A 55489-nucleotide genomic window follows, 5' to 3' on the forward strand; every position below is an offset into this window, starting at 1 on the left:
TGCAAGTAATCAAGCAGGGTTGTTCCGGTCAAATCAGGCTTGGCTTCTAGCAAAGGGAGCAGCTCTGTATCCCACACCGCTTCCAGCGGATCCTCCCGGGTGCGCCACTGCCGCTCGGTGTTAATGCGGGGCTTTTGTGTTGAGGTCTCGATACGTCGTCCGGATCGAACGGAAATACCCGCCTTGGCGGCAGCCACTTCCTGGCTTGCGCCATTTTGTCGGTGCTGCATGAACAGCTCCTCTTGTCGGTTGGTTATGTGTTGGCCTGGCACCCTTTGCTCCACCATGGAAAACAAGGGGCCAATTGTTACACCCAACCGGCCAAGATAGTTGTCGTTAACCGGTCATCCTAATTGTCGCCGAACAGTCAGACATGCGGAATGGTCACGCAAAACTTCCAAAACTTTGCATTCGACAACGCTGTCGCCCTGACAATCGGCGACCATGCGTTTCAGTTCTTTCTTGAGCGCTTGCAGACGCTTGATGCGCTGTTCGACCTGACGAAGTTGCCGCCGTGCGATAGAATCTGCTTCCGCACAGGATTGAGACGGGTTGTCCGATAGGTCCAAAAGCTCCCGGATCGAGTCGAGCGAGAAGCCGAGCTGGCGCGAGTGACGGATGAAGGCGAGACGGTGAAGATCCTTCTCGACGTATCGGCGCTGGCCGCCCGCCGTCCGTCTGGCCTCGTTCATCAATCCGATTTCTTCGTAATAGCGGATCGTCTGAACCTTGGTTCCGGTTCTCCGCGAGAGTGTTCCAATTGAGAGCATGTGCGCACCTTATACCTACAGTGACTATAGCTTACAGGGTAGCTAGCTCCCTTAAAAAGTTAAAGGTTTCATATTGGCGTGACATCTAATCACTCTGAAAAGTAATTTTATGCTTGAACCTCCATCTGCTGTAGCTTGTATCCTGCACATAGATGAACTGTATTAAGTGGGCGGTGCAAGCAATGAAGAAAGTCCGGATAACTCTTCGCTCGGCGGTGGTTGTCACTTCTGTGGTCTCAGCCACGCTCTGGGTGACTGAACGCAATCAGGAACCAATCGCCACCCTTCTTGCACCGGAGGCCGAGCGTTTTACCGTAGATTTCGACACTCAAGGTGCCGCCGTCCAGCCGTTTTTTATCAAGGTCGGCCTCGAACGGGATACGCCGGCCGTTCTGGCCGATTACGTTCCGCAATTTGGTTCTGGAATCCTTCGGCTGAGCGGCTCGCCGAAACAGATTGAGCGCACTGCCAAGACCTTCAGGATCTACTACCAGAAAATCGAACAAGTCATGGCACCTGAGAGTTACTCCGTCGGCCACACGTCGTCTTTCCTCCTGTTCAATCCGCAGCGCGACTTTGTCCAGATCTGCGAATACGCTCAGGATCCCGCACTGCTTGTAGCTGATCTTCACGAGAGGATCGGCGCATGACTGCAAGCCTTCGTGCAGTCATTTCCGGTATGGTCTCAATTCACGAGACCAAGAAAAATCCGGCTGACGACACGCCCGCCTTCGAACCCGGCGGCTATCTTGCGATGCTGATGCAGTTGCAATCACCGCTCGTCGAGGGGGCGGAATCTTGAGATTGAGACATGTTATTTTAGGAACGACGGTGGCTGCGGCGGCAATAGGCATGATAGCGAGCAAAGCCTTGGTCGCAACTACCCCGCCCGAGAACATCGTTTCCCAGACTCCAATGGCTCCCGCCAGTCCACCCGACCCTCATGGTGGACCCAGCGTCATCGTCACGTCCGGCGATACAATGTCAAACACGGTTCAGTTGGCATTTCAGCCACCGCTGCTTCCCGCAATCGCACGTGCCAAACCGGATGATTTGACGACGCTGGTTCGGGCGCTTGCCATGCCACCCTGGGAAGCGACGGTCGAGACCGGTGACACGCTGGACGTACTTCTCTCCCGTGCTGGAATGGATGCACCGATACGGACCTCAGTCGCGCTCGCGTTTGCGGTCGAATACGACCTGCGCCGCCTTCGGCCGGGCCACCGGCTCAGCGTCGGGTATCACACGGACGGCACGCCAGCCATCGTAACATTGGCCGTTGATAACGGCGTCCGGATCGAAGTCTCTCTGGACAGCCCGATCGTCAGTCGGACGGTAACGCCGACCGCTTCCACGGTCGAGCGTGCCGCCCAGTTGCAGGTGAACGGGTCGATCTATGCTTCGCTCGACCGGGCAGGCATCCCGACCCGTTTCGCCGTCGATCTCGCACAAACCCTGGGGGACACGGTCGATTTTCGCCGGGATCTCCAGGGTGGCGAAAGCCTGAACATCCTCTGGGGCCAGATGGTCCTTCCGGAAGGTTCAGAGGTCGGCCAGCCGCTGATGTCCTATGCGGCGCTCGATCTGGGAGACGATCAATTCGAGATCGTGTGGTCGGACGAAGATAGCGGGCGTATGACGGTCTATCTGAACGGAGAAATCCTGCGGACAGTCGCGCCGCCGGTGGAAGGCGCGCGACTATCGTCTGTCTTCGGTCCGCGCAAGCATCCGATCTACGGCAATATTCGAATGCACACGGGGATCGACTACGCCGCTGCTAAGGGGGCACCGATTGCAGCGACCGCGCCGGGACGGATTTCCTTCATCGGATGGCGAAGCGGCTATGGGCGGGTAGTCGAGATTACGCACGGTTCCGACACCATGACCCGGTATGCCCACCTAAGTGGCGTACCAGAGGAGCTGGCCATCGGGAACCGCGTTCTCGCGGGCGAGGTGATCGGCCAGGTCGGTGAGACGGGCACGGCAACTGCCCCCAACCTTCACTACGAAGTGCGCATGGACGGCCGGCCTATCGACCCGCTTGGAGAGGAGTTGCTAGTCTCGGCAGACAGTCTCGATACCGGCGACACCACAGCAATCCTCGAAGCGACACGAACGCGCTTTGCAATAGCACTCACCGAAGGCACATGAACAATATAAAAGAAAGACCGATGACCTACAGTCTCCAGATCCTTGCCGCTGCGACATTCATATCTGCTGCCGACGCCTCTGATGTCCTGCTGGCATTATCCGATGGATCTACCGAAATCTTCTCGTCCTATACGGCGAGTTGAAGTGAATCAGGTCGCAATACTTTCACCTGTCGCACAGGGATTCCTGATAAGCCTCGTCGCCAGGGCAACGTCTGTGCTTTTCGGTCGGGCCCCCTCACGCAAGTGGCGCGACATCTCCGTTGGCTTTGCTGCCGGGGTCATACTGTTCCTCGATGTCTGATTAGGTAAATCCATGAAAAGTTATACTTTGGGATTTTGTGCATCCATCGCTGCGCTCGCCGCCGACCAGGCATCGAAAGTGTACGTGCTCGCCAACGCGGACACGCTTGCCGCAGGCATCCCTGTCTTTCCAGGCTTCAATCTGATCTTTCACCGCAACTACGGCGTGACCTTCGGGTTCTTTCAGAACGTACCTTGGTGGGGGCTGACATTGGTCGCTGCCGTCGTCGTACTGTTTCTGGCCGTCTCGTTAATCCGCGCGACGCGAATATCCGAGACGGTTGCCTACGGCATGGTGATCGGTGGCGCTCTGGGGAATATCGTTGATCGTATTCGCTTCGGCGGCGTCACCGATTTTCTGGACTTTTACCTCGGCTCGGCGCACTGGCCAGCGTTCAATCTTGCGGATGTTGTAGTGGTTTGCGGCGTCGGAGTTTTGCTGATCGTCGCAGGACGTGAGAAGACCGTTTCATCTGAAATCTCAAAATAAACTGTAACTTTATCATCGACCGGCATCACCGCTCCTGCGTTTGAAAAATCTCAGGAATTGCCCGCGCTTTGTGTGCATTTTTTGGAGCTCTGCCAGCTCTATCGCTGCCAGGGGTTTTGCCGATCGCGTTTGGCGGGCTGTACTTCCTATATACCTTGGCTCAATCAAAAAGCTCATGGAGCCAGGATTTTCTGCGGTCAGTGTGCCCACGATCATCATCAGCACGGAAGTCCTGATTTTGCGGAATTGACGATTTAGTGGCGGTGCGCTTAATGATCTTGTCCAGTTCGCCTCGGTCCAACCAAACGCCTCTGCATTGCGGGCAGAAGTCGATTTCGATTCCTTGACGATCCGACATGCCGAGTGGCACCTGGCAATGCGGGCATAACATAGCTTTGTTACCTGTTTGCAATTTCTTCTTCGGTTCGTGATTTGACTCTTTAAGTTCAATGCCCACCTGCCAAAGCCCCCTAAGCCGCCTTTTCCTTCGCTTTCCTTCCTTCCGACGGGTCGAGCCAATCCTTTTTGGGACGGAGCAGTCTCAGCGCGTTGGCGACCACCAGCAATGACACGCCGACATCCGCAGCGATGGCACCCCACATCGTGGCCATGCCGAAGGCCGTCAGCCCAACGAACAGCGCCTTGGTTGCCAGTGCAATACCGATATTCTGATGGATGATGCTCATAGTCCGACGTGAATGACCGATCAGCCACGGCACCTTGCCAATATCGTCCGCCATCAGCGCGATGTCGGCGGTTTCAATGGCGGCATCCGATCCGACCGCGCCCATGGCGATGGCGAAATGCGCCCGTGCCATGGCCGGAGCGTCGTTCACGCCGTCGCCGATCATTGCCACGACATTGTAACTGGCAATCAGCTCCTCGATCGCCGTCACCTTGTCCTCAGGTAGCAAATCCGCACGAACCTCGTCGATACCGACCTCTGCCGCCACGGCACGCGCTGTGCGCTCGTTGTCGCCGGTCAGCATGATAATCTTTTTCACGCCCTGGGCATGTAGGCGTGCCACGACCGCCTTGGCATCCGGGCGGATGCGGTCACGCAGTTCGATCAAGCCCAGCAAACGATCCCCGGAGCCAACGGCCACAAGCGTACTGCCAGCCCCCTCGATCCGCTCCAGAAATTCGCGGGGGATGGCATCGCCGAGCCCTTTTTCGGTGGCAAAACGATCCGAACCAAGCCACACAGACTGGCCATCCCAAGATCCTTCGACGCCCCGGCCTGGCACCGTCTTGGTGTCCGTCGCTGCCGATTGTTTTAACCCGTCGCGTTCACCGCGCGCAAGAATGGCGCGCGCCAGAGGATGCGAAGAGCGCGCTTCCAACGCGACAGCAGCGCTCAGAAGGTCGCGCTCGGCCGTGCCGCCCAAGGGATGCAGACCCGCGACCTCCGGCTCGCCCATCGTGATCGTTCCGGTCTTGTCCATTGCCAGTGCCGTCAGTCGCGACGGAGCTTCGACATAGGCACCGCCCTTGATCAGCACTCCGTTGCGTGCCGAAGCCGCGAGGGAGGCGACGATGGAAACAGGCGTAGAGATGACCAATGCGCAAGGGCAAGCGATCACCAGAAGCACCAGAGCGTTGTAGAGCCAGTAATTCCACGCGCCCGCGAACAGCAGCGGCGGAACGACGGCGATTAGAACCGCCAGTATCATGACGATCGGCGTGTAGATACGGGCGAATTTCGTGACCCACTGTTCAACCTCGGCGCGCCGCGAATGCGCATCGCCAACCATGCGGATGATCTTCGACAAAACGGTGTCGCCAGCGGCCTTGGTGGCTCTTACCGTCAACGTTCCATCGCCGTTAATTGTGCCAGCATAGATCTCGTCCCCGGTTTCCTTGGCGACCAGCGCGCTTTCTCCGGTGATCGGAGCTTGGTCCACATCGCCGCGACCTTCGGTCACTTCGCCATCAAGTGGGATCCGATCCCCGCCCCGCACCACGAAACGATCTCCAACCGCAACCTCGGCCGCAGGGATATCAACTTCTGATCCGTCCTCACGAATGACGCGCGCCGTAGGTGGGGCTAGGTCGAGCAATGCCGAGACCGCATTGCGGGCGCGTCCGACGCTCCAAGATTCCAAAGTCAAAGACAGCGCGAAGAAGAAGGCAACTGTTGCCGCTTCGAAAAACTCACCCAGTCCGATTGCCCCAGCCACGGCAACGATCATCAGCAGGTTCATGTCCGGCGACAACCTACGCGCGGCCGACCAAGCCTTGGGCGCGACCAACCAAGCTCCGAACACGACCGCCAGCATGAACAGCCCCATTTCGACCAGGGACATCGACGTCTCGCCATGACCAGAGAACAGCCGCAGCGCGCCTCCCGCTCCGGTCTCGACGATATGGTAGAGGAATCCCGCAGCCCAGAAACCGCCGCTTACTCCGGTGAAGAGACGTTGTCGTGCGAAATGGGCCGCTTGGTCTTCTTCAGCGCTCTCAGCATCCCACGCCTTCGCGCTCATACCCGTCGACCCGACGACTTTGATGATTTTGTCGTCGCTGGGCTGTGTAGCACTTTCGAGGATGGTCATTCGACCGTTCAACACGTCAAAAGCCAGATGTTCGCTACCCCCAACTTCCGGCCCGACGACCTTGTTCAGAATCGCAACCTCTTCGGCACAGTCCAGTCCATTAACGCGGAAGCTTCGTCCGGCGGGCGAAGAAGGCGCTGCCACTCGCGAGTCGGTATCTGCCCGCTGGCCGCAGCAGGATTTGGAATCGACATCATGGGTTGCATTATGTGACATAGCGAACTCCGTTCATTGGATCAATTTCCATTCTATAAGCTTCAGCAACTAGAGGTTCAAGAACTTTTTTGCCACAACTCAGCAACCATGAGAGAAGAAAACAGCTTGAATCAAAAAATTAGTCTTGCTGACGCCTTCTTTAATCATGCAAAAAAGCTCTCACGACAAAGTGCGCATCCAGTCGCCCAGATATTGAGCAACACAACTTTGTCACGAAAAACTGCCAGCGTTAAAGATTTACATTTTTCGTGTCGATATCATTCAGATTCAGGTTAGCAGGAGCCAAGCAAACACCTTCGTCACTGCAGGCCTGCACTCGCAACGTAATGTCGAGCTTGCCTGCTTCTTTCAACATGGCTCTATGCTCTTTGCCAGGAAGAAACCGGATACGACCGGACAAGATAGTTGACGCCAAACAATCTGGAGTTTATCCAAAAGAGGGTCGTACGATGGATGACTGTTGTAACAACAAGGGCAACGAACTCGCTCTATTGCGCGAACGGCAGGGCCGCGTGCTCTATATCGTTCTTGCAATCAATACTGCGATGTTCATCGTCGAATTTACGGCTGGCTGGGTCGTTAACTCAACCGCGCTTCTTGGTGACTCGCTGGACATGTTTGGCGACTCCCTTGTGTATGCCATCTCAATTTTTGTGTTGCACCGGGGTGTTCCTGCCCGAACAGGGGCTGCCCTTTTCAAGAGCGGATTCCTGCTGCTATTCAGTCTGCTGATCATCGCCGAGGCAGTATGCAAAAGCATCATCGGCGTGGTGCCCGACACTGGATGGATGGGCTTGATTGGCGGTATTGCGCTAATCGCTAACCTTAGCTGCCTGGTGCCGCTATACAGTCACCGTAGCGACGACATCAACATGAGTTCCACCTGGCTATGTTCGCGCAATGATGTCATTGCCAACCTCAGTGTGCTCGCCGCCGCAGGATTGGTAATGCTCACTGAATCGCTATGGCCGGATTTGGTCGTCGGTGTGAGTCTGGCGTTTTTGTACCTGCACTCCTCGGTAAAGGTTGCGAAAGATACCTGACCTCAGTGGCGCGGTCACAATGCGCCGTCAGGCGCCGATTGCAGAATCAAGACCACGCCGGATACCACGGGCACCCGGAACAACGGTGGCTGCAAGAGGGTTGAACCCCAAGCTAAGAATGGCTAGCAGTCTTTCGGACTAACAGACAAGACAGACATACACTACGAGGATAACTTATGGGACATCATCATGATCACCCCCACATGGATCCAGACTCTGGCGACCGCCGTGTCACTATTGCCATTTGGGCCAATGGGCTATTGACTGTCGCACAGATCGTCGGAGGTATTTTATCAGGAAGCCTCGCGCTGATCGCGGATGCGCTGCATAGTTTTTCTGACATGGCTCCGCTTATTATTGCCTTTGCTGCCCGCAAGATTGCAAGGCGACCAGCAGATGAGCACATGACGTTTGGCTATGGCCGTATCGAGATTGTGGCGGCACTTATCAACTACACCACGCTCATTCTTGTCGGCTTCTATCTGATTTATGAAGGCGCCATGCGCATGATCGAACCGCCGGAGGTTCAGGGTTGGATGGTCGTGATCATTGGCGCCGCCGCCCTTGCTATCGATGCACTAACTGCATTGCTCACCTGGTCGATGCAAAAGAACAGCGTCAATATCCGCGCTCTCTTTCTACACAACCTGTCTGATGCGCTTGCGTCCTTCGCGGTGATCGTTGGCGGTTCACTGATCCTGATGTACGACCTACGCTGGGTAGACCCCGCAATTACAATAGGCATTGCACTGTATATTCTTTACTTAGCCTTCACGGAGATCGGTGGCCCGATCCGAACGCTGATGCTCGGCTTTCCCCCTGATATCGATGGTCATTCAGTTATTGAGACGATATGTGGCATCGAAGAAGTCCAGGACGTTCATCATATTCACGTATGGCAAATGCAAGAACACGCTATCGCGCTTGACTGCCATGTGGTTATAACGGAAAAAGGCTGGCAGCAACTTGAGACTAACAAGGCACATATAAAAGAGCAGCTAAAAGCACGCTTTAATATCGCCCACTCCAGCTTGGAGTTTGAGCATGTTGATTACGTGCATAAGGATGCCAATCGTTATGGGCATGAGTAACGAGCCTAGTTCGTAACCAACCGCAAGGAGATCTGATGTGGCTGATGACTCGCATCACGTGAAAGTTTTGTGTTTAATGGCCAAAGTCACCATGCCACAAGACCTGCAGGGAAGAGATACTCTTGCGAGACACGATTGAACGCTACCAGGTCTGGGCCTACCTCTCGGCTGTGGCCCTCGGTCTGTTCATTGGCTGGTCAGCCTTGGCACACGGTATTCTTTCTTGGTTCTGCCACTGGCACGGTCGCTGCCCGAAGTCTGAAACGCGGCTGTCATTGTCATTGTGGTGCAGTCACTGATAGAGCTGTTTGAAATGATGTTCTACCTCAAACAGGTGCCCAGTAAATTATTGCCAATTCGTTCAACCATTTAATGCTCAAAACACAGATACACATAAAACCTTTGGAGATCTCACATGCAAAACCGCACGCTCGCTCTGGGCCTCATTGCTTTAAGCCTGATTCCATTAAGCGCGGCCTTTATGTTCTATGAGCGCCCCCAGGATGCGAGGGATACCACCACTCAGAACGCCAAGACCGATAAGACTCCTCTGGTGAGAGACTATTCGCCGGTTATTGGCCCGGAAAACGCCCCGGTCACGATCGTTGAATTCTTTGATCCCTCCTGCGAGGGCTGTAGGGCCATGCACCCCTATGTGAAGGAGATTCTCGCCGAATACCCTGATAATGTGCGCCTAGTATTGCGCTACGTGCTGTTTCATGGCGGTTCGGAAGAAGCCGTGAGAATACTTGAGGCTGCACGTATACAGAATGTTTACGAACCCGTACTTGATGCCGTCATGGAATCACAACCCCAATGGCATGATGACCCGGAAGTAAAAGCAGCCTGGACAGCAGCGGAATCCGCTGGGCTGGACCTGGAAGCCGCTCGCAACCAGCTCAACTCTCCAGACATTGATGAGACCATCAAGCAGGATATGAACGATGTTCAGAGCATCAAAATAAAGGGGACACCAACGTTCTATGTGAATGGCCAGGAACTGAGCAAGCTGGGACCACAGGAACTGTACGACCTGGTGAAATCAGAAGTTGAAGCGCTAAACTAAACAACACCACTTATCCTGTAATGCCATGTCACTGCTAGATTACCTTTTACCCTACGATTTCTCGCCACTGACCGTGCTGAGCTATATGCTCGTGCTCGGATTCTACGGCGTCGGTCTTCTGCGAATGCCCGATGAAGATCGCCCCGGTGGCCTCAGAATTTTCGCCTTCGTTCTAGGCGTGATGATCTGTTATGGCGTCATGCAAACCCGCTTCGACTACTACGCTCAGTACATGTTCTTCGTCCATCGCGGCCAGCACCTGATTCTTCATCATATCGGCCCGATCCTGATCGCCCTTTCGAACCCCTTGCCGATCATGCGGTTTTGGTACGCCAAAATGAGCCCCGGCCTGAAGAACGCTCTCAGGCCAGTGGGATGGATGTATCAAGTGCTTCAATACCCCTTGATCGCTCTGATCCTGTTTGTGGGCCTAATCTATTTCTGGCTCTGGCCGTCGATCCATTTCGACGCCATGCTCAGCCGGGACCTGTACTGGATCATGAACTGGAGCATGCTGCTGGATGGCCTGCTCTTCTGGTGGCTGGTTTTTGATCCCCGCCCACCCGCGATCACCTCATCACTGGGTTATGGCAGGCGCATGCTGGTTCTGGCTGCGGCAGGCGTACTCCAGATGTTTCTGGGCGCATGGATCGTGTTTTCCAGAGACATGGTCTACGACGTTTATGAAGTCTGTGGCCGCGCCTGGCCCATTGACCCTGACGTCGACCAGCTACTAGGCGGCATGCTGACCTACATACCGCCGGCCATGATGAGCGTCCTCGGCATTCTGCTTATCCTCCGGCGCGCCATGCACCAGGACGGGAAATACCCTAAACCTTCCAGACAATCCAAGGAAACCACCCAATGAGTTTTGGTTTTAGCAAAAAACAGGCCTCCAGGCCTTTGGCAATTTTCACGATCATGCTGGCTGCGTTTCTGGCTGGTTGCTCTGACAACCAGATTAGCTACAACGGCAAAGATCTCAGCGGCCTGATGCCAGAGCTTGAATTCAACCTGATCAACAGCGACGGTGACCAGGTAACGGCAGAGGATTACAGCGGCAAAGTGAGAATGATGTTTTTTGGCTTTACCTCTTGCCCGGACATTTGCCCGACCGCTATGCAGACATTGAGCCGGGCAAAAAGTGGCCTGCCACCTGAACTTCAGGACGACGTGTTGATGTTATTTGTGAGCGTTGACCCTGAACGGGATACGCCTGAGCGTCTGGATAAATACGTCAGTTTTTTCGGTGAGAATATTGTCGGCCTGACAGGAACGGAACCACAGCTTCGCGAGCTGGCCAAACGCTACCGGACGACTTTTGGTTATGGCGAACCGAACGAAAAGGGCAACTACGACGTTTCCCACAGCAGCGCGGTTTATATATTTGACCGTCAGGGACAGGCCCGGCTGCTGATCAGACCAGACCAGGGGGCAGAGAAGATTAGCCAGGATCTCATCGCTCTCGCTCAGGGGAACTCCTGAAATCATTCTGGAGATTCGGCGTACCAATTTGTTTAGCTACTGTCAGGTTGAAGCCAAGAGCCGTGAAGGCGGAGATAACGTTTTTGAAGTGCTGGGCACACAAATGTTTAATAGCACTAAGCATAAGAAACAGACCCTCCGATTTGCGAGAAAACCGTTGGTTACCGATTGCCGGTCCTCCCAGAGGAATTAAACTACTGGATCAAGCTATCAAATAACTGAGGATAAGTTCACGTTGATGGGGCAGAGTGCCCCATCATCTATCGAATCCGTACACTGCACATTCCGACAAGTCACGGGCAGAGAACTCTTACTGACAGTGCAACAGAGGTAAGGAAGTTTGCACTAAAGCCTAAAAAGTGTTGCTTTTACTATACGAGTGAGCAGAACGATCTTTAATCGAAATGCGTTGCATCATACTTGTTGCCCACTTCACGTCTGAGATCGTTGGTACTAATGACTCGCTCACTCACGCGGCAATGATTTTCGTATAATTCAGCGTCATATAATCCAGTCTTAACCGGAGCAAAGGCGCAAAAGGGCCGGATGAGTGGCTGCCACCCGCTGGCCAATGCGGTTATGTGGCGAGATTCGTCCGGATTATAAAGCTCTACGGCCTGAAGCCAGCACTGAATGAGTCGTCTTGGTATAGGTCTTTTCTGGCAGATTGTCGCCAAAAGCGGGTAAGCCGAGGATAAAGTTTCTCCAGTTGCTATTGGCAGCTATGAATGCAGCCACTGTCCACCAAGGCTTTTCAAAGAGTACGATGAGTTAAGACAGCTCAAATAATGGACCGGAGCGGCAATGAATCCATCGATTAAAATCACCAATAGCCACGGCAAGGCTGGCCTACAGTGGCTTGTTGATCAGGCCGAGCGTTGGCACCTTTCTGATGATGAACTGGCAAGTCTTCTCGGAGTGACGGAGACGGCACTGAAGAATTGGCTAGCAGCAGTTCGAAGCACCGGTGACCAAAGTCCGGAGTTTCCTGAGTCGGTGATCGAGCGGATGGGCCTGCTTTTGGGGCTGCACAAAGCTCTGGTCTGTCTGACGCCAGCTGGCCACCAAGATTTGGCTGATGAATGGTTCAAGAAGCCTATACACTTGTGGGGGCTCAACGGAAATTCGATTCGCTCGCATATCCTGGATGAGCCAAGCGCTGAGAAACTGACTGAACTGGTGAGCCAGATTCGATCCGGGGCAGCGTGAATCAAAGCCAGCCTTGTCATTTGGGATATATGGAGCGTATCGCTATGAACAAAAAATGCCCAACCGAGACAGAGTTGCTAGACGGCTAGATGCCCATACGGCTCATGCGGATGAGGTAGCTCAACCCCTGCCGCAGGAGTTAACACCTCTGGAGCGTCTTAAAGGCTCTGTGAAACGCTATGATCGACCAACTGATCCGGTTTGGGATGAATTCTTTGATTCTGAGGAAGGCGTTAGTGAGGACTTTATGGAAGATCGTGACCAGCCCCTTAAAGATCAGGAATAGTGCGAGACTGCTCTCAACTGAAATCTCCATGCTCAATTTTACTAAGCGCCGAGCATATCCGGCGACAGCCTTCTTGCGTGCCTAATAGGTCGCAAGGGCGTTCATCATCGAGAGCTGAAACCCTGCCTTGAAGCCACTCCAATGCTTGCTCCCGCGACTCCCAAACCCGGACCGCCTGAGCGATGACATCGAGAGCGTACCGGGTGATGGCATGCTCAGTGCCAATCATTGGTGCCTGCTCCCATCCCTGAAATGCTTCGGACGCCGGAGTATTCGGGGCACACTGAGCTATTAACTCGTCCAGGTTATAGCGTTTTCTCACTGTCATGGGTTTACCGTCGATATCCTTTACGTCCCCGAATAATCACCACATCGAACAGCATTGGCGTTTCCAACGGGCGGGCGTGAAAGGTTGCGAACATAGTTACTTGAGATGGGCGGGATTGTCCAGTTGTGTGACATGCGACGAAGCCAGGCCTCTCCCTGGCAGTCACACCACTATGCAGGTGTCGCGCTCGCCTGGCATACTGGTCTAGATGCTCCTGAGCAGGTTAAGTTTTTTGCCCAAAACATACTGAGTAAAGGGTCACACCACCTGACCCTCGAATAAAGACAGAATCTCGTTCCAATAATGATTGCTGATTGTGAGGGTCGTCGATTCACTAGGTGGGGCGATACCTTTGTCAGCACCCCATGTGCCGCCGATATCGAGTTTAATGTCACTCTCCGAAGTATCGGTGTTATGGGGGAGGGCAGTCCGTCCGTTGAGGCCATCGAAGTTGTGTTTTAGAGGTTTTGGTGAGAATGAAACCACTGTTTGTTCCGGAAGGTCTTCACCAATTCTGTGGGCGAATTCAGTAAGATTCTGTTCTGCAAGGACGTAAAGCCAGCCACCGATGTGAGACGGTTCTCCGGCTTGGAGCCGAAGGATTCTTCCGAGAACCTGCCTAAAATGAAGTTCTGTCCGGATTCTGCTGAGGTGGCAGCATACTTGCAGTCTCGGGATGTCTGTTCCTTCAGTAATCATCCCCACTGAAATGATCCAGCGATCCCCGGATGCCCTGAAATTGTCTATTGTTTGGTGTGCGTTTGGTGCTCGGCAACTTACAACGACAGACCGTTCACCCAGGCCGGCGAGTCTGGACGCAATATGCTCGGCATGTGCGACTGTCGCTGCGACAACTAAACCACCCGCATTGGGGGTGTGCTGTCGAATCTCTGATAGTTTTTTTGATGCTTCCGAAAGCGTATGGTCGATTACCTCATCTCGGAAAAGAAACTCAGGATAAGAAATGTGACCATGCTTAATGCTATCGCGGATACTGGAGTAGGTTTGAACGCCGTGCTCCGACGAACTTAAGTGAATCTCGCGGTTATCGGTAAGCACAATTCTAGGTTCCCGGCATACCCCATCTGAGACCGCCCGACGTAAACCGTATTCATAATCACAATGCAACTCGCCATCAGGTTGGGTATATCGTGCCAGAGCGATAGGAGTGTCGTCTGTCCTCCACGGCGTTCCAGTTAATGCAATAGTGTAGGATGCTCTCCCCTGAATTCTATCTAAAATGGTTCTCCCCCAGCTGTTGCCAACGAGGAAATCATCCGAGCCAGCTCCGGAACAATGATGAATTTCGTCCAATACTACGAGTACGCGATGGTCGCGCAATACCTGCCAAAGCTCCTTGGGTAGCGTGCTCATTGACTGATAGGTATACGATCCACCAGCCGCACCAATTCGTCCGCTAAAGCTTCTTTCGAGAATCTGGCTAAAAGTGGTGGCGACGCTTTGCGCTACCGCTCGTGAGGGTGAAAAACAAACAACAAAATCGATCTTTTTTCGGTCAAAGAGAGCCTTGGCGACAGATGCAACCATGACGGTTTTGCCTGCCGCTGGCGTTGCGTGACATAGAAAGTGAGATTGATTTTCGAATAATGACAAGGCCTGAGTGATGCACTCGCTCTGCCAAACGCGCAGCTGCATCATGAGGGGGTACCAATTTTGGAGATCACGGTCTCGACTGCGCGCAGTTGGCCAAGGAGTTTCGTACTTCTCTCTCTAGAGTCTAGGTATTGCTCCTTCACGGCACTGCGAAGCGTTGGGTACTTGTTATATAGCCGCTGGTATTCTTCCGCCTCCCCAATGCTGGCCACAAGCTCTACCTTCCTTTGATAGAGTTCCTCTTGCAGAGCTCGCTGGGTATCGATATCCATTGTCGGCTCAACATTAGGGCCACTGTTTTCAAAGGGCGAGGGCTTAGCTTCGGGTGTGACAACTGAGCGCTCAGGGCAGAAGATGAATTGACATCCACGGCCGCGGGATCCGCCGTGTCGTTCAACCAGTCCCGCTGACTCAAGTCGCAATAGCTCTTTATAGATGTATTTTCGGAGCTGATTGCGTTCTGGTCGCTGCCCCTCAGGAACTCGAGGGATGTAGAGATCCCGGATGTCTGTAGTAGAGAAAGGTGTATCTGACTGCTCCTGTAACAGCTCGATCAGTGTCTTATCAACTTTCAGTGATTGCGACTTGTCCATCCGAAGGCCCAGTTGGTCTTTAGGTCGATTTGGTCGACTCCAAAAAATGGGTAGTATATGCCGTGGCCTCATATGCCTCAAGAAACCATAGTCTTGCCTTTTGTGAGGGCAAGAAATGGGTTCACCGGTTTGCGAAGCGTTTGGTCGAAATTTGCGAGCGATCCGAAAGTCAAAAGGGTTCTCGCAGGAGCGCTTGGCGTACGATGCGGGAATAGACAGAAGTTATGTCGGCAAGATTGAGAGAGGGGCGGTCAACATTACGCTCGAAAAAATTTACGTGTTCGCTGAGCTACTTGAATGCTCGCCTAAAGATCTGATTCCAGACGTTAATCAGCTTTAGACGCTGTTCTTTAGTATGGTGATTCAGGTGCCTGAGTGTTGAGTTGGTTGCGTTTATGCCGAAGAAGGGCTGGCGCGATCTGCTCCAAGTCATTGAGTTGCTCCCAGCCCAGTAATGTAGGTTGTTTTTGTCCTTTTTCCTTTAGTTGGTTCGCCGTCCGTTTGCCATCTTCAGCTTGGTCCAGCTCGTAGCGTTTCACGAACACTATTCGTATGGCTGTTTAAGTGATGCGCTAGTCCGGCTGCCCAAGCATAAGGCCACTTTGTCCTGCGAGTTGTTGCCTTCGAGCTCGAAGTTGACTTATAGGGTGTGATTTCTGGAGGGCGTGAAAAAAGTTAAGTTTTGAGCCTAAATTCGATCCAGAATTGTTGAAACATAACAATGTCGGTCGATTTTACGTGATTTTCAGTGCGGTGGGAATGTTTGCTAGGTCTAGAGCGGTTGCTACCAATCGGTTCGCCAGTCTATCTATAAAACGTAACTAAAAACTAATGGGGTAGATAGTCTCACTGGGCCATAAAGACATTACCCTCTTTAAAACGAGATGTGATCGGGTTTCGGAGGCGGATCTAGCTATTGCCTCGTCGAACGTTGTAATTGGGTTTGTAAGGTATCTAAACCCGGAAGCTATAGCAATTTCAGGAAAACAGTCGATATCGGTATGACGGTATCTGCGAACCCTATAAAGGGTGATTTTTAACCCGATAATAGGCTAGAATAGCGGCCCAATTTTTAAGGGATCCCGGGGGCTGAGTTTCAAGGCTTTCCGGGCCAGCCAAGCACACAGGGGCAGCACGCCGATGTTTAATCGTGATATGAAAATCGCCGGTTTTGACGACGAACTCTGGAACGCCATGCAGGCGGAAAGCAAGCGTCAGGAGGCTCATATTGAGCTGATTGCATCTGAGAACTATACCAGCCTCGGGTTATGGAAGCTCAGGGCACGGATCTAACCAACAAATACGCTGAAGGCTATCCCGGCAAGCGTTACTACGGTGGTTGCGAGTTTGTGGATGTCGCCGAGCAATTGGCTATCGATCGTGCCAAAGAGCTGTTCGGTGCTGCCTATGCCAACGTGCAGCCGCACTCTGGCTCCCAGGCTAACGCGGCCGTGTTCATGGCATTGGTTAAGCCGGGTGATACGGTTCTGGGCATGAGCCTGGCCCACGGTGGTCACTTAACCCACGGCGCGAGCGTAAGCTTTTCCGGGAAAATGTATAACGCGGTGCAGTACGGTATTAACACCGACACCGGCCTGATTGATTACGACGAGTTGGAAGCCCTGGCGGTTGAGCACAAGCCGAAGATGATCATTGCCGGTTTCTCTGCTTATTCACAGGAGCTGGACTTTGCCCGCTTCCGCGCCATTGCAGACAAGGTGGGTGCCTACCTTTTTGTAGACATGGCCCACGTGGCCGGCTTGGTTGCTGCGGGCGTGTACCCCGACCCGATGCCCCATGCCCACGTGGTAACCACCACCACGCATAAGACATTGCGCGGCCCCCGTGGCGGCCTGATTCTGGCTTGCGACGATGAAGCACTGCACAAGAAGTTGAACTCTGCGGTATTCCCAGGCAGCCAGGGCGGCCCATTGATGCACGTGATTGCCGCTAAGGCGATCTGCTTCAAAGAGGCCATGAGTGATGAGTTTAAAACCTACCAGAAGCAGGTGGTTAAGAACGCGTCGGCCATGGCTGATGTGTTTGTCACTCGCGGCTACGATGTAATATCCGGCGGCACAAAAAACCACTTGTTCCTGGTTAGCCTGATTAAACAGGACATCACCGGTAAAGATGCCGATGCGGCTCTGGGCCGTGCGCACATTACCGTGAACAAGAACGCCGTGCCTAACGATCCGCGCTCGCCGTTTGTAACCTCTGGCCTGCGTCTTGGCACGCCTGCTGTTACCACCCGCGGTTTTGGCGAGGTTGAATGCCGTGAACTGGCAGGATGGATTTGCGACATTCTTGATAACCTAAACGACGAAGCCGTTAATGGTCGTGTTCGCGGGCAGGTTGAAGCCTTGTGTGCACGTTTCCCTGTATACAGCTAAGCGTCCTCTTCGGAGTTCCTGATTATGCATTGCCCTTTCTGTGGTGAAGCGGATACCAAAGTTATTGACTCGCGTCTTGTGACCGAGGGCGATCAGGTGCGTCGCCGCAGAGAGTGCCTTTCATGCCGTGAGCGCTTTACCACCTTTGAGTCCGCCGAGTTGGTGATGCCTCGAGTGGTGAAACAGGACGGTGTTCGGCAGCCTTTTGACGAAGAAAAGCTGCGATCGGGGATTATGAAGGCGCTGGAAAAGCGCCCGGTGAGCATTGAGGAAATCGATGCCGCGCTAAATCGTATCCGATATCGCCTGCGGGCAACCGGTGAACGTGAGGTTAAATCCATGCAGCTGGGCGAAGAGGTGATGACCGAGCTTCGTCAGCTGGATAAGGTTGCCTACGTTCGGTTTGCCTCCGTTTATCGCAGCTTTCAGGACATCAACGAATTCAAGGAAGAAATCGAGCGGCTCTCGGCAACGAATGGAGACGTGGCAGCTGATGTAGCGAAGGCACTGGCGGACAATCACTCTCCCAAAGGAAGAAAATGACCGAATTCCGGGAGCGTTCAATGATGGCCCGAGCCGTGCAGCTGGCATGGCGAGGCCGCTACTCCACTCATCCGAATCCCCGGGTTGGTTGTGTGATCGCCCGTGGTGACACAATTCTGGGCGAAGGTTGGCATGAGCGGGCTGGAGAAGGTCATGCGGAAACCCATGCGCTTAGCCAGGCTGGTCCGGCTGCTCGAGGTGCTACCGCGTATGTCACGCTCGAGCCGTGCAGCCACTTTGGTCGCACGCCGCCGTGTGCCCGGGCTTTGATTGATGCGGGTGTATCGAGAGTTTTTGCCGCCACTCAAGATCCGAATCCGTCGGTCTCCGGAAGGGGGCTGGATATGCTTCGTGAAGCCGGCATAAGGGTTAATGTAGGGCTGCTTGCAGATGAAGCGGCACGCCTGAACCCCGGGTTTATGAAACGCATGAATACCGGCCGCCCTTGGGTTAGGCTCAAAATGGCCTCCAGCTTGGATGGTCGCACCGCGATGGCCTCCGGTGAAAGTCAGTGGATTACCGGAGATGAGGCGCGCAGAGATGTTCAGCGGCTCAGAGCCGTAAGTGATGCCATTCTTACCGGCGTGGGAACCGTGCTTGCAGACGATCCCTCATTAACTGTTCGTCGTGAAGAGCTTGGTGATATCGGCGATGCCACCGAACCTTCCCGGCAGCCGTTGCGTGTAATTGCTGATAGGGACGCCAGAACACCTCCCTCTGCAACCATTCTGCGTGGTGGCAAGGTGCAAGTGTTCTGTGCTTCGTCCACGCTTGCGACCGCGCCTGCACAGGATCTTGCCGCTCTGGGCATCCGCCTGAAAGGCGTGGCGTGGAAAGATAACGGTATTGATGTGGCTGAGCTTTTGGATTCGCTTGGCGAGCTGGGTATTAATGAGTTGCTGGTTGAAGCCGGGCCAACCCTGGCAGGAACCTTTATCAGCGAACAGCTAGTAGACGAGCTCTGGCTGTACCAGGCCCCGGTTTTCCTGGGCAGTACTGGCCGACCAACAGCGCACCTTCCGCTGGAGACCATGGCCGATAAAATCGAATGGACCGTACAAGACCGGCGACAGGTAGGAGAAGACCAGCGTCTGATCCTGGTTCGCCGCTAAAGCGTTTAAATTCACAATGCGCTCCATAGCTTCTTCTGATAAGTGGCAATGAGTGCATTGAAAGGGTGCAAAACAGTATGGCACTGAACAGTGTTGAAGAAATCATTGAGGACATCCGCCAGGGCAAGATGGTTATCCTGATGGATGATGAAGATCGGGAGAACGAAGGCGACCTGGTGATGGCTGCCGAGCACTGCTCTGCAGAAGACATCAACTTTATGGCGCGCTTTGGTCGCGGCCTTATCTGCATGCCCATGACCCGTGATCGTTGCTCACAGCTAGGGTTGCCGTTGATGGTTCAACAGAACGCCTCGGGCTTTGGCACCAAGTTTACGCTGTCCATCGAGGCGGCTACGGGCGTGACCACTGGCATTTCAGCGGCGGATCGTGCCCGCACCGTGCAAGCAGCGGTGGCCCGTAACGCCAAGGCATCAGATTTGGTTCAGCCTGGGCATATCTTCCCTTTGATGTCTGATCCGGGCGGTGTGCTTAGCCGCGCAGGCCACACAGAAGCGTCGTGTGATCTTGCGTCACTGGCGGGCTGCGAGCCTGCTGGCGTTATCTGTGAAGTGATGAACGATGATGGCTCCATGGCGCGGCGGGAAGATCTTGAGCGTTTTGCTGAAGAGCACAACCTTAAAATAGGCACCATTGCTGACCTGATTCACTATCGCACTACACATGAGCGCACCGTTGAGTGTGTTGAAGAGAATCAGCTAGATACCGAATACGGCGTGTTCAAGTTACGCACCTACAGGGACATAATTCAGGGTTCTACGCACCTGGCCATGGTGTTTGGTGAGATTGCGGTGGATGAGCCGGTGCACGTTCGCGTTCACATTACCGATACACTTAGGGACCTGCTTGGAGCGCGCCGCAAGGACTCCCGCAGCTGGCCATTGCACCACGCGCTTGAAAAAGTTGCCGCGGAAGGCAGTGGTGTCGTGGTTTTGTTGAACAGCGCGGAGGACAGCTACGACCTGGAAGATCGTATTCAAGAATTTTTCGATCAGGGCCAAGGGCCAGCTGGAAAGGGCAGCTCCGGTGTTTATTTTACCGTGGGCACCGGTTCCCAGATTCTGCGGGATCTAGGCGTAAGTAAGATGCGACTGCTTAGCCCGCCCGTAAAATACTCGGCCATCTCTGGATTTGATCTGGAAGTGGTTGAGTACATTCCCTACACCCCAGAATGATAAACCTGGCTATAGCACTGCGGCTGTAGCCTGTGAAGGAGCCACCGATGGCGGATATCAAAGTAATTGAAGGTGATTTCACCAAGTGCACCGGGCGCTACGCGCTGGTGGTTGGTCGTTTTAACGGTTTTGTTGTAGAAAGTTTGGTAGACGGTGCCATCGATACCCTGCGTCGTCATGGTATTGCCGACAGCGACATCACAATTGTTCGCGTGCCTGGCGCCTATGAAATGCCTCTGGCAGTAAAGCGTGTGGCAGAAACTGGTGACTACAGCGCCATTATCGCTCTGGGCGCTGTTATTCGTGGCGGCACGCCACATTTTGAGTATGTGGCGGGTGAAGCCTCCAGCGGCATTGGCGCTGTAAGCCTGGAGACAGACGTGCCGGTGACCTTTGGTGTATTGACTGTAGACTCTATCGAACAGGCCATTGAGCGCTCGGGCACCAAGGCCGGTAACAAAGGCGCCGAGGCGGCTATCACAGCGCTGGAAATGGTTAGCCTGTTCAACAAGCTGGGTGAGTAATGAGCGACACTGAAGATACGACATCCCGTCCGGCGCCGTCAGGCCAGCCAAAAGCTGGCGATCGCCGCCGTGCCCGGGTTCTGGCAATGCAGGGGCTTTACCAGCGCCACTTTACCAAGAGCCCGATTTCGGATATTGAAGCCGAGTTCATGGTCGATAACGACATGGCGAAGGTAGATACCCTGTACTTCCGTGACGTTCTGCGCGGTGTCCACCGCGAGCAGGCAGAGCTGGATAAGCTGATAGAGCCATATCTCGACCGCCCGCTGCATGAGGTAGACCCCGTGGAGTTGGCCATTGTTCGCGTTGGGGCTTATGAGCTGCGCCACCGAGTGGATGTGCCCTATAAAGTCGTCATCAATGAGGGCATCGAGCTGGCTAAGCGATTTGGCGGCACAGAAGGGCACAAGTTTGTGAACAGTGTGCTGGACAAGTTGGGCCGCCGTTTGCGCCTTGCAGAGACGCGTTCGCGCTGATCGATGGGTGAATTTGAGCTGATCCGGCAGTACTTCATGCCGCTAGCACGCCTGCACGGCTCCCATTCTGTGGTGGTGGGGCCGGGCGACGACTGTGCAGTCCAAAGAGTGCCTTCCGGTTCTGATCTGGTTTTTTCCATAGATACCTTGGTTGAAGGGGTGCACTTTCCCTTCAACTACCGTCCCGACTATCTTGCCTGGAGAGCGCTCGCGGTCGCAGCCAGCGACCTTGCAGCCATGGGCGCTGCTCCCTCCTGTTTTACCCTTGCGCTGACAATACCCGAGGCTAATGAGTCCTGGTTGCGTGACTTTGCTTTTGGGCTGGGTAAGGCTGCCAAATCGTTCGGGCTAACGCTTGCCGGCGGTGATACAACTTGTGGCCCCCTTACACTGAGCGTGCAGGTGCACGGTTTTGTAGAGCAGGGCAGTGCCATCTTTCGTTCCGGAGCCAGGCCTGGCGACCTGATTGTGGTATCCGGCCCTTTAGGGGACGCTGGCGCTGCTTTGGGCTACCTGGAGGCGCAGAATCCTACGCGAGATGAGCAGTCTGTGCTGGAGAGTTATCATCACCCCCAGCCAAGACTAGAGTTGGGCTTGGCTTTGAGGCATCTCGCGACGGCTGCCATTGATGTGTCCGACGGTTTGTTGGCGGATCTCAGTCATATTCTCGAAGCTTCCAATGTGGGCGCAAGTATTGAGCGTTCCCGCGTGCCCCTATCGTCGGCGCTCACTCGTTTGAAGGGTAGCGACGCCATAGATTATGCCCTACATTCTGGCGATGATTACGAACTGTGTGCGACCATTGCCGAAGCAAACTGGGCAAAAGCGCCACAGTCGCTGAAGCAGCAACTCACCGTTATCGGTGTGGTTGAGCCAGCACCCGGGCTGCGCCTCGACGGTACTGTTGTAGTGTCAGGCTCTGAAGCCACAGGTTTTGACCATTTCAGGAGAAAAGCATGAGCCAGGAAGATCAGTGGCCGGAGCCAGATTTACCTCAGGCAATCCTGCCGCCCGGATTTCTGAAGAACCCTGTGCACCTGTTGGCGTTCGGCTTTGGCAGTGGTGCAGCGCCACGGGCTCCTGGAACCTGGGGTAGTTTGGCGGCCATTCCTCTGTGGTATGGCTTTGCCTGGTTGCCGCCCGTTGCCTACTGGCTTGTTGTTACGCTGGCGTTCGTGGTGGGTATCTGGCTGTGCGGAAAAACGGCTGCCGACTTAAAAGTGCACGATCATGGCGGGATCGTGTGGGATGAGTTCGTAGGGATGTGGATTGCTCTGGGGCTGTTTCCGGATCAAATTTACGGTGTGTTGCTGGCATTTCTGCTCTTCAGGTTTTTTGATGTGGTAAAGCCCTGGCCCATAAACTGGCTGGATGAGCGGTTGCCCGGCGGCTTGGGAATCATGGTGGACGATGTGGTTGCCGCCTGATGGCTCTGCCGTGTTTGCTGGCGATTGATGTTTGGCTCATGCCGTACATTCTCTAGGGGGCAGAACCTTTCACGGATGCGCCTGGCTGCAACAGGCTTTTAATGTATCTGTTGTTCGTCTGGTAGCATCTTCACTACGTGCAGAAAGCGCTTTAGGCCAACTTCGGCTCGCTCCCGCGAAGCAAAGGGGCCGCTGTCGAAACCTTCACGGGTTGTGAAATACCATTCACTGCCAACACAAAAAAACCGACTGCTACGAAAGGGAATATGCCCTTCCTCTCCTAATCTGACATGAACATCCATGGTCGGCTCCTGTGCCCGTATTCTGTGTCTGTATTTCGAGCGATGTGTAATGGGTAAGGTTTGTTTAAAATTAATACAATTCTGGCCGAATTCAACATTTTTTAACAAATATGTGATGTGTACGCTGCCCGTCGCCACAGCGATCAGTTTTCGTATCCAGTTGCCCTCTTTGGCTGTGGTGTTCAGAATGCACCTTAGCAGGCCGCCCCTTTGCTTTTAGGCCTTCCCTTTACGCTAGAGGAGATAACATGAGTTCTATTCACGCTAAACGTGTAACCAAGTTTGAAATTGACCATTCTCGCAGGTGGTTGCAGACGGCTAGGGCTATGGCCTCGGCTGTGTTCCTGTTAGTTTTGGCTGGTTGCTCGTCGGCGATAACCAAGTTGGAAACCTGGGAGGGAAGTCCCGCCACTGCAGCGAATGCAGCAACGCTGAAAGCACCCGGTGTCATTCACGTGAGCCAGGTGAATGGGCGCTCGATGACCAACTACTTGATGGACGACCTGGCGCTGGATTATGCCTTGTTGCCGGGCGATAACCAGGTGGTATTCACGTACAAAACCATTTGGGCCAAATCTGGCGTTGTGGAGAATGGCGAATCGAAGGTTCACGTGATTGAAAGTGAGCCTCAGGTCGTGCGTTTTGATGCGAGCCCCAACGAGACATACCATTTCGAATTTGATAAGCCCGATTCCCGACAAAAGGCGGAGAAAATGATGCCGGAATTTTCTGCGGCGGTTGTGGGGGCAAATGGTCAGGCCCTGGCCCAGTCGTCGAACTGGTCGCCCGGCGACAGTGCTCTGGTAGCACGTACGCCTGCGCTTGATGAGCCAGGTGGCCAGGCTGCGAATGACGGAGCCGTTTCCGGATATAACACGGACTCGCTGAAGCAACTGAAGGCAGTTTGGGAAACCGCTACGGACGAAGAGAGAAAGGCGTTTTTACGCTGGGCGTTTGAGTAACCACTCAACGTTTCTTTATGGCCATTAGCGCCTGAAGCGGCTCTTAAGCCTCTTAAGGGCACTTTCTATTACGCTCATGGCGTCGTCTGCCAGAGCTTGGTTCCGGGTTTCTGTGAGTGGTGTGTGCATCTCTTCCGGATTCAGTTTGTTGGCAGCCTCCTCAATGGCAGTGAGGCTGTCACAAACATGAGTCCGCAGTGAATCACCGTGGGTAACCACGTCAGGGCAGAGGGTGAAATTGAGCGTCAGGCGGCCCTGGTAGCTAACGGCCACAATCACCAGACCCATGCTGTCGAACAGTGGAGCGGCGTTATGTTGTTGCTCCAACCTCGCGCCCTGCAGGTACAGGGGTACCTGGGGGCCGGGAACGTTGGTGATGGACAGGTTGAATACTGGCTGATAGCGCTGAGCTATCTGTAGCTCTGAGTAAAGTCGCGCCGATAGTGCCAGCATGGTAGAGGGTAAAAGCTCGGTTAGCCGTTCTGCTGCAATGGCCTCACGGTATGGCTCTGAAGCTACCGCATTCCAGTGAATCTTGCGGACGCGCCGAGCAGGGTTCTGCTCGTTGGTAGCAAGATCCAGGAGCATGGCCGACAGCTGGTTGCCGGTGGTGCTGCGCAGGGTGTTTGAACGTACAGAAAGCGGCGTCATGGCAATCAGCGACCCATCGGTAGCTGCCCTTTGGGCTCCCAGGTACCGCTTCAGGGTTTCTGCGCAAAGCCCTAGCACCACATCGTTAAGCGTCACATCCCCGAGCGAGGCTTTGATGGCTTTCAGGCGGGATAGCTCAACGCTGGCCGCAACGATTTGGCGGTTGGCCGTAATTTGTTGGTTAAGCGGGCTTTTCGGTGCGGAAAACAGGGGGAACGGTAGGGGAATCTTCCGTAGCTGCTTCTGCAGTAGTCCGCGGGCTGCGGCCTCCATGGCACTGGCCGCCAGTGAGGTGACTCGCCAAGGTGTGCGCAGCATGTTTGCGCCAGCCTGTATCATAACCCGCTCTTCTGATGCTCAGGCCGGGGTTGCCAGGGGCGTGGTGGGTTGATGGGTTGTGGCTCCGGTGTGTATTCCAGCAGGTTGCCAATAATTTCTTCGCCGCTGAACGCGTCAATGGCAGCGTGGTGCAGCTTTACGATGAGTGCGAAGCCCGCCTTGCCTCTTTCTCGCCGCCCAGGCGAAATCCGTCTACGAACGTTATGTGCCAAAGCGGTCGATCCCGCTTGAGGGGTTCTTCCAGAATCTTTGAGGCGAGGGTCATCAGGTTCGCCTCCCGGCTGTTTTCGCCGAGGCTTACATAGGCCAGATGCCGTTCGATACTGAAGTTTGAATCGTCAATCCAGTATGGCCGGCCCAGGCGCAAGGGAATTTCTTTGAGACGCTGACGGAAAACCGGCACCACATGAAGACGGCTTCGCAGGTAAGCAACAAAGGTGCTGAACGCCAGAGGCGTTTCCCGTTCGCTGGCATCAAAGAGATAGATGCTGCCGATATGCATCGGCGCGTTTTCAGATTCCAGATACAGGAAGGAGGCGTCCAATTCCGAGAGTTGCCGCATCAATGGGCTCCGTTCGTTATTCAGATTCGTGGCAGTATAGATGAATCAAATGATGACACCGTTGACTCATTTGCCTATGAGAACTCTGCGGTGAAGTCATTCTAGCGTTTGTTTAATCGGTAGCCTTAGTCTTCAAGCCAGCTCGTTATTGCCGGGTCGCCGATCAGTCTTTGCCAGAACCACATCAGAGCCTTACCTTTATCATCGGCGTGCCTTGCAGCCTGCAACGAAATGGGTTGTCGTGGTTCGGTTACCCGTTTTTCTATGAGCTCGCCACTAGCAAGAAGCGCTTTTACTCGTGGCCTTGGCAACCAGCCTACGCCAAGGCCGGCTTTTTGCATGGCAATTTTGTGGTCAATATTCGCGCCCGTCAAAGTACGCTGCCTGTGGAATATGCCAGCGTGGCCGGCGGGCAGTGAGCGGGATGAATCTGCGGCAACCGCAGCGGGAAACTGGCAGATATCTTCTTCGCTTAGCGGTTCTTCGGCGCTTGCCAGCGGGTGGTCTGGGGAGACGGCAAACGCAAAGGCCATTTCGCCGAGGATCTCACTGGTAAAGTTTCCCGCGGGCTTGCTGATGTCGTCAGCACCGATAACAAGATCCACCCTGCGGCTTTGGAGAGCATCCCAGGTGCCGGCAAACACCTCTTCGATAATCTGGACATCTACCGGAACGCCTAGTACGAAAAAGTCTTTAATGGCCGGGAACAGACACTCTGCTGGCAGTAAGGAATTGATCCCAATCCGCAATCTGGTTTCCCAGCCTGGGCCACTTGCCTGGTTGAGTGTGCGAGATTTTCGGCGGCCTCGAGGAGGGTTCGGCCTTCTTCTAGTAGATAGTGGCCAGCGGGGGTGAGTATGGCTCGGTGCCCGCTTCTGTCGAAGAGTGTGACGTTAAGGTCTTCTTCGAGCTTGTGTACGGTGTAGCTGATGGCCGATGGCACCCGAAAAAGCACGCTGGCGGCGCCAGCGAAGCTGCCTTTGCGGTCGATGGCATCGAGGACTTTTAGAGCGTCTATAGTGATAGCTGTTTGCATGTTCGAATTATCTGAGGTTGTTGGCCAGAAATGCTTGTTTGAGAGGGTAGCAGGGTCGCCGTTACTCTGCTCAAGTCATCAGTATATTTATTGGAGAAAAGCATGGGTCTTCTCGTTGACGGAAAGTGGCATGATCAGTGGTATGACACCGATAAAACCGGTGGCAAGTTTGAGCGCGAGGCTGCGCGGTTCCGGAATTGGGTGACGGCCGATGGTTCGCCGGGCGCGGCGGGTGAGGGTGGTTTCAAGGCAGAGTCGGGGCGCTATCATCTTTATGTTTCCCTGGCCTGTCCATGGGCCCATCGCACATTGATTTTCCGGAAACTGAAGGGGCTTGAAGCCCACATCTCAGTGTCGGTTGTGCATCCGGACATGGTTGAGAATGGCTGGGAGTTCCGGCCTGATGAAGAAGCACACACGGATGATTTGTACGATTTACGATTTATGCATCAGGTTTACACCAAAGCAGCTCCGGAGTATTCCGGGCGGGTGACGGTTCCGGTGTTATGGGATAAGCACCAGAAGACCATTGCCAGCAATGAGTCGGCGGACATTATTCGCATGTTCAACTCCGCGTTTGATGGCCTGGAAGGTGTGCGCAGCGATGTGGACCTCTACCCGGAGGCGCTTCGCTCGGAGATAGATGCTGTGAATGATCGTGTGTACAACACGGTGAATAACGGTGTCTATAAGGCAGGTTTTGCAACGGCCCAGGCGCAATATGAAGCCGCGTATTCTGCGCTGTTTGATTCACTGGACTGGCTGGAGGCGCGGTTGTCCGGGCAGCGTTATCTGGCGGGGAGCCAGTTAACAGAGGCCGACTGGCGGTTGTTTACAACGCTGATACGTTTTGATGCCGTGTATCACGGTCACTTCAAGTGCAATCGCCAGCGTATCAGTGATTTTCCAGCGCTTTCGGGGTATCTGAGGGATCTGTACCAAGTGCCTGGAGTGGCGGGCACAGTGAATATTGATCAGATCAAGCGCCACTATTATGTGAGCCAGCGCACCATCAACCCCACCCAGGTTGTGCCAGTGGGGCCGTTGCTGAATTTCACGGCGCCGCACGGGCGCGAAAGTCTTAGCTAACCCGCGCTACGGCGACCTGGGTCAATAATTCCAAGGCGTCTTTGTGGGCCGAAGCGGCAAGAGCATTCAGGGCGTCTGAGGCTTTTGCCGCTTCGGCCTTGGCTTTCTCCATGGTGTATTCCAGCGCACCGGACGTTTCAATAATTTTGAGAACCTGTGGCAAGTCACTCAGCCCGCCTTTACGGATAGCTTGGCGGAGCAGTTGGCGTTCTTCTTCGCTTCCGTGCGCCATGGCGTGGATCAGCGGGAGGGTGGTTTTGCCTTCTGCCAGGTCGTCGCCTACGTTCTTACCCATGGCTTCTGCGTCGCCACGGTAATCCAGAACATCGTCCACGAGTTGGAAGGCCAGCCCCAGGTGTTTTCCGTAGTTTTTCAGCGCCTGTTCTTGCGCATCGTCGGCTTTGGCGAGCAGAGCGCCGGTATGAGAGGCTGCCTCGAAGAGCATGGCTGTTTTGTTGTGGATTACGGTCATGTATTGATCTTCGGTAAGATCCGGGTTCTTTATGTTCATCAGCTGCATGACTTCGCCTTGGGCGATCACCGCCGTGGCGTGAGACAGAACCTGCATAATAGGAAGGCTTTTTAGCTCCACCATCATCTCGAATGCGCGGGCGTAGAGGAAATCACCTACCAGTACGCTGGGGGCATTCCCCCAATTGGCATTTGCTGTGCTTCGGCCCCGGCGCATATCTGATGTATCCACAACATCATCATGGAGAAGGGTGGCGGTATGCAGGAATTCGATCACCACGGCCAGCTTCAGGTGTTCATTTTCGCTATAGCCTGCAGCCCGGCTGGAAAGTAAAACCAGTAGAGGTCTCAAGCGCTTACCGCCGCTTTCGATAATGTGCTGGGCTATTTTCTCAACCAGGGGAACGTCCGAAGAGAGCCGCTGGATGATCAGGTCATTAACGCGGCTGAAGTCGTCTGCCACTGTGTCGTAAATGCGCTGGGCTGTCATGCGGCTTGTGGATCCCTTGCTGGTGTCGTAGTTATTTAGTGTGCTGATAATACAGGCAGGTGGCGGCAATGCTAGGTATTGCTCCCGTTAGTGTCAACCTGGCTTGTATTACTGGGCGCCTTTTCGTACAATCACGCGCCCAACTCATCCCAACCTGCGCTCCCTGTTATAGGGTTGCCAGAGCGCTTCCCTTAGAAGCAGGTGGATAAGAGCAGGGATGGGTCAATCGCGGAGAATGTTAATGTACGCAGTTATTGTTAGCGGTGGTAAGCAGCACCGTGTTAAAGAAGGCGAAACGCTGAAGCTGGAAAAGCTGGAAGTGGAAACAGGCGGCAACATTGAGTTTGACCGCGTTCTGCTGATCGCTGATGGCGACAACTTCAAAGTTGGCGCGCCGGTAGTTGATGGTGCCAAAGTGACTGCCGAGGTGGTTAGCCACGGTCGTCACGATAAAATTAACATCATCAAGTTCCGTCGTCGTAAGCACTCAATGAAGCGTCAGGGCCACCGTCAGTGGTTTACTGAAGTCAAGATCACGGGTATCCAGGGTTAGTCTCGGCAAAAGACCCGGTAACACCCCTTAATCAGGAGGCTAATCATGGCTCACAAAAAAGCAGCAGGTAGTACCCGTAACGGTCGCGATTCCGAGTCGAAACGGCTTGGTGTTAAGCGCTACGGCGGCGAAGCAGTATCTGCAGGCAGCATTATTGTTCGCCAGCGTGGAACCCGTTTCCACCCGGGCGCCAATGTTGGCTTGGGCAAAGACCACACGCTGTTTGCGAAAGCAGGCGGCCAGGTTAAGTTCGAAGTAAAAGGTCCGCAAAACCGCAAGTTCGTAAGCATCGTTCCAGCTGCTGCTTAAGCAGCGGCGATCCGGTTCTGTCGAACGTTGGGTAGCCCTGATATTCTGCTGTTATAGTCAGAGTTCAGAGTTGCCCGGAGCCCCGCAAAGCTTCCTTGAGGCTGCGGGGCTTTTTAGTTTATGCGCCATGCGCAAAGGGTTTATTTCATGAAATTCGTAGACGAAGCCACCATCATTGTAGAAGCCGGTAAAGGCGGGCACGGTTGCCTGAGCTTTCGGCGTGAAAAATACGTTCCCAGAGGCGGCCCCGATGGTGGCGACGGCGGGGATGGTGGCTCCGTATATCTTGAGGCGGACGATTCCCTTAACACGCTGATTGATTATCGCTTTCAGCGTCAGCACAAGGCAAAGGGTGGCGAGCAGGGTTCTGGTCGTAACTGCACGGGTATCAAGGGCGACGATCTTGTTCTGCCTGTTCCGGTTGGTACGACGGTGGTCGATGTAGATACCCATGAGGTGCTCGGCGACCTGACCCGTATTGGTCAGCGCTTAAAGGTAGCTCAGGGCGGTTTTCACGGCCTTGGTAATACTCGCTTCAAATCGTCCATAAACCGCGCGCCCCGCCAAACCTCCAAAGGCTCTGACGGTGAGCTTCGAAACTTGCGCTTAGAGCTTAAGGTGCTGGCGGATGTCGGGCTTTTGGGGTTGCCCAATGCGGGTAAGTCTACATTTATACGCTCGGTGTCTGCCGCTACGCCCAAGGTGGCGGACTATCCGTTTACCACGCTGGTGCCTAACCTGGGCGTGGTCAGCGTGCAGGCGCACCAGAGTTTTGTGATTGCGGATATTCCCGGCCTGATTGAGGGTGCCGCAGAAGGTGCAGGTTTAGGCATTCGTTTTCTGAAGCACCTGGTTCGTACCCGTTTACTGCTGCACCTCGTAGATGTGGCGCCTTACGATGGTTCCTCGCCAGCCCATGCGGTAAATACGATTGTCCATGAGCTGGAGAAGTTCAGTGAAACCCTGGCGAACCGGGATCGTTGGTTGGTGCTGAACAAGGTTGATATGGTGCCGGAAGAAGAGCGCGAAGCTCACTGCCAGGCGATTGTTGATGAGCTTGGCTGGCAGGGCCCGGTTTTCCGTATTTCAGCGTTGAGTGGTGAGGGCACCAAGCCGCTGACTCAGGCGGTTATGCGCTGGATTGAAGAGCGTGCCGAAGAAGAGGCCGAGAATCCTGAAGTTGCCGAGCAGGAAGCTGCAAGACGCCAGCGCATGGACGAAGAGGCTAGGGCGGGCATAGAGGAAGAAAAGCAGGCTCGTCGGGCTGCCCGCGAAGATGACGATGATGACGATCACGACGTCGAGGTGGTGTACGCGCCGGATTAAACTCCGGCCTTTTGATGCCTGAGCTACCCTGGTAAACCGAAAGAGACAGTACCTGTATCATGACAGAACGTACCCAGCTGCATCAGGCTCGCCGCCTGGTGGTTAAAATCGGAAGTGCTTTGCTGACCAACGATGGCCGAGGCTTGGATGTGGAGGCGCTGGGGCTTTGGGTTGATCAGATGGCTGCGCTGGTAAAGCAGGGCGTTGAGTTAGTGGTGGTTTCCTCGGGCTCGGTGGCGGAGGGGATGAGTCGCCTGGGTTGGAAGCAACGCCCAGAGCAGTTGCATGAGTTGCAGGCCGCTGCCGCCGTAGGCCAGATGGGGTTGGTTCAAACTTGGGAGCTCAGTTTAAACGCCACGGCATTCATACCGCCCAGATTTTGCTGACCCACGACGACCTTTCCGATCGCAAGCGCTACCTGAATGGTCGCAGTACTCTCAGAGCGTTGCTCGATTTCGGCGTAGTGCCTATCGTGAACGAGAACGATACGGTCGTTACCGACGAGATACGTTTTGGTGATAACGACACTCTGGGCGCGCTGGTTACGAATGTGGTTGAGGCTGATGGTCTGATTATTCTCACCGACCAGCTTGGCCTGTTTGATAAAGACCCGCGCAAGCACTCGGATGCTAGCTTGATTACAGAGCGGTTTGCGGGTGATCGTGAGCTTGACGCCATGGCCGGTGGCAGCGCCGGTGTGCTAGGCCGCGGCGGTATGCAAACCAAGCTTCGTGCTGCGCGTTTGGCTGCGCGATCCGGGGCGTTCACGGTAATTGCAGGCGGTCGTATTGAAGGTGTCCTCAGTCGGTTGCGCCAGGGTGATGTTGTTGGCACCTTGCTGCTTCCAGAACAAGGTCGCATTGCTGCACGCAAGCAGTGGCTAGCCAGTCATTTGCAGACACGGGGCAGGCTAACGTTGGATGATGGTGCTGTGAAAGTTCTTCGCCAGGGGGGCCGTAGCCTGCTTCCTGTAGGTGTTCAGGGTGTTGTCGGGCAGTTTCGGCGTGGCGAGATGGTGTCGTGTGTGGGGCGCGATGGTAATGAGGTTGCGCGCGGGCTTGTAAATTATGATGCGGATGAGGCTCGTGCAATCGCTGGTCGATCAAGCAACAGTATTGCCGATATTTTGGGGTATATTTCCGATGAGGAAATGATTCACCGAGATAATATGGTGATTATCTAAACCAAAAAAAACCGGCTGAAGGCCGGTTTTTTTATTCGCAACAAGAGCTTTCTAACGCTGGGCGCTATCAGGCGCTCTTCAGCGCTTTGATCTTGGTGACCATGCGGCTCTTCTGGCGGGCAACTTTGTTCTTGGTGAAGATGCCTTTGTTGACCATGCTGTCCATAATTGGCTGAGCAGCTTTGAAGGCAGCCTGAGCTTCGTCATGGTTGCCAGACTCAATCTTTGCCTGAACTTTTTTCATATATGTGCGGGTCATGGAACGCAGGCTGGCATTGTGCTTGCGGTTCTTCTCGTTCTGACGTGCGCGCTTTTTGGCTTGCGGGGTATTTGCCACCGTAAAACTCCTGAAGTACTGAAAGTTCGTTACTGAATGATTCGTACGGAAATCCCTGGGTAATATACTATCCAGAGGCTTCCTAAAATCGCGGGCGCGCCGAAACCAGCGCGTCGAAATAAATGACGCGGAACTATGCCGCTCAAACCTGCAAATGTCAATACCGAGCACCATATGGTGCCCACGGCAGAAAAGGCCTGTGGTAAACTCGCCGCTCGCCGGACACGGGTGTAGCAGGGGAGCACGTAATTCCCGAAACACCTAGCCGAAAGAGTGCGCAACCCGGAAAATCTCGCATGTCATCGCAGCCCACAATGCCTCCAGAAAAACAGCCCCCAGCCAAGGCGCCCGGTCTACTTCGTTCTTCCGGTTTGGTGGGCATTATGACCATGTTTTCCAGGGTACTGGGCTTGGTGCGCGATATGGTGATTGCCCGGTATTTTGGCGCCGGTGCCGGGGCGGATGCGTTCTTTGTTGCGTTTAAAATTCCTAATTTTCTGCGCCGGCTTTTTGCTGAAGGTGCTTTTTCTCAAGCGTTTGTGCCTGTGCTCTCATCCTACCGAGCGAAACATTCGGTTTCAGATGTGAAGCGTTTAGTGGATGCGGTCGCCGGTTCTTTGGGGCTGGTGTTGCTGGGCATTACGCTGGTTGCCATGCTAGGAGCGCCGCTTCTTACTGCAGTTTTTGCGCCCGGCTTTCTGGATGATGACGTTAAGTTCGCGCTGACCAGCGACATGCTGCGTATTACCTTCCCGTATTTGCTGATGATTTCCTTGACGGCGTTCGCTGGGGGTATTCTCAACAGTTATGACCGCTTTGCGGTGCCTGCCTTTACACCTGTTTTACTCAACCTCGCGATGATTGGCGCGGCGGTTTATCTCACGCCCCTGATGAGTGAGCCAATTATGGCTCTGGCTTGGGGTGTGTTTATTGCCGGCGCGTTGCAGCTGTTTTTCCAGCTGCCATTCCTGATGCGGTTAGGGCTTATGCCGCGCCCCCGGGTTGATTATCGGCACGAAGGTGTCAGCCGTATACTCAAGCTAATGGTTCCCGCGCTTTTTGGCGTGTCGGTCAGCCAAATAAACCTTCTTCTGGATACGGTTTTGGCGTCGTTCCTGCAAACCGGCAGCGTCTCCTGGCTGTATTATTCCGATCGGCTTTCTGAGTTACCTTTGGGGGTGTTCGGAATTGCCATTGCAACGGTTATCCTTCCAAGTTTGTCCCGCAAACACGCAGCTGCATCCAATGACCAGTTTGCGGCTACGCTGGACTGGGCCGTGCGCGCGGTGCTGATCATAGGGGTCCCTTCAGCCTTGGCATTGGTGTTGCTGGCTGAACCACTGATAGCAACACTGTTTCATTACGGTGAGGTCACCGATAGAGACGTGGCCATGTCGGCTCAAAGCTTACGGGCGTACTCCGCCGGACTGCTGGCTTTTATGGTCATCAAGGTGCTGGCGCCGGGCTTTTTCGCGCGGCAGGATACCCGTACCCCGGTCAAAATCGGGATCATTGCCATGGTTGCCAATATGGTGTTCAACTTGGCTCTGATTGTCCCTCTGGCCCATGCGGGCCTGGCGTTGGCTACGTCTTTATCGGCATGGCTTAATGCAGTTTTGCTATGGCGTGGCCTCAAACGCAGGGTGCCTGGAAAAGCCAGCCAGGCTGGGGGAAATACCTCATGCAAATTGGCTTGGCAAATGCTGCCATGGTTGCCGTTATTCTGTGGTTGAATTATCCGGTTATGCGCTGGTTGTCGGCTGATGGTATCGAGCGTTCGTTGTATATGGGCGTGCTGGTTGTGGCAAGCGCAAGCGCCTACTTCATTGTTCTGGCCCTGACCGGGGTGCGGGTAAGACATTTTCGCCAGAGGTAAGGTATAATCGCGCGTTTTCTCACCAGCGCTTTGGACACTTACCAAGCGCTGAAAGCCAACTGGCAAATGAAGGTTCGCATTGCATGCGTCTGATCCGGGGCCTGACCAACCTGAAAATGCTTTCCAGGCAGGTGGATTCACCGCTGGCAGAAGGCTGTGTGGCCACCATAGGCAACTTTGATGGTGTTCATCTGGCCATCAAACCATTATTGATCAAGTAAAAAGCAAAGCCGAGGCTTTGAGCTTGCCTTCGGTTGTCATGGTTTTTGAGCCACAGCCCAGGGAATTCTTTCAGGGTATGGAAGCGCCTCCCCGGCTTATGGGGTTCCGGCAGAAGCTGGAAACGCTGATGGCGGCGGATATTGATATTGTGCTTTGCCTAAAGTTTGATGAAACCTTTCGTGGCTATTCCGCTATGGGTTTTATTGACGATGTACTGATTGATGGGCTGGCGGTGAATTATCTTGTTGTGGGTGACGATTTCCGGTTTGGCTGCGATCGTTCCGGTGACTTTGCACTGCTGGAAGACGTCGGGAAAACCGCAGGGTTTTCCGTTGAAAATACCCGCACAGTAACCGTTGCAGGCGAGCGCGTAAGCAGCACGAGAATCCGCAACCTGCTGCAAAACAATCAGCTGAAAAAAGCCGCTTCCCTGCTTGGGCGCCCTTATCGCGTTCGGGGTCGCGTGGTCTATGGCCGGCAACTGGGGCGCCGCATCGGGTCGCCTACTGCGAATATCCTGTTGCGCCATATGCCCGCCTTGCGGGGTGTTTACGTTGTCGGCGTTAAACTTGATGACGGAACCACCCACGACGGCATAGCCAATATCGGCCTGCGCCCGACGGTTGATGGCAAGCAACCAGCACTGGAAGTGCACCTGTTTGACTTTACTGGCACACTTTACGGCCAGCGTATTGACGTTGTTTTCCGCCACGGATTGCGGGATGAAGAAAAATTTGAATCCATCGATGCGCTGAAAGCGCAGATTGCCAGGGATTTCGACGCCGCAAGAGCGTGGCTGGCCGAACACTCTGGATAAAGCAACACTGACCCAAACTGACCAAAAGAGTACGCACACAAACCATGAGCGACTATAAGCACACTCTGAATCTGCCGGAAACCGCGTTTCCCATGCGCGGCAACCTAGCCAACCGTGAGCCTGAGATGCTCAAGCGGTGGCAGGATCTGAACGTATACGCCAATCTGCGCCAGCAGCGCGAAGGGCGTGAAAAGTTCATCCTTCACGATGGCCCTCCCTACGCCAACGGCAGCATTCACATTGGTCATGCGGTTAACAAAATCCTGAAGGATATGATTGTTAAGTCCCGCGGTTTCATGGGCTTTGATGCGCCGTACGTGCCGGGCTGGGATTGCCACGGCCTGCCGATTGAGCACAAGGTTGAGCAAAAAATTGGCAAGGCCGGTGGAAAAGTCGACTACAAAACCTTCCGCCAGGCTTGTCGGGATTACGCCACCAAGCAGATCGCCGGACAAAAAGCCGACTTTATCCGCCTGGGTGTGATGGGTGAGTGGGATAAGCCATACCTCACCATGGATCCAAAAGTGGAAGCGGGCATTGTGCGTGCCTTGGGTAAGATCGTCGCTAAGGGGCACTTGGTACGAGGGTACAAGCCGGTTTACTGGAGTGTGGTAGGTCAGTCCGCACTGGCAGAGGCCGAAGTGGAATATCAGGACAAGACATCCACGCAGATTGATGTGCGTTTCACAGCGGTAGATCAGGGCAAAGCCTTGGCGTTGTTTGGCACAGACAAGGGCGAAGGCGACGTGTCCGTGGTTATCTGGACCACTACGCCATGGACCATTCCTGCCAACCAGGCGGTCTCGCTCAATGCCGATCTGGATTATGCGCTGGTACAGGTGGACGCGGGCAACGGCCCTGAACGCATGATTCTGGCAGCAGCCATGGTCGAAGGTGTTATGGCACGCTGGGAAGTTACGGATTTTGAAGTGCTAGGCACCTGCCTGGGCGCAGATCTTGAGCATCTTTCGTTGCACCACCCGATCTATGACAAGCAGGTACCTGCAATCATGGGTGATCACGTGTCTATCGATGCCGGTACCGGCGCCGTTCATACAGCGCCTGATCACGGTATGGAAGACTTTGTGGTTGGCAAGATCTACGGCATTGGCACTCTGAACATGGTTCAGGCCGATGGTACCTACACCAACGCTACCGGTGAGTTTGCAGGCGTGCATGTCTATAAGGCAGACGATCCGGTATGTGACGCGCTCGCCCGTGAAGGCAAGCTGGTACGCAAAGAAAAGTTCCGCCACAGCTTTCCCCATTGCTGGCGCACCAAAACACCGCTGATCTACCGCGCGACGCCGCAGTGGTTTATCAGCATGGAGAAAGAAAATCTCCGGGCGGACGCACTGGAAGCCATCAAAGGCGTGCGCTGGGTTCCCGCCTGGGGCCAAAATCGCATTGAAGGCATGTTTCAACAGTCTCCTGACTGGTGTGTTTCACGTCAGCGCACCTGGGGCGTGCCGATCACCCTGTTTATTCACAAAGAAACTCAGGAGCTGCATCCAGATACCCAGGCTCTTATTGAAACAGTCGCCAACGCTATCGAACGCGATGGTATTGATGCTTGGTATGAGATTGATGCCCGTGAATTGTTGGGCGACGATGCCGACCACTATGAAAAAGTTCTGGACACACTGGATGTATGGTTCGATTCCGGTGTGACCCACGAATCTGTGTTGCGCGTGCGCCCAGAGCTGGGCCAGTTCCCGGCTGACTTGTACCTGGAGGGTTCGGACCAGCACCGCGGCTGGTTCCAGTCGTCGTTGAAAACCTCAATCGCCATGAACGGCGTTGCGCCATACCGCCAGGTGCTCACTCACGGTTTTACCGTGGATGGCAAAGGCCTCAAGATGTCCAAATCTTTGGGCAATGTTATCGCGCCTCAGGAAGTGATGAACGAACTGGGTGCCGACATTCTCCGTTTGTGGGTTTCAGCAACGGATTACAGCGGCGAGATGACGGTGTCCAAAGACATCCTGCGGCAAACCGCAGACGGCTACCGCCGTATTCGCAACACCTCGCGTTTCTTGCTGAGCAACCTTACCGGCTTTGATCCAAAGCAGCATATGGTGGCTCCGGACGACATGATTGCACTGGATCGCTGGATGGTAGATCGTGCCTTGCAGTTGCAGAGCGAACTGCATGACGACTATGAGAACTACGACTTCCTGCGAATTTACCAGAAAGTGTACAGCTTCTGTGAAGCCACGCTTGGTGGCTTCTATCTCGACATCATCAAGGATCGCCAGTACACCACCCAGGCTGATAGCGTGGCGCGCCGCTCCTGCCAGACAGCGCTGTATCACGTAGCCGAGGCACTTGTGCGCTGGATTGCACCGATTCTGAGTTTCACCGCAGATGAAATTTGGCAGCACTTGCCCGGAGAGCACGGGGATACCGTGTTTTACGAAACCTGGTACCAGGGTTTGGCAGAACTACCAGAAAGCGTTGAGCTAGGTCGCGAATACTGGCGCCGGATTTACAGCGTGAAAGAAGCTGTAAACAAGCGCCTGGAAGAGTCCCGTGTGCGTGGTGAAATCAAAGGTTCGCTAAGTGCCGAAGTGACGCTCTACTGTGGGGGTGATTTGGCCGCCGATTTAGAGAAACTTGGCGAAGAGCTCCGTTTTGTGCTGATTACTTCCGAAGCAACGGTGAAGCCATTATCAGAAGCCGGCAGTGCCGAAATGACCAGCTACGAAGGTTTACGCGTATTGGTCAGCCCTGCAGCTAACACCAAGTGCGAGCGCTGCTGGCACCATCGGGAAGATGTGGGCACTCACGCTGGGCACGAGGATCTGTGCGGCCGCTGTGTAACCAACGTGGAAGGGGCGGGCGAAACCCGGTCCTTTGCTTAATGGATGCAGCAATAATGCGTGAGAAAATAACCGGAACCCAGCTGAAGTGGCTCTGGCTGGCTGCACTGGTCGTTGTAATCGATCTGGGTACCAAGGCTATGGCTACGGCCATGCTGACTTATGGCGACCCAGTGCCGGTTATCCCCATGTTTAACCTGACGCTGTTGCACAACACTGGCGCAGCATTCAGCTTTCTTGCGGGTGCGGCCGGCTGGCAGCGCTGGTTTTTCGTGACACTGGCGTTGGTGGTCAGTGTGGTACTGGTTGGCTGGCTGAGAAACTTGCAGCGCCATGAAACCTGGTCGGCCATTGCTATTGTTCTGATTTTAGGCGGTGCCCTTGGCAACGTGTACGACCGGGTTGTGCACGGTTATGTTGTCGACTTCCTGCATTTCTATTGGCAAGACTGGCACTTTCCCGCATTTAATCTGGCCGACACAGCCATTACCATAGGCGCAGCCATGATGATTCTTGATATGTTCCGCAAGCCTACTGATTCTGGTACGCCTGCGAACGGGAGCGAATAAGTCCATGAAAGAACTGCCTGTAGATAAGGGGACGCGTGTAACCCTGCATTTTGCGTTGAAGTTTGAAAACGGCGACGTGGTTGATACTACCTTCGACAAAGACGCAGCAACGCTGGAAGTTGGCGATGAAAGCCTGCCGGAGAACTTTGAAGCCTACTTGATGGGTATGAAAGCCGGCGACAAGGCGAGCTATCAGGTGCCGCCTGAAAAAGCCTTTGGCCAACACAATCCAAACAACCTGCAAACCTTCAAGCGACACGAATTCAGTGCCGATATGGTGCTGGAGCCGGGTGTGATGATCTCTTTTGCAGATGCGCGCCAGCAAGAGTTACCAGGCATGGTGAGCCGTGTGGAAGGTGATGAGGTGGAGGTTGACTTCAATCATCCGCTGTCTGGACGTACACTGACATTTGACGTAGAAATTGTTGACGTAGAACCGGCAGGGCAGACGCACTGACTATGCAAATCAGACTGGCAAACCCCCGTGGATTTTGTGCAGGCGTAGATCGCGCCATCGAGATTGTAAATCGCGCTCTGGATGTATTCGGTGCGCCGATATACGTGCGCCACGAAGTTGTGCATAACAAGTTTGTTGTGGACAACCTTCGCAATCGCGGCGCTGTTTTCGTGGACGAACTGGATGAAGTGCCAGACGACAAGCTGGTTATCTTCAGCGCCCACGGTGTTTCCCAGGCGGTACAGGACGAAGCAGCCCGCCGTGGCCTCAAAGTGTTCGACGCCACATGCCCGCTGGTCACCAAAGTGCACCTGGAAGTTATGCGTTACAGCCGCGATGGCCGCGAATGCGTGCTTATTGGCCACCAGGGCCACCCAGAAGTGGAAGGCACCATGGGCCAGTACGATCACAGCACTGGCGGCAATATTTACCTGGTTGAAAACGAGGCAGACGTTTCACGGCTGGAAGTAAACGACCCGGCCCATGTCTCCTACGTTACCCAAACCACGCTCTCCATGGACGACACCGCCCGCGTGATCGACGCACTGCGTGAGCGATTCCCCGAAATAGAAGGCCCACGTAAAGACGACATCTGCTACGCCACCCAGAACCGCCAGGATGCCGTAAAACAACTGGCCGGCGACTGTGACCTGATGTTGGTTGTGGGTTCCCCGAATAGCTCCAACTCCAACCGCCTGCGCGAACTTGCAGAGCGCATGGGTACGCCTGCCTACCTGATCGACGAAGCCTCCCAGATTGATCCGCAATGGCTGGAAGGTAAAGAATCGGTTGGCGTAACCGCGGGTGCTTCTGCCCCGGAAGTGTTGGTTAATGACGTGATTGCCCGCCTGCGAGATCTTGGGGGCAATGTGCCTGAGGAAATTGCAGGGCGTGAGGAGAATATTGTGTTCTCTATGCCTAAGGAATTGCGGATAGAGGCTGTTGAGGTTCAATGACCTCTGCCTCTTAGGCTCTGGTTTGCAATAAAAAAGCGTGATTTCGATCACGCTTTTTTATTGCAAAAATGCCACTCGTCACTCGTTACTCACCGTTTGTCGTTTCCTGGTATTTATTCACATGAGAGTTTTGTAATCTGAAATTGAAATTATCAGAGGTTCTGGTTTTATGCGTGTCCGGATAAGTAGTGGTTTTACGCTGATTGAACTAATGGTCACTCTTGCTGTGGTTGGAATTGTTGCGACCATAGCGGTGCCAGCGATGAGCGATATGGTCACCCGTAGCCGCACAACTGCAGCCTTTAATGAGCTTCAGGGTTTGGTCGGGTATGCGCGAAGCGAGTCGGCCAAGTCGCCAGGGGAGCCTGTCTTGCTGTGTTCATCCAATAATGGCACGAGCTGTACGGGCCAAGCTGACTGGAATGTTGGGTGGCTGGTCGCTCGTGATGTCAACGGTAATGGAAGTGTTGATTCCGGCGAGGCAGTGCTGAAAGTTGTCGGAGCTATGCCTGCCGGGATAAACCTAAAAGTGAAGGCTGGAGCTAGCACCAATTTTAACACCGCATCTATATCTTTGGCTCGAAACGGCGCGCCAGCAGCCGGTAACCAAATAACATTCAAACTATGCGATGCCTTCGGTGCAAGCGAAGCTAGGGGCGTGATTCTATCTGTATCTGGGCAAGCCCGGGCCGCTGCACGTGACAATAACGGAAACCGCGAAGATCATAATAACGTCGACTTTCAGTGTTGATTCAGGATCCAGGAATAAATTCATGAATAACGACAAAGCACAAATAATGGAACCTCCGGGCCGACAAAGCGGTATGACATTGATAGAGATTCTGGTCACCGTGATCGTTCTCTCTATTGGTCTTCTGGGAATGGCCAGCCTTACAGTGGGCAGCCTTAAGAATAATCAGGGCGCTTTTTTGCGTACCCAGGCGACTATCCTTGCTTACGACATGGCTGACCGAATGAGATCAAACACCGCTGAAGCTATTAGCGGAAGTTACGACAATGCCTCAACCACCAGCGCCCCAAGTGCGCCAACTTGTGGTGCCAAAGGTTGCACCGGGGCAGAAAGAGTGGCAGCTGATATTCAGGCGTGGAAGCAACAGATAGAAGGAGCTAGTGGGAATATGGCGATGTTACCCGGAGGCGAGGGGGCTATATCCGGCGGCGGTGGCCCAACAAACGCAGGGAATACGTTTGCGATTACAATTACTTGGAAGGAAGATCGCTGGAATGAGACCAAGGGGACTATGTCGACAGAAGACCAGCAAACCGTTGTTGAGTTTACATTATGAGTGATTCTAAACGTGATGACTTAGCTGTCTTGAAAACACCGATCGCGGTTCAGTCAGGTCTTTCACTGGTTGAACTCATGATTGCGCTCGCCCTGAGTGTTACTCTCATACTCGGTATATTTACCGTTTATATGGATTCATCAAGAACAACGAGGGTCGGGGAGGCTTTAGCTCGAGTTCAGGAGTCGGGGCGTATTGGTTTAGAGATTATGTCCCAGGAAGTCCGGATGGCTGGTTATCAAGGTTGCTCCGATAGTTACACCGTTCCGGTTCGTGTCATTGCAAACAATCCACCGCCATCACTTACGCCCGTATCCGGCGAGGATAGCGTATATCTATATAATTCGGGGTTGATGGGGTGGCAGGTAACGGCAGCAACTCAGTCAAGCTGGGATAGCGGAACAGACTTCGAAGATCTTGGCATTATTGAAGACGATGCGCTGCCCGGTAGCGATGTGTTGATGGTTCAGCGTGCAAGGTTGCTTAGTGCGACAATTGCGAGCGATATGGCTCGCGCAGATGTTCCGGTACCAATCGCCGATCCTGAGGGGCTTTTTGGGTCAAGTGCGGCGTTTAGCTCGGGCTCTTTGCTAATGGTTGCTGGCTGCGAATCTGCAGATGTTTTTCGGATAACCAATAACCCCTCTGGCTCGGTGGCGCACGCAGCGTCAGCAAATAGCAGCGACCGGTTATCTTCGGCCTATACAGCCGATGAGGATGCAGAAATTTATTCGCTTGAGAGTACCGTTTTTTTCGTTGCTGATACCGGCCGAGAAGATGATCAAGGCAACAGTATCTCTGCGCTTTACCGAGCCAAAAACAGCTTTCCCAACAGTACAACGCCAAGCTTTCAGCGCGAGGAACTTGTTGAGGGCGTAGAAGCGTTAAAGGTTCATTACGGTCTTAGAACGGACGCGAGTAGCAACACCATTAACTACGTTGACGCATCGGGCGTAACTGCCGATGACTGGAAAGATGTTGTGACTGTTCGTGTTGGCATGTTGGTAAGTGCTGCGGGTAACGCCTTACAACAGGATGACAGCCAGACATACGAGCTGCCAGGCATGGTGTTTGTCGCCGACAATCCAGCCGCAGGGCAGCAGGCGCATGCGGCAGACAGGCGTTTACGCAAGGCCTTTGTCAGTACATTAGATATCAGAAATCGACAGTGCGGCGAATTCAAACAGTTCGGGACAACTGATCAGTGGGAGTGGGCAACTGCAGACAATAATGGTGGAGATGGTGACCCATGCAACTAATAAATAGAGAAATGAAGCCCGGTTTAATGCGTTTTTCAGATTCTCCAAGAATGAAAAGGGGGCAGCGCGGCGCTGCACTGATTATCAGCTTGGTTATATTACTGGTTATAACCGTTATCGGGCTGACCAGTATGAAAACATCAATTCTTCAGGAACGGATGTCGGCCAACGCGCAAAACGCACGACAGGCTTTTTTGGCGGCGGAAGCGGCGAGTCAAGACCTTTTTAGGAAGCTAGAGCCGATGAACTCCAGCTCGACTGAATGGAAGCGAGCTTTGGATGCGCTAGATGCTGGTATACGAGTTGCCACCACACCCGTGGCATATGGTGGAGCAGGGTCGGGCAAAGCAGCTACTGCCGAGCTACGATATCTCGGCGAAGCGAATCTGGTTGAGGGGCACTCATTTGGAGAAGATATAGAAACGTTTCGCCAGCGCTATGAACTTATTGGGGATGCGACAGTTACAGGTACAGGAGCCCGAAGCAATGTGGTTCGTGGCGTGAGCGTTGTTTTTTATTGAGACTCAGGTCTGCTTCAACAAGGCCGTATTAGTTAGAGGCGTAACAAATGAAAATATCCAACTTAGTGTTTTTCTCCGTAATTCTTGGTCTTGGGCAGATCGCACAGGCTCAGCAGCCTGAATTTTACAATGGCGAGATCGTTACTATTGAAGATGGCATAGAGGCTCACCGCGTTTACCCCGTAGCGACTTCCGATAATAAGGTCATAGAAGTTAGAGTTTCTGAATGTGAGGGGTGTTTATTTGACACATATACTCCAGCAAAATCTATTGAGTTTTTTGTTGGAGAAAAGGCGGTTGAGGTGGCAGTAGCGACTAAAGTTTCTTCCAAATATTCTGCTGTAGTATTAATCGATCATGTGACCCGAAAGGTCAATTCAGTATATTACAATAGCCGGGTTGTTGGAGGTGAGATGTGAGGTTTTTTAAAAGTAAATACGTGCACTTTTTCGCGTCTCTTTTTCTCTCGTTGTCGGCATCATTTTCTTGGGCTGACGATACCGAAATATTTTTCAATATTGAATCGCAAACCAGTATTAGGCCAAACATTTTGTTCATTCTCGATAATTCTGGGAGTATGAGAAGCAAAATGGACGTAGTGATTCCCAAAGACGGCGTCTACAATCCGAATAAGGATTACAGTGGTCGTTTTTCAAAAAGTCATGTTTATTATAAGCAAGATGGTGATTGGTATGAGGTTAGACGCTCGGTAATCCGGTGCAGTGACCTATTAAATAGAATTGATCAGGTTGGTGAGCTCAAAAGCTATAGAATGGCCTACTATTATAGAAATAAATGGAATAGCTTTGATGAGGATGACGTTAATAATAGTACTACTGACTGCCAAGCGGATGGAGATACCAATCTTAACTGGGGTTTGTTTGATCTTCGAGACTATTTTTCTGCCAATTATCTCAACTGGGAGAACTCTGGTACCGAAACCGTCAGAATGACTCGCATGGAAATTATGCAGGGTGTCGCCCGAAATCTTGCAGATACTGTTACCGGCGTAAATATAGGCTTGATGACCTTTAACCTGAACCAGGCATCCGAAGGTGGGCGGGTTCTAAATAACGTGAGGGATGTTAAGACCAATGCAGATGATTTTAAAGATGAAGTGGATGCACTGTATCCATCCACAAATACGCCGTTATCAGAAACTTTGTTTGGTGCGATGCGATATTATCAAGGTGGAAAGCCATTTCTAGATAAAAATCCTAGGGGTGAGACAATTTCAAATGGTAAATATATATCGCCTATAGAACTTGAATGCCAGTCTAATAACATCATTCTCTTGACAGACGGTGAGCCAACAGCAGATACGAATCATAATGGTGAAATGGGGAGAGAAATCGGTACATCTTGTTCCGGGAACTGCCTCGATGAGATTGCCGGGTATATGAAGAATAATGATATGTCCGCCGCTTATGCCGGTGACCAAACTGTGACTACATATACAGTTGGGTTTGATATTAATGACTCTCTACTCGGGAAGGCTGCAACAGCTGGGGGAGGGAAATACTATCAAGCGAATGATGCGGTTCAATTGGCAGGAGCGTTCGACGATATTGTTAGAAGTGTTCTTGAAACCAGTAGTACGTTCGTTGCACCTGGTGTTGCGGTTAACTCATTTAATCGCCTGAATCATTTTGATGCGCTGTATTACTCTGTTTTCGAACCCGATACCCGACCCCTCTGGGAAGGAAACCTGAAGCGTTACAAGATTTCCAACGATGGGGAAATTGTGGATGCCAACGGCAACCAGGCAATAGATTCAGCAACAGGTTTTTTTAAGGATGGGGCACAAAGTTGGTGGGCGCTGGCGCCAGACGGGAAAGCCGTAACGGCCGGAGGAGTTCGTTCAAAACTGCCTGGCGCAACGAATAACAGAAAGGTCTACACCTGGATCAAGGGAAAAAACCTGACAGCCGACGACAATCTTATTGCCACCTCCAACACTGATTCACTAACGAAAGCGCTTCTAGGCAATAGCAGTATGAGTGATGCTGAGCAGAAGGAGTTGATACGCTGGATTCGTGGTGAGGATGTCATGGATGAGAACGGTAATGGCCAGACCAACGATGCCCGTAAGTTTGTCTCGGATCCCTTGCATTCGGAGCCGAAACTGATTGTTTACGGTGGCACCGAGGCCAGCCCGGATACGGCCGTGTTTTTTGGCGATAACCAAGGTTATCTCCATGCAATTAATGGTGAAACCGGCGAGTCCTATTTCGCATTTATGCCGGCTGAGTTACTGAAGAACCAAAAAACTTTTATGCAGAACAGCGACACGGTAGCGGATCGGATCTACGGCATGGACGGATCTGTAGTCAGTTGGATAAAAAATCCGAACGGAGATGTTAAAGCGGCTGACGGTGATCATGTATACCTTTATACCGGCATGCGCCGGGGTGGTCGCAGTTACTATGCATTAGACGCCACCGACAGGTCAGCGCCAAAGGCCCTGTGGGACATATCCGGAGGTACAGGGGAATTTGCGGAGTTGGGCCAGAGCTGGTCTACACCAGTCAAGAGCAAGATAAATATCGACGGGGATGTTAAGGATGTTCTGTTTTTTGCCGGAGGGTACGATGCGAATCAGGATAACGCGACTACCCGGACTGAGGATACTATGGGGCGCGCCTTGTACATCGTAGATGCTGAGACCGGCAAACGGCTTTGGTGGGCAGGCCCAAAAGGTTCAAATGCTAATCTAAAGCTTGGTGAGATGAAGTACAGCATGCCCGCATCCCCCAAAGTCCTTGATATAGATGGTGACGGTCTTGCAGACCAAGTTTATATCGGGGATATGGGGGGGCAAATTTGGCGTTTCGATATGAATAATGGCAGCTCTGCAGGTAGTCTGGCCTACGGTGGACGCATTGCAGATTTTGCAGGCGATAATGAGGCGAGTGCCCGACGCTTTTACCATACCCCTGATCTCTCGATCAGCCGATATTGGGGAAAGCGTTATCTGAGCCTAATGATTGGATCGGGCTACCAGGCACACCCCTTGAATAAGGTGATCAAAGATCGGGCATATATGCTTCGAATCCCGGCACTGTTTGGGGCGCCAGTTGATCCGAGCTCAGGTGATGTGGCCTATGCCACTCTTACAGAGAGCGATCTGTTTGATACCACAGACAATAAAATCGGGCAGGGCACCGATGCGGAGAAACTTGCTGCCGAGGAAAGCCTGGCTGAGGCCAGTGGCTGGATGATCGAGCTTGAGAATACGGGAGAAAAAATATTGTCATCAAGCATTGTGGTGGGTGGAACAGCTACATTTACAACGTACGAACCGCTGCAGCACTATCTGCGTGTGCGCCGTCGACGGGCCGTTCACGCCTTTATTCGGTGGTACTCCGTGATGGCAAGCCTGCTCGGAATCGCGACGATGTTGATCCTGATTCAGAACCGACCAAGGACGACCGCGATCAGGATGTAGAAGTCCCAGGCTTCCCTGCGCCTAAACTGCTAAGAACTGAAGAGGGGGCGTTCATTTGTGTGGGTACTAGCTGTGAGCCGGTAGAGGACAGCAGCACCTTTACTCAAACATTCTGGAGGGAAGCTGAGTGATTGAATTCAGGAGTCGAGCACATAACGGCTTTACTTTGATAGAGCTGATGATTGTGGTGGCTATTATCGGCATTCTTGCTGCCGTGGCTTATCCTTCTTATCAGGAGTATGTGAAATCCTCTCGGCGGGCGGAAGCGCAATCCGCGCTCATGGGGTTGGCTGCGGCGATGGAACGGCACTTTACAGTGAGCAACACCTACAAAGGTGCGGGATCAGGTGGAGGTGACACTGGTGCGCCAAGTATTTATTACGATCAGGTGCCCAATGGAGGGGGCACTGCATACTATAATCTGACTATCGAAAGCGCGTCGGATGCAGCGTTCCTGGTAAAAGCAACCCCCGCGAACGCTCAAGCGGGGGATGGTTTTTTGGATTTGAATAATCAAGGCATCAGGCGCTGGGATAGAGACAATAGCGGTGGCATAGGCACCGGAGAGACGACCTGGAAAAAATAGAAGTTGATCTTGGGGTTAGCACTGGATCAGAGCGCCCCAAGATAGCCGTATTTTATTATCAAGGTCTTTATCATGAACCGCGCGAAAGCGGCCGCCACGGTTGACGGTGAGGTAGCTCATTGGCTGCCGTGAATTCTGTTCCGGGCATGCGATCAATGAGCCGCTGGCTCCATGAATAAGACCTTTGGGGCCGAATGTTAAGTAGCCCCGCCCACCTGTGCGGGATTTAATGCGGTAATTTGATACAGGCTGAATGAATTTCCAAACGGTGCTCTCATCCGGCTGTAGATCCTTATCGCCGTCTGGAAATATCGCTGCGGGTAATGTCCAGTCGTCAATGCACCGATTGTTGGAAGACAGCGGACATATGGTTACAAGAGTTCCGGTATGTATCGCTTGTGAGCGAGCAAATGAAAAGGCTCCGTGATAGGTCGCGATCAGCTCTCGCTGGCGCGACTTGGTAATTTCGCGATCCATTGCAGGAACTGCCATACTGAAAGTTATGGATAGAACGATTAGTGTGATTAACAGCTCAACGAGTGTTAATCCTTTGTTTTGAGAAATGGTCATGTAGCCTCCTTGGCAAATTAATGGCTTTCATCCTGAAAGCCTCTCTATTATTCACTCCATCCCCAACTTCTTCAACCGATACCGCAACGCCCGAAAACTAATCCCCAGCTTCTTCGCCGCGGCTGTTTTATTCCACCGAGTCGCCTCCAGCGCTTTCTCAATAGCTTGGCGCTCAATAGATTCCAGGTAGCCCTCAAGGTCAATATCACCCTCCGGCACCAATGTCGGGCAGGCATCGGTGATGACCGTGCCACCGGAGATGCCAGATTCTGTCGCCATCCCGTTACCCAGGTGTAAATCAGAGGCTCTAATTTGCTCTGCATCACATAGGGTAAAGGCGCGCTCAAGGATGTTCTCTAGCTCTCGCACGTTGCCGGGGAAGTCATGTTCTTTCAGCCGATCGACAGCATCCGGAGTGAGGGTTGCCGCATCGCATTCATACTCCCGGGCAATCCTCTGCAGTATGTGATTGGCCAGAAGCGCTATATCATCTGTGCGATCCCGCAGCGGTGGCACGGCCAGTTCGATTACGTTGATCCGGTAAAACAGATCCTGCCGGAAGCTCCCCTCTTGAACCAGCTCTGCCAAGTTTTTGTGAGTGGCACTCAGCAGGCGTATGTCCACAGGCATTTCTTTGGTATCGCCCACCGGGCGTACTGCTTTTTCCTGAATAGCTCGCAGCAGTTTTACCTGCATGGCCAGGGGCAGGTCGGCGACTTCGTCGAGAAACAGTGTGCCGCCGTTGGCTGAGCGGAAGAGCCCATCTTTGTTTTCAACGGCGCCGGTAAAGCTGCCTTTTTTGTGGCCGAAAAATTCACTTTCCATTAATTCCGAAGGAATGGCGCCACAGTTAACGGCGATAAAGGGCCCGTCATTGCGGGGACCTTGCAGGTGAATCATTCGTGCCACCAGCTCCTTTCCGCTACCGGATTCGCCACTGATAAACACGGGTGCCTGGCTTCTCGCGAGCTTGCGTGTTTGGTTGCGTAGCTTTTTGATTTGCAAGGAATTACCGAGCAAAAGCCCGGGTTCGTCGGTTGCCTCATCTTCTTGGGCGGCTGGCTCTGCAAGCCTCAGGGCGCTGCTCACCAGTTCTCTAAGCCGGGATAGCTCAACCGGCTTGGACACAAAATCAAATGCCCCGGCTTTTAGCGATTCGATCGCGGTATCCATGCTGCCATATGCGGTAATAACGGCAACGGGGGTCTCGGGCCGGTGTTGTTGAATCCATTGCACCAACTCAATACCGTTCCCGTCGGGCAGGTTCATGTCCGTCAGGCAAAGCTGTGGTGTATGATTTTCCAGCAGTTTGAGTGCGCTGGTAAGGTCTGGGGCTGTCAGGGTTTTAATACCCATACGGGTAAGGGTAATTTCAAGAAGATCCCGGATATCCGGTTCATCATCAACAATCAGCGCTGTGTGAGTGGTCATCTTGTTGTGTGGGTCCATGTCAGATCATTCGCCCTGGGTGGGCAAAGGTAATGCGAAAGCAGCAGCCGGCCTGGTCGTCTTCCACCAAGGACAGGTGGGCCTGATTAGCCTCGCACAGTTCCCGTGCCAGATAAAGCCCGAGGCCAGTGCCACCTTTGTCGGTGGTGTAAAACGGCTCAAAAATTGAGTGGCTGGTGCCTGTAGCAACTCCAGGGCCGAAGTCTCTTACGTCTACGTAAGCGCGTTCGCCATCGGCAGTGGCGCCCACGCGCAGTTCAATCTTGCGTTCGCCTAACTGCTGCTGACTGTAGCGCAAACCATTGTCGCATAGGTTTACCAGCACCTGCTCGATCTGGCTCTTGTCAAACCGTGCGTCAGGTACGCCGGGTGCGGTTTTCAAGATAAGGTTTGAGGGCGGGGTGGTTGTCTCTTGGGTCTGCAGGAAATCAGCCCGAAACTCCTCCAGCCAACTGACCAGATCAACCAGGTCTGCATTCGCCGGCATGCGCCGGGAAAGGCTGAGCACATTCTCGACTATACCGTTCACTCGCTTGGAGTGGCGTCGGATGATATCCAGCATCTGTTGGTCACTGACGTCAATATGAGGGGACTCCTCCATCAACTGAGCCGCATGACTTATAGCACCAAGCGGGTTGCGTATCTCGTGGGCGATGCCAGCCGTCAGCCGCCCCAGGGAGGCCAACTTCATTTGCTGGGCCTGCTGGGTCACTTTGCTCATGTCCTCTATGAACACCAGAATCTGATCGCCACGCTCTTGGTCTAGCTGGGTGAAGTTGGCCTGCAGGAGCGGTGAGGTGGGCGCTGCTTGAAACGGGTCTGTGCGTCTTTCAGGATTTTTTAGCCAGGCTTCCAGCCTAATTTCAGGGGTTGGGGGAGGGCGCGTGATCGGGAGGCTGGTGTGCCCTTGCTTGTAGAGGCGCCAAACAGTAGCTCTTCAGCGGCGGCGTTTGCCAAGCGCATTTGGCCATATCGATCGAGTACAAGAATGCCAGTGCGCATGCGTTGTATAATTTGCTGGTTGATTTGCTCCAGTTCAACAATGCTTTGGGCCCGGCTGGTGGCGAGTGCTTCGCTGCGCATCATTCGTCGGGAGACGTATTGGAGAGTAAAGGCGGCAGCAAAGTACAGAATGCCCAGGGAGCCGGCTCGCACGATATCATCGCCGGGCCCGTTGAGGGTCAGTACTGCCCAGCCTGAAATGCTGAGCGAGCAAATTGCGGCAAGCGCCGCATAGAATGTGCCCATGCGACTTTGGGTAAGAATATTGCCCGCTGCGACGGTAACAATAACAAGATTGGCGAGCCCATTGGTGATGCCGGTGCTGGTAAATAGCAACCCATGCATGATCAGAATATCCAGGAGTATGGATAGCGTGATGTGTCGCTGTCCCGGTTGAAAGCCTGCCAACATGATGAGTGCAACAAAGCTGTTAAGCGCCAGATAGCCCACCACGCCAAACTGGTAGTAGTCCAAAAGCCGGAAGCGAGTGTCAAAATTTACCGGATCAACAAAGAGCAAGGCAACCAGCATCAGGCTGATGACCAGCCGGTAGTGATTGTAGATGCGGAATAGCTTGCCCTGCCGTGAGACGGGTGTTTTTTTGCCGGTACTGACTGCTGATACCGTATCTGTCGCCATGGTTTTCAGAAATCCGTTGTTGAGCGGAAGAAATCAATGTCGGTGCGGGGTTATAATAGCCTTTTCATGGCAATGAGTTACAGGAGCCTAAGTATGTCCGTTCCCGGGAGCACTCTGCTTTCCAATATATCACCCAGCAAGCTACGTGTAGTGATGGCGCAATTGGATTTTTTGGTGGGGGATATTCCCGGCAATACGGATCGGATTGTTGATGCAGCCAAGCGCGCCTACTCCGAGCACAGGGCAGATATTGTTGTGTTTCCTGAGCTTTGTCTTACCGGGTACCCGCCGGAAGACTTGTTGCTGCGCCCCAGTATGGAACTCAGAGTAAACGAGGCGTTGGAGCGCTTGCAATCTGCCCAGCTTGAAGCTGCGATTGTTATCGGCGCGCCGGTTCGAAGCGGTGGCTTGCTATACAACGCTGCGGTGGTGATTGAGGGTGGTGAAGTTACTGGCCGCTATTTCAAGCGGTTTCCACCCAACTACCAAGTGTTCGATGAAAAACGCTATTTTTCCAGTGGTGCGAATGCGGTCGTAGTTGATATTTGTGGCGTGCCGGTGGGCCTCACGGTTTGTGAAGATATCTGGGCTAAGGGGCCTGTTGAGGATTCTGTGGCGGCAGGTGCACGGTTGATCATCAACCTGAACGCGTCTCCGTACAGTATCGATAAACAGGCACAGAGGAAGGCGTTGCTTGAACGTAAATCTCGAGAGAACCAGGTGAGTATTGTTTACGCCAACCTGGTGGGTGCTCAGGATGAGTTGGTCTTCGATGGCGGTTCAATGGTTTACGACTACTCGGGTTCTATCGCTGCAGAGGCGCCGCAATATACGGAAGGGCTGTTCCCGGTAGAGTTTTTATGCGGCGATCATTGTCAGCCAGCCTCCCAACCGTTACCTGCGGAACTGTCGCAGGAAGCGAGTGTTTACAGTGCGCTTGTTTCCGGTGTTCGCGACTATGCATACAAAAACGGGTTCAAATCTGTGGTGCTTGGGCTTTCGGGGGGGATTGATTCCGCCGTATCCCTTGCGGTGGCAGTAGATGCTCTGGGGCCGGACCGGGTTCGAGCGGTAATGATGCCGTTCAGGTATACCCTGGGCATCAGTCTTGAAGATGCAGAAGCTCAGGCGGCAACCATGAAGGTTCAGTACGATGTGTACTCTATAGAGCCGATGTACGAATCATTCATGGCAACTCTCGCTGCACCGTTTGACGGAACCACCCTGGATACCACAGAGCAGAACCTGCAGGCACGTATTCGCGGTGTTTTGCTTATGTCGCTTTCCAACAAGTTTGGTTCGTTAGTGCTTACAACCGGCAATAAAAGTGAAGTGGCTGTGGGATATTCCACCTTGTATGGCGATATGGCTGGCGGTTTTGACGTGCTAAAGGATGTTTCGAAAACGCTGGTGTACCGCCTGGCCTGGTACCGTAATGCTGTATCCCCGGTGATTCCAGAACGAGTGATCACGCGGCCGCCGTCGGCGGAGCTGGCCCCAGACCAGAAAGATCAGGATAGCCTTCCGGGTTATGACGTACTGGATGAGATTTTGAGATTATACGTAGAGCGGGATTTTAGCGCGGATGCGATTGTTGCAGAGGGTTTTGATCAGGCGGAAGTTAATCGGGTTATTCGCTTGGTGGATCTCAACGAATACAAACGCCGACAAGCACCTATAGGGGTCCGCATTACTGAGCGCGGTTTTGGTAAAGATCGCCGCTATCCCATTACCAGTGGCTGGAAAAGCGGCAAATAACAGAGTTTTGGTTACTCGTCGCTCATGAGTCCAAAGGTAACCACGCTGGAGAGTGAGCGGTTTTCACGCTTCAGCAGGTTTGCTTCAAACTCGCCGTCGCTATTGAACGCTTCGCTCTTCGGGAAATTTTGGCGAAGCAGCGCCACTGCATCCTGCGAGCCTTTATTGAACTTCAGAAAATCGAATGTTTCCGCGAGAATAATCAGTGCCTCTTCAACGGCCGGTGAAGTAGGGTAATTTTCTGCGATGTAGCGCGCTCGGTTGTTGGCTGCCACATAGGCTTCGCGCTTGATGTAATAGCGTGCTGCGTGTAGTTCCAGTTCTGCCATGCGGTTACGCACGGCAATCATGCGCTGGCGGGCATCGGCAGCGTATTCGCTCTCTGGAAAACGGTTCAACAGTTCGCTGAAATCACGAAACGCCTGTTGCTGCTCGCCGGCATCCCGGGCGGCCACATCAATGGGGAAATAACGCGCAGCCAGGCCGATATCGAGGTTATAAGAGGCGAGCCCCCGCATGTATAGTGCATAATCAGCGTGGTCGCTTTGGGGATTCAGACGCAGGAATCGGTCTGCTGCACCTCTGGAACCCTCAAGATCGAGGTTCTGGTAGCGGGCGTAGATAAGGTCAAGCTGCGCTTGTTCGGCGTAACGACCGAACGGGTAATAGGTTTCCAGCGAATCCAGATTTTCCTCGGCTTCGTTGAAATTGCCGGAGTTCATTGCCTGTCGCGCATTGTCGTAATAGGCTTTTTCCGGAAGCACTTCCTCTGGCTTATTGGAAGCGCAGGCACTGATCAAGACAACCAGTGCAGAAAGTAGCAGTAAACGAACACCTGATCTCATGCCGGAATCCCGTATAATGTCGATAAATTCGAGTGCGTCATTGTAGCGGGGAACTCGCCTTATGTGCAGCCTCATGTGGAATCATGTGAGAGAGTACACCCCGTTTGCTTCAAATATACTGACCAAAACGTAACACACACAGGCCCTGGGGGCTTAATGTCATCTGAAAACCGAATAATTGCCAGCTTTGATGTGCCGCCTGCGCTGAGTGACCGGCGCCTGGATCAGGCAGTGGCTGAACTTATGCCCGAGCATTCGCGCTCGCGCCTGCAATCCTGGATTCGCAGCGGCGCGTTAACCGTAAATGGAGAGACCCGCAGGCAAAAAGACAAGGTGATGCTCAGTGATCGGATAGAACTAGACGCCGAGCCTGAGGCTCAGGTGACTTGGCAGGCAGAGGCGATTAGCCTCGATGTTGTCTACGAAGATGAGCACTTGCTAGTGATCAATAAGCCTGCAGGCCTGGTGGTTCATCCTGCAGCAGGCCATGCGGATGGTACATTGGTGAATGCACTGCTGAACTATGCTCCGGAGGTGGAAAATCTGCCTCGAGCCGGCATTGTTCATCGTCTGGATAAAGACACCTCTGGTGTTATGGTGGTTGCCCGCAGCCTGATTGCACACACGTCGTTGGTTGACCAACTGCAAACTCGCAGCATGGGCCGGGAGTACGAGGCGGTGGTAGTGGGCACCCTTACGGGGGGCGCTACCGTAGATGCGCCTATCGGTCGCCACCCCCATGAGCGTAAAAAAATGGGTGTGGTCAAAAGTGGTAAGCCTGCGATAACCCATTACCGTTTGATTGAGCGTTTTGCAGCTCACACCCATGTACGGTGCAAGCTGGAAAGCGGGCGTACCCACCAGATTCGTGTGCACCTGGCTTACGTGAAGCACCCTCTGGTTGGTGATCCTCTTTACGGAGGCAGGCTGCGCTTACCTAAAGGTACAACAGAAGCGCTACGTGAAGTGCTGGCTGCCTTTAACCGACAAGCGTTGCATGCGCGCAAACTCACACTTGAGCACCCGGAAACCGGCGAGATCTTGAGCTGGGAGGTGCCCTTGCCAGAAGACTTCGTGGGCTTGCTCGCAGCATTGCGCAAGCACGCTCAGGAACTGGAGAGCAATGAGTTCTGAAACCGCGCCTGGGCTGCCGCTTATCCACCCGGATTGGCCTGCCCCTTCGAATATCCATGCAGTGTGCACAACCCGTTTGGGCGGAGTCAGTCAGCCTCCTTGGGCTGGCTTGAACCTGGGGGTGCACGTTGGTGACGATCCTGTGCATGTGCGGGAAAATCGCACAAGGCTGGCAGATGCCTGTGGCCTTCCATTCGACGCGTTCGGCTGGTTGGATCAGGTTCACGGCACTGAGATTGTTAGCTTGCCTGTGGGAGATGCCAGCTTGGTTCCGGAAGCGGATGCAAGCTTTACCCGGGTTGCAGGTAAGGCTTGTGCCATCCTGACTGCAGATTGCTTACCGGTTATTCTTTGTGATCAAAAAGGTACCGCCGTAGCCGCCGCTCATGCCGGTTGGCGCAGTCTTTGTGGCGGCGTGCTGGAGCATTTGGTGGCTGGTATGGGGTTGCCTGGCAATACTTTGATGGCGTGGTTGGGGCCGGCAATCGGCCCGCAGAAGTTTGAAGTTGGGCCTGAAGTGAAGGCCGCTTTTATAGTACAGCACCCCCTGGCCAGAGCCGCTTTCAGCTCAGAGGGCGCCCGTGAGGGGCACTATATGGCCGATATATACTTGCTTGCCCGGCAGCGCTTAGAAAGACTGGGAGTCAGGAATATATACGGTGGTGGCTTTTGCACGGTTACCGACAGTCAGCGCTTCTATTCCTATCGCCGCGATGGCCAAACGGGTCGCATGGCAACTGTTATCTGGAAAAGTTGAGTCTTGTCAATTTTCTGA

58 protein-coding genes and 5 pseudogenes are annotated in these 55489 nt (G+C 53.6%); 42 read left to right on the forward strand and 21 right to left on the reverse strand.

Annotated features, from left to right (window positions below; all coding sequences use genetic code 11):
- Together BCA33_RS09815 and BCA33_RS09820 are read right to left on the reverse strand one after the other, a co-directional pair.
- Positions 1 to 230: pseudogene (locus tag BCA33_RS09815) on the reverse strand (IS21 family transposase); the annotation flags it as partial.
- 114 nt (positions 231 to 344) lie between these two features.
- Positions 345 to 770: a helix-turn-helix domain-containing protein gene (locus BCA33_RS09820; RefSeq protein ID WP_071265410.1), complete on the reverse strand. Its 426-nt coding sequence runs from the start codon at positions 768 to 770 to the stop codon at positions 345 to 347.
- A gap of 182 nt (positions 771 to 952) precedes the next feature.
- Between BCA33_RS09820 and BCA33_RS09825 the strand changes: the two genes are divergently transcribed.
- The 4 genes from BCA33_RS09825 to lspA (BCA33_RS09835) all read left to right on the forward strand — a co-directional run bounded on the left by BCA33_RS09825 (position 953) and on the right by lspA (BCA33_RS09835) (position 3713).
- A complete protein-coding gene (locus tag BCA33_RS09825) occupies positions 953 to 1420 on the forward strand; it encodes an SCO family protein (RefSeq protein ID WP_217632652.1) in 468 nt (155 codons plus the stop codon).
- Entirely contained in the window at positions 1417 to 1572 is a 156-nt protein-coding gene (locus BCA33_RS20240; protein WP_175469754.1) for a hypothetical protein, read from the forward strand. Before BCA33_RS09825 ends, BCA33_RS20240 begins: the two co-directional genes overlap by 4 nt.
- A gap of 179 nt (positions 1573 to 1751) precedes the next feature.
- Entirely contained in the window at positions 1752 to 2921 is a 1170-nt protein-coding gene (locus BCA33_RS09830) for a M23 family metallopeptidase (RefSeq protein WP_139172971.1), read from the forward strand.
- Between the two features lie 315 nt (positions 2922 to 3236).
- Positions 3237 to 3713, forward strand: a complete 477-nt coding sequence (gene lspA / locus BCA33_RS09835) for a signal peptidase II (protein WP_071265416.1) — start codon at positions 3237 to 3239, stop codon at positions 3711 to 3713.
- A 160-nt stretch (positions 3714 to 3873) separates the two neighbouring features.
- Here lspA (BCA33_RS09835) and BCA33_RS09840 read toward each other — a convergent pair whose 3' ends face one another.
- From BCA33_RS09840 to BCA33_RS22560, 3 genes are all read right to left on the reverse strand, one after another.
- On the reverse strand, positions 3874 to 4170 hold the full coding sequence (locus BCA33_RS09840) for a zf-TFIIB domain-containing protein (RefSeq protein ID WP_254774318.1): 297 nt from the start codon (positions 4168 to 4170) through the stop codon (positions 3874 to 3876).
- Positions 4171 to 4183: 13 nt separating this feature from the next.
- Positions 4184 to 6484 (reverse strand): cation-translocating P-type ATPase, encoded by a 2301-nt coding sequence (locus BCA33_RS09845; protein WP_217632653.1) that lies wholly within the window; start codon positions 6482 to 6484, stop codon positions 4184 to 4186.
- Positions 6485 to 6713: 229 nt separating this feature from the next.
- Complete coding sequence (locus tag BCA33_RS22560; RefSeq protein ID WP_302848222.1) at positions 6714 to 6839, reverse strand: hypothetical protein; 126 nt, start codon at positions 6837 to 6839, stop codon at positions 6714 to 6716.
- 94 nt (positions 6840 to 6933) lie between these two features.
- Here BCA33_RS22560 and BCA33_RS09850 point away from each other — a divergent pair, with 94 nt between their 5' ends.
- The 7 genes from BCA33_RS09850 (at position 6934) to BCA33_RS09880 (ending at position 12664) form a co-directional block, all read left to right on the forward strand.
- Complete coding sequence (locus tag BCA33_RS09850; RefSeq protein WP_071265419.1) at positions 6934 to 7527, forward strand: cation transporter; 594 nt, start codon at positions 6934 to 6936, stop codon at positions 7525 to 7527.
- 176 nt (positions 7528 to 7703) lie between these two features.
- A complete protein-coding gene (locus tag BCA33_RS09855; RefSeq protein WP_071265421.1) occupies positions 7704 to 8618 on the forward strand; it encodes a cation diffusion facilitator family transporter in 915 nt (304 codons plus the stop codon).
- A 415-nt stretch (positions 8619 to 9033) separates the two neighbouring features.
- The gene (locus BCA33_RS09860) at positions 9034 to 9684 is read left to right on the forward strand and encodes a thioredoxin domain-containing protein (RefSeq protein WP_071265423.1); all 651 of its coding nucleotides are present in this window, start codon (positions 9034 to 9036) and stop codon (positions 9682 to 9684) included.
- A gap of 25 nt (positions 9685 to 9709) precedes the next feature.
- Positions 9710 to 10552, forward strand: a complete 843-nt coding sequence (locus tag BCA33_RS09865; protein WP_071265425.1) for a cytochrome c oxidase assembly protein — start codon at positions 9710 to 9712, stop codon at positions 10550 to 10552.
- Positions 10549 to 11169: an SCO family protein gene (locus BCA33_RS09870; RefSeq protein ID WP_071265428.1), complete on the forward strand. Its 621-nt coding sequence runs from the start codon at positions 10549 to 10551 to the stop codon at positions 11167 to 11169. The genes BCA33_RS09865 and BCA33_RS09870 overlap by 4 nt, the downstream gene beginning before the upstream one ends.
- An 804-nt stretch (positions 11170 to 11973) precedes the next feature.
- Positions 11974 to 12378 (forward strand): hypothetical protein, encoded by a 405-nt coding sequence (locus BCA33_RS09875; protein ID WP_071265430.1) that lies wholly within the window; start codon positions 11974 to 11976, stop codon positions 12376 to 12378.
- Positions 12379 to 12433: 55 nt separating this feature from the next.
- Positions 12434 to 12664, forward strand: a complete 231-nt coding sequence (locus BCA33_RS09880) for a hypothetical protein (protein WP_254774319.1) — start codon at positions 12434 to 12436, stop codon at positions 12662 to 12664.
- A 13-nt stretch (positions 12665 to 12677) separates the two neighbouring features.
- On the opposite strand, the gene BCA33_RS09885 is transcribed toward BCA33_RS09880, so the two are convergent.
- From BCA33_RS09885 to BCA33_RS09895, 3 genes are all read right to left on the reverse strand, one after another.
- Positions 12678 to 12992 (reverse strand): antitoxin Xre/MbcA/ParS toxin-binding domain-containing protein, encoded by a 315-nt coding sequence (locus BCA33_RS09885; protein ID WP_071265432.1) that lies wholly within the window; start codon positions 12990 to 12992, stop codon positions 12678 to 12680.
- Positions 12993 to 13250: 258 nt separating this feature from the next.
- Positions 13251 to 14651 carry a DEAD/DEAH box helicase gene (locus BCA33_RS09890; protein ID WP_083394710.1) on the reverse strand — a complete coding sequence of 467 codons (1401 nt, stop codon included), beginning with the start codon at positions 14649 to 14651 and terminating at the stop codon, positions 13251 to 13253.
- Positions 14648 to 15199, reverse strand: a complete 552-nt coding sequence (locus BCA33_RS09895) for a hypothetical protein (protein WP_071265436.1) — start codon at positions 15197 to 15199, stop codon at positions 14648 to 14650. The genes BCA33_RS09890 and BCA33_RS09895 overlap by 4 nt, the downstream gene beginning before the upstream one ends.
- Before the next feature lie 115 nt (positions 15200 to 15314).
- Between BCA33_RS09895 and BCA33_RS09900 the strand changes: the two genes are divergently transcribed.
- Positions 15315 to 15539, forward strand: a complete 225-nt coding sequence (locus BCA33_RS09900; protein ID WP_071265438.1) for a helix-turn-helix domain-containing protein — start codon at positions 15315 to 15317, stop codon at positions 15537 to 15539.
- A gap of 10 nt (positions 15540 to 15549) precedes the next feature.
- Here the strand turns inward: BCA33_RS09900 and BCA33_RS09905 are convergent, their stop codons facing one another.
- Positions 15550 to 15738 (reverse strand): hypothetical protein, encoded by a 189-nt coding sequence (locus tag BCA33_RS09905; RefSeq protein ID WP_139172973.1) that lies wholly within the window; start codon positions 15736 to 15738, stop codon positions 15550 to 15552.
- A 601-nt stretch (positions 15739 to 16339) separates the two neighbouring features.
- On the opposite strand from BCA33_RS09905, the pseudogene glyA reads away from it, so the two are divergent.
- The 8 genes and pseudogenes from glyA to BCA33_RS09945 all read left to right on the forward strand — a co-directional run bounded on the left by glyA (position 16340) and on the right by BCA33_RS09945 (position 22867).
- Positions 16340 to 17592, forward strand: a pseudogene (gene glyA, locus BCA33_RS09910) (serine hydroxymethyltransferase).
- Between the two features lie 24 nt (positions 17593 to 17616).
- A complete protein-coding gene (gene nrdR / locus BCA33_RS09915) occupies positions 17617 to 18135 on the forward strand; it encodes a transcriptional regulator NrdR (RefSeq protein ID WP_071265442.1) in 519 nt (172 codons plus the stop codon).
- A complete protein-coding gene (ribD, locus tag BCA33_RS09920; RefSeq protein ID WP_071265444.1) occupies positions 18132 to 19247 on the forward strand; it encodes a bifunctional diaminohydroxyphosphoribosylaminopyrimidine deaminase/5-amino-6-(5-phosphoribosylamino)uracil reductase RibD in 1116 nt (371 codons plus the stop codon). Before nrdR ends, ribD begins: the two co-directional genes overlap by 4 nt.
- A gap of 77 nt (positions 19248 to 19324) precedes the next feature.
- Positions 19325 to 20440: a bifunctional 3,4-dihydroxy-2-butanone-4-phosphate synthase/GTP cyclohydrolase II gene (ribBA, locus tag BCA33_RS09925; RefSeq protein WP_071265446.1), complete on the forward strand. Its 1116-nt coding sequence runs from the start codon at positions 19325 to 19327 to the stop codon at positions 20438 to 20440.
- A 47-nt stretch (positions 20441 to 20487) separates the two neighbouring features.
- The gene (gene ribE, locus BCA33_RS09930) at positions 20488 to 20964 is read left to right on the forward strand and encodes a 6,7-dimethyl-8-ribityllumazine synthase (protein WP_071265448.1); all 477 of its coding nucleotides are present in this window, start codon (positions 20488 to 20490) and stop codon (positions 20962 to 20964) included.
- Complete coding sequence (nusB, locus tag BCA33_RS09935; RefSeq protein WP_071265450.1) at positions 20964 to 21440, forward strand: transcription antitermination factor NusB; 477 nt, start codon at positions 20964 to 20966, stop codon at positions 21438 to 21440. Before ribE ends, nusB begins: the two co-directional genes overlap by 1 nt.
- Positions 21441 to 21443: 3 nt before the next feature.
- Positions 21444 to 22400: a thiamine-phosphate kinase gene (gene thiL, locus BCA33_RS09940; protein WP_071265452.1), complete on the forward strand. Its 957-nt coding sequence runs from the start codon at positions 21444 to 21446 to the stop codon at positions 22398 to 22400.
- Complete coding sequence (locus BCA33_RS09945) at positions 22397 to 22867, forward strand: phosphatidylglycerophosphatase A (protein WP_071265454.1); 471 nt, start codon at positions 22397 to 22399, stop codon at positions 22865 to 22867. The genes thiL and BCA33_RS09945 overlap by 4 nt, the downstream gene beginning before the upstream one ends.
- A 98-nt stretch (positions 22868 to 22965) precedes the next feature.
- Here BCA33_RS09945 and BCA33_RS09950 read toward each other — a convergent pair whose 3' ends face one another.
- Positions 22966 to 23169 (reverse strand): DUF6316 family protein, encoded by a 204-nt coding sequence (locus tag BCA33_RS09950; RefSeq protein WP_071265456.1) that lies wholly within the window; start codon positions 23167 to 23169, stop codon positions 22966 to 22968.
- Between the two features lie 248 nt (positions 23170 to 23417).
- Between BCA33_RS09950 and BCA33_RS09955 the strand changes: the two genes are divergently transcribed.
- Positions 23418 to 24131, forward strand: coding sequence for a DUF2057 family protein (locus BCA33_RS09955; protein WP_083394711.1), 714 nt, complete (start codon positions 23418 to 23420; stop codon positions 24129 to 24131).
- 24 nt (positions 24132 to 24155) lie between these two features.
- Here BCA33_RS09955 and BCA33_RS21730 read toward each other — a convergent pair whose 3' ends face one another.
- The 4 genes from BCA33_RS21730 to BCA33_RS21740 all read right to left on the reverse strand — a co-directional run bounded on the left by BCA33_RS21730 (position 24156) and on the right by BCA33_RS21740 (position 26719).
- On the reverse strand, positions 24156 to 25121 hold the full coding sequence (locus BCA33_RS21730; RefSeq protein WP_254774320.1) for a WS/DGAT domain-containing protein: 966 nt from the start codon (positions 25119 to 25121) through the stop codon (positions 24156 to 24158).
- A gap of 136 nt (positions 25122 to 25257) precedes the next feature.
- Complete coding sequence (locus BCA33_RS21735; protein ID WP_254774321.1) at positions 25258 to 25683, reverse strand: wax ester/triacylglycerol synthase domain-containing protein; 426 nt, start codon at positions 25681 to 25683, stop codon at positions 25258 to 25260.
- A gap of 125 nt (positions 25684 to 25808) precedes the next feature.
- Positions 25809 to 26432: a LysR substrate-binding domain-containing protein gene (locus BCA33_RS09965; protein ID WP_254774322.1), complete on the reverse strand. Its 624-nt coding sequence runs from the start codon at positions 26430 to 26432 to the stop codon at positions 25809 to 25811.
- Positions 26360 to 26719: a LysR family transcriptional regulator gene (locus tag BCA33_RS21740; RefSeq protein WP_254774323.1), complete on the reverse strand. Its 360-nt coding sequence runs from the start codon at positions 26717 to 26719 to the stop codon at positions 26360 to 26362. The genes BCA33_RS09965 and BCA33_RS21740 overlap by 73 nt, the downstream gene beginning before the upstream one ends.
- Positions 26720 to 26821: 102 nt before the next feature.
- Here BCA33_RS21740 and BCA33_RS09970 point away from each other — a divergent pair, with 102 nt between their 5' ends.
- Entirely contained in the window at positions 26822 to 27808 is a 987-nt protein-coding gene (locus BCA33_RS09970) for a glutathione S-transferase family protein (protein WP_071265458.1), read from the forward strand.
- On the opposite strand, the gene BCA33_RS09975 is transcribed toward BCA33_RS09970, so the two are convergent.
- Positions 27801 to 28769, reverse strand: coding sequence for a polyprenyl synthetase family protein (locus tag BCA33_RS09975; RefSeq protein WP_071265460.1), 969 nt, complete (start codon positions 28767 to 28769; stop codon positions 27801 to 27803). The two genes, BCA33_RS09970 and BCA33_RS09975, sit on opposite strands and share 8 nt — an antisense overlap.
- Positions 28770 to 29010: 241 nt before the next feature.
- Here BCA33_RS09975 and rplU point away from each other — a divergent pair, with 241 nt between their 5' ends.
- From rplU to proB, 4 genes and pseudogenes are all read left to right on the forward strand, one after another.
- Positions 29011 to 29322, forward strand: a complete 312-nt coding sequence (gene rplU, locus BCA33_RS09980) for a 50S ribosomal protein L21 (protein ID WP_071265462.1) — start codon at positions 29011 to 29013, stop codon at positions 29320 to 29322.
- 45 nt (positions 29323 to 29367) lie between these two features.
- A complete protein-coding gene (gene rpmA / locus BCA33_RS09985; RefSeq protein WP_071265464.1) occupies positions 29368 to 29631 on the forward strand; it encodes a 50S ribosomal protein L27 in 264 nt (87 codons plus the stop codon).
- Between the two features lie 147 nt (positions 29632 to 29778).
- Complete coding sequence (cgtA, locus tag BCA33_RS09990; protein WP_071265466.1) at positions 29779 to 30957, forward strand: Obg family GTPase CgtA; 1179 nt, start codon at positions 29779 to 29781, stop codon at positions 30955 to 30957.
- 59 nt (positions 30958 to 31016) lie between these two features.
- A pseudogene (gene proB / locus BCA33_RS09995) lies at positions 31017 to 32140 on the forward strand (glutamate 5-kinase).
- 67 nt (positions 32141 to 32207) lie between these two features.
- Here the strand turns inward: proB and rpsT are convergent.
- Positions 32208 to 32477: a 30S ribosomal protein S20 gene (gene rpsT / locus BCA33_RS10000; protein ID WP_071265468.1), complete on the reverse strand. Its 270-nt coding sequence runs from the start codon at positions 32475 to 32477 to the stop codon at positions 32208 to 32210.
- Between the two features lie 314 nt (positions 32478 to 32791).
- Here rpsT and murJ point away from each other — a divergent pair.
- The 13 genes and pseudogenes from murJ to BCA33_RS10065 all read left to right on the forward strand — a co-directional run bounded on the left by murJ (position 32792) and on the right by BCA33_RS10065 (position 47317).
- Positions 32792 to 34353, forward strand: a pseudogene (murJ, locus tag BCA33_RS10005) (murein biosynthesis integral membrane protein MurJ).
- 83 nt (positions 34354 to 34436) lie between these two features.
- Positions 34437 to 35392 (forward strand): annotated as a pseudogene (gene ribF, locus BCA33_RS10010) (bifunctional riboflavin kinase/FAD synthetase).
- Between the two features lie 44 nt (positions 35393 to 35436).
- The gene (gene ileS / locus BCA33_RS10015) at positions 35437 to 38256 is read left to right on the forward strand and encodes an isoleucine--tRNA ligase (protein ID WP_071265470.1); all 2820 of its coding nucleotides are present in this window, start codon (positions 35437 to 35439) and stop codon (positions 38254 to 38256) included.
- Positions 38256 to 38783, forward strand: a complete 528-nt coding sequence (gene lspA, locus BCA33_RS10020) for a signal peptidase II (protein ID WP_071265472.1) — start codon at positions 38256 to 38258, stop codon at positions 38781 to 38783. Before ileS ends, lspA (BCA33_RS10020) begins: the two co-directional genes overlap by 1 nt.
- A gap of 4 nt (positions 38784 to 38787) precedes the next feature.
- Positions 38788 to 39240: an FKBP-type peptidyl-prolyl cis-trans isomerase gene (fkpB, locus tag BCA33_RS10025; protein WP_071265474.1), complete on the forward strand. Its 453-nt coding sequence runs from the start codon at positions 38788 to 38790 to the stop codon at positions 39238 to 39240.
- A gap of 2 nt (positions 39241 to 39242) precedes the next feature.
- A complete protein-coding gene (gene ispH / locus BCA33_RS10030; RefSeq protein WP_071265476.1) occupies positions 39243 to 40196 on the forward strand; it encodes a 4-hydroxy-3-methylbut-2-enyl diphosphate reductase in 954 nt (317 codons plus the stop codon).
- A 169-nt stretch (positions 40197 to 40365) separates the two neighbouring features.
- A complete protein-coding gene (locus BCA33_RS10035; RefSeq protein ID WP_071265478.1) occupies positions 40366 to 40947 on the forward strand; it encodes a GspH/FimT family pseudopilin in 582 nt (193 codons plus the stop codon).
- A 22-nt stretch (positions 40948 to 40969) separates the two neighbouring features.
- Entirely contained in the window at positions 40970 to 41503 is a 534-nt protein-coding gene (gene pilV / locus BCA33_RS10040; RefSeq protein WP_071265480.1) for a type IV pilus modification protein PilV, read from the forward strand.
- The gene (locus tag BCA33_RS10045; protein ID WP_083394712.1) at positions 41500 to 42762 is read left to right on the forward strand and encodes a PilW family protein; all 1263 of its coding nucleotides are present in this window, start codon (positions 41500 to 41502) and stop codon (positions 42760 to 42762) included. The genes pilV and BCA33_RS10045 overlap by 4 nt, the downstream gene beginning before the upstream one ends.
- Positions 42753 to 43283 (forward strand): PilX N-terminal domain-containing pilus assembly protein, encoded by a 531-nt coding sequence (locus BCA33_RS10050; protein ID WP_217632654.1) that lies wholly within the window; start codon positions 42753 to 42755, stop codon positions 43281 to 43283. The genes BCA33_RS10045 and BCA33_RS10050 overlap by 10 nt, the downstream gene beginning before the upstream one ends.
- 47 nt (positions 43284 to 43330) lie before the next feature.
- Positions 43331 to 43702, forward strand: a complete 372-nt coding sequence (locus BCA33_RS10055; RefSeq protein ID WP_071265485.1) for a hypothetical protein — start codon at positions 43331 to 43333, stop codon at positions 43700 to 43702.
- Positions 43699 to 46731 carry a pilus assembly protein gene (locus tag BCA33_RS10060; protein WP_071265486.1) on the forward strand — a complete coding sequence of 1011 codons (3033 nt, stop codon included), beginning with the start codon at positions 43699 to 43701 and terminating at the stop codon, positions 46729 to 46731. Before BCA33_RS10055 ends, BCA33_RS10060 begins: the two co-directional genes overlap by 4 nt.
- A 127-nt stretch (positions 46732 to 46858) precedes the next feature.
- Complete coding sequence (locus BCA33_RS10065; RefSeq protein WP_083394713.1) at positions 46859 to 47317, forward strand: type IV pilin protein; 459 nt, start codon at positions 46859 to 46861, stop codon at positions 47315 to 47317.
- A gap of 15 nt (positions 47318 to 47332) precedes the next feature.
- On the opposite strand, the gene BCA33_RS10070 is transcribed toward BCA33_RS10065, so the two are convergent.
- The 4 genes from BCA33_RS10070 to BCA33_RS22780 form a co-directional block, all read right to left on the reverse strand.
- The gene (locus BCA33_RS10070) at positions 47333 to 47887 is read right to left on the reverse strand and encodes a GspH/FimT family pseudopilin (protein WP_071265490.1); all 555 of its coding nucleotides are present in this window, start codon (positions 47885 to 47887) and stop codon (positions 47333 to 47335) included.
- A 51-nt stretch (positions 47888 to 47938) separates the two neighbouring features.
- Positions 47939 to 49318, reverse strand: a complete 1380-nt coding sequence (locus tag BCA33_RS10075) for a sigma-54 dependent transcriptional regulator (RefSeq protein ID WP_071265518.1) — start codon at positions 49316 to 49318, stop codon at positions 47939 to 47941.
- Between the two features lie 19 nt (positions 49319 to 49337).
- Positions 49338 to 50057 carry a PAS domain-containing sensor histidine kinase gene (locus BCA33_RS22775; RefSeq protein ID WP_368087235.1) on the reverse strand — a complete coding sequence of 240 codons (720 nt, stop codon included), beginning with the start codon at positions 50055 to 50057 and terminating at the stop codon, positions 49338 to 49340.
- Between the two features lie 119 nt (positions 50058 to 50176).
- Positions 50177 to 50977, reverse strand: coding sequence for a hypothetical protein (locus BCA33_RS22780; RefSeq protein ID WP_368087236.1), 801 nt, complete (start codon positions 50975 to 50977; stop codon positions 50177 to 50179).
- A gap of 93 nt (positions 50978 to 51070) precedes the next feature.
- Between BCA33_RS22780 and BCA33_RS10085 the strand changes: the two genes are divergently transcribed.
- Positions 51071 to 52735, forward strand: coding sequence for an NAD+ synthase (locus BCA33_RS10085; RefSeq protein WP_071265492.1), 1665 nt, complete (start codon positions 51071 to 51073; stop codon positions 52733 to 52735).
- 11 nt (positions 52736 to 52746) lie between these two features.
- Here BCA33_RS10085 and BCA33_RS10090 read toward each other — a convergent pair whose 3' ends face one another.
- Positions 52747 to 53580 (reverse strand): outer membrane protein assembly factor BamD, encoded by an 834-nt coding sequence (locus BCA33_RS10090; RefSeq protein ID WP_071265494.1) that lies wholly within the window; start codon positions 53578 to 53580, stop codon positions 52747 to 52749.
- A gap of 156 nt (positions 53581 to 53736) precedes the next feature.
- Between BCA33_RS10090 and rluD the strand changes: the two genes are divergently transcribed.
- Positions 53737 to 54714, forward strand: a complete 978-nt coding sequence (rluD, locus tag BCA33_RS10095) for a 23S rRNA pseudouridine(1911/1915/1917) synthase RluD (protein ID WP_071265496.1) — start codon at positions 53737 to 53739, stop codon at positions 54712 to 54714.
- Positions 54704 to 55471, forward strand: coding sequence for a peptidoglycan editing factor PgeF (gene pgeF, locus BCA33_RS10100; protein ID WP_071265498.1), 768 nt, complete (start codon positions 54704 to 54706; stop codon positions 55469 to 55471). The genes rluD and pgeF overlap by 11 nt, the downstream gene beginning before the upstream one ends.
- Positions 55472 to 55489: the final 18 nt, after the last annotated feature.

The organism is Marinobacter sp. AC-23 (genome assembly GCF_001858325.1).
In the GTDB taxonomy this organism is placed as follows: Bacteria; Pseudomonadota; Gammaproteobacteria; order Pseudomonadales; family Oleiphilaceae; genus Marinobacter.

Bases quoted from the DNA above. Each gene is read 5' to 3' on its own strand.
- BCA33_RS09820 (WP_071265410.1), bottom strand. From the start codon at position 770: ATGCTCTCAATTGGAACACTCTCGCGGAGAACCGGAACCAAGGTTCAG.
- BCA33_RS09825 (WP_217632652.1), top strand. From the start codon at position 953: ATGAAGAAAGTCCGGATAACTCTTCGCTCGGCGGTGGTTGTCACTTCT.
- BCA33_RS20240 (WP_175469754.1), top strand. From the start codon at position 1,417: ATGACTGCAAGCCTTCGTGCAGTCATTTCCGGTATGGTCTCAATTCAC.
- BCA33_RS09830 (WP_139172971.1), top strand. From the start codon at position 1,752: ATGTCAAACACGGTTCAGTTGGCATTTCAGCCACCGCTGCTTCCCGCA.
- lspA (WP_071265416.1), top strand. From the start codon at position 3,237: ATGAAAAGTTATACTTTGGGATTTTGTGCATCCATCGCTGCGCTCGCC.
- BCA33_RS09845 (WP_217632653.1), bottom strand. From the start codon at position 6,484: ATGTCACATAATGCAACCCATGATGTCGATTCCAAATCCTGCTGCGGC.
- BCA33_RS22560 (WP_302848222.1), bottom strand. From the start codon at position 6,839: ATGTTGAAAGAAGCAGGCAAGCTCGACATTACGTTGCGAGTGCAGGCC.
- BCA33_RS09850 (WP_071265419.1), top strand. From the start codon at position 6,934: ATGGATGACTGTTGTAACAACAAGGGCAACGAACTCGCTCTATTGCGC.
- BCA33_RS09855 (WP_071265421.1), top strand. From the start codon at position 7,704: ATGGGACATCATCATGATCACCCCCACATGGATCCAGACTCTGGCGAC.
- BCA33_RS09860 (WP_071265423.1), top strand. From the start codon at position 9,034: ATGCAAAACCGCACGCTCGCTCTGGGCCTCATTGCTTTAAGCCTGATT.
- BCA33_RS09865 (WP_071265425.1), top strand. From the start codon at position 9,710: ATGTCACTGCTAGATTACCTTTTACCCTACGATTTCTCGCCACTGACC.
- BCA33_RS09870 (WP_071265428.1), top strand. From the start codon at position 10,549: ATGAGTTTTGGTTTTAGCAAAAAACAGGCCTCCAGGCCTTTGGCAATT.
- BCA33_RS09875 (WP_071265430.1), top strand. From the start codon at position 11,974: ATGAATCCATCGATTAAAATCACCAATAGCCACGGCAAGGCTGGCCTA.
- BCA33_RS09880 (WP_254774319.1), top strand. From the start codon at position 12,434: ATGCCCAACCGAGACAGAGTTGCTAGACGGCTAGATGCCCATACGGCT.
- BCA33_RS09885 (WP_071265432.1), bottom strand. From the start codon at position 12,992: ATGACAGTGAGAAAACGCTATAACCTGGACGAGTTAATAGCTCAGTGT.
- BCA33_RS09890 (WP_083394710.1), bottom strand. From the start codon at position 14,651: ATGATGCAGCTGCGCGTTTGGCAGAGCGAGTGCATCACTCAGGCCTTG.
- BCA33_RS09895 (WP_071265436.1), bottom strand. From the start codon at position 15,199: ATGGACAAGTCGCAATCACTGAAAGTTGATAAGACACTGATCGAGCTG.
- BCA33_RS09900 (WP_071265438.1), top strand. From the start codon at position 15,315: ATGGGTTCACCGGTTTGCGAAGCGTTTGGTCGAAATTTGCGAGCGATC.
- nrdR (WP_071265442.1), top strand. From the start codon at position 17,617: ATGCATTGCCCTTTCTGTGGTGAAGCGGATACCAAAGTTATTGACTCG.
- ribD (WP_071265444.1), top strand. From the start codon at position 18,132: ATGACCGAATTCCGGGAGCGTTCAATGATGGCCCGAGCCGTGCAGCTG.
- ribBA (WP_071265446.1), top strand. From the start codon at position 19,325: ATGGCACTGAACAGTGTTGAAGAAATCATTGAGGACATCCGCCAGGGC.
- ribE (WP_071265448.1), top strand. From the start codon at position 20,488: ATGGCGGATATCAAAGTAATTGAAGGTGATTTCACCAAGTGCACCGGG.
- nusB (WP_071265450.1), top strand. From the start codon at position 20,964: ATGAGCGACACTGAAGATACGACATCCCGTCCGGCGCCGTCAGGCCAG.
- thiL (WP_071265452.1), top strand. From the start codon at position 21,444: ATGGGTGAATTTGAGCTGATCCGGCAGTACTTCATGCCGCTAGCACGC.
- BCA33_RS09945 (WP_071265454.1), top strand. From the start codon at position 22,397: ATGAGCCAGGAAGATCAGTGGCCGGAGCCAGATTTACCTCAGGCAATC.
- BCA33_RS09950 (WP_071265456.1), bottom strand. From the start codon at position 23,169: ATGGATGTTCATGTCAGATTAGGAGAGGAAGGGCATATTCCCTTTCGT.
- BCA33_RS09955 (WP_083394711.1), top strand. From the start codon at position 23,418: ATGAGTTCTATTCACGCTAAACGTGTAACCAAGTTTGAAATTGACCAT.
- BCA33_RS21730 (WP_254774320.1), bottom strand. From the start codon at position 25,121: ATGATACAGGCTGGCGCAAACATGCTGCGCACACCTTGGCGAGTCACC.
- BCA33_RS21735 (WP_254774321.1), bottom strand. From the start codon at position 25,683: ATGCGGCAACTCTCGGAATTGGACGCCTCCTTCCTGTATCTGGAATCT.
- BCA33_RS21740 (WP_254774323.1), bottom strand. From the start codon at position 26,719: ATGCAAACAGCTATCACTATAGACGCTCTAAAAGTCCTCGATGCCATC.
- BCA33_RS09970 (WP_071265458.1), top strand. From the start codon at position 26,822: ATGGGTCTTCTCGTTGACGGAAAGTGGCATGATCAGTGGTATGACACC.
- BCA33_RS09975 (WP_071265460.1), bottom strand. From the start codon at position 28,769: ATGACAGCCCAGCGCATTTACGACACAGTGGCAGACGACTTCAGCCGC.
- rplU (WP_071265462.1), top strand. From the start codon at position 29,011: ATGTACGCAGTTATTGTTAGCGGTGGTAAGCAGCACCGTGTTAAAGAA.
- rpmA (WP_071265464.1), top strand. From the start codon at position 29,368: ATGGCTCACAAAAAAGCAGCAGGTAGTACCCGTAACGGTCGCGATTCC.
- cgtA (WP_071265466.1), top strand. From the start codon at position 29,779: ATGAAATTCGTAGACGAAGCCACCATCATTGTAGAAGCCGGTAAAGGC.
- ileS (WP_071265470.1), top strand. From the start codon at position 35,437: ATGAGCGACTATAAGCACACTCTGAATCTGCCGGAAACCGCGTTTCCC.
- lspA (WP_071265472.1), top strand. From the start codon at position 38,256: ATGGATGCAGCAATAATGCGTGAGAAAATAACCGGAACCCAGCTGAAG.
- fkpB (WP_071265474.1), top strand. From the start codon at position 38,788: ATGAAAGAACTGCCTGTAGATAAGGGGACGCGTGTAACCCTGCATTTT.
- ispH (WP_071265476.1), top strand. From the start codon at position 39,243: ATGCAAATCAGACTGGCAAACCCCCGTGGATTTTGTGCAGGCGTAGAT.
- BCA33_RS10035 (WP_071265478.1), top strand. From the start codon at position 40,366: ATGCGTGTCCGGATAAGTAGTGGTTTTACGCTGATTGAACTAATGGTC.
- pilV (WP_071265480.1), top strand. From the start codon at position 40,970: ATGAATAACGACAAAGCACAAATAATGGAACCTCCGGGCCGACAAAGC.
- BCA33_RS10045 (WP_083394712.1), top strand. From the start codon at position 41,500: ATGAGTGATTCTAAACGTGATGACTTAGCTGTCTTGAAAACACCGATC.
- BCA33_RS10050 (WP_217632654.1), top strand. From the start codon at position 42,753: ATGCAACTAATAAATAGAGAAATGAAGCCCGGTTTAATGCGTTTTTCA.
- BCA33_RS10055 (WP_071265485.1), top strand. From the start codon at position 43,331: ATGAAAATATCCAACTTAGTGTTTTTCTCCGTAATTCTTGGTCTTGGG.
- BCA33_RS10070 (WP_071265490.1), bottom strand. From the start codon at position 47,887: ATGACCATTTCTCAAAACAAAGGATTAACACTCGTTGAGCTGTTAATC.
- BCA33_RS10075 (WP_071265518.1), bottom strand. From the start codon at position 49,318: ATGACCACTCACACAGCGCTGATTGTTGATGATGAACCGGATATCCGG.
- BCA33_RS22775 (WP_368087235.1), bottom strand. From the start codon at position 50,057: ATGAGCAAAGTGACCCAGCAGGCCCAGCAAATGAAGTTGGCCTCCCTG.
- BCA33_RS22780 (WP_368087236.1), bottom strand. From the start codon at position 50,977: ATGGCGACAGATACGGTATCAGCAGTCAGTACCGGCAAAAAAACACCC.
- BCA33_RS10085 (WP_071265492.1), top strand. From the start codon at position 51,071: ATGTCCGTTCCCGGGAGCACTCTGCTTTCCAATATATCACCCAGCAAG.
- BCA33_RS10090 (WP_071265494.1), bottom strand. From the start codon at position 53,580: ATGAGATCAGGTGTTCGTTTACTGCTACTTTCTGCACTGGTTGTCTTG.
- rluD (WP_071265496.1), top strand. From the start codon at position 53,737: ATGTCATCTGAAAACCGAATAATTGCCAGCTTTGATGTGCCGCCTGCG.
- pgeF (WP_071265498.1), top strand. From the start codon at position 54,704: ATGAGTTCTGAAACCGCGCCTGGGCTGCCGCTTATCCACCCGGATTGG.